This is a genomic window from Arthrobacter sp. Bi83, assembly GCF_918698095.1.
In the GTDB taxonomy this organism is placed as follows: domain Bacteria; phylum Actinomycetota; class Actinomycetes; order Actinomycetales; family Micrococcaceae; genus Arthrobacter.
In genome coordinates, this window is sequence record NZ_CAKKLY010000007.1 from 1 (window position 1) to 55951 (window position 55951).

Sequence of the window (55951 nt, forward strand, 5' to 3'; positions counted from 1 at the left end):
GACTGGCCGGTACCCTGCTGGGCGCCGCCAAGGATTTTCTTCGCCAGGTAGGACATGACAATCGGCGCGAGGATCGGAAGGAGTTTGCGGATGAGGTCCCCGCCCACGCCGCCGCCCAGGTTGGCGGCACCAGCCAGCTGGTTTGCCACCTGGTCCTGCTGGCCGCCAAAGACGTGGCTCACGATTTTTTCGCCGTCGTCGGTGTTTACCTGGGTGGCGTCCACTCCGCCGTCGACGGGTCCCGTCCGGTGCTGCGCCAGCGCCGATTCCAGGGACGCCGCGCCGTCCGGAGCCTGCGCATTGTTTTGCATGCCGGCGATGAGCGTGGGGACGGCGGCCTCCACAGCGGCCTGCGCGGTAGCGGTATCGGTGCCAAGCAGCGTTGCGATCTGGTCCACCGGGATCTGCCCCAGAAGCTCATGGATGTCAGTCAAGGGATACTCCTTCTGGCCCGCTGAGCGCTCGGGCGTCATGGGAAGCGGCACAAGCGTGCGTCGCCGGACAGCTGCCTTTGCATCCTAGTCCGGGACCCCGGGGCGCGGTAGGTTCTGCCGAACCGCGGCGCCGCGGGCGTCCATGACCCGCAGCGATTGCAGGTAATCTTAGAGAGTTCCGGCGCCTGGGAGGCGCCCGGACGGGTTCCTGTAAGGCAGTAAAAAGGCGAGGTTGATGGTTCACATCTGGAACGATCCGACCGAAGTCCCCGACGACTTTGGTCCTTCCGTTGTCACTATCGGCAACTTCGACGGAGTCCACCGCGGGCACCAGCAGGTGCTGTCCCAGCTGATCCGGACGGCCAGGCTGAACAGGGCAAAGTCCGTGGCCGTGACGTTCGATCCCCACCCGGCGCAGGTCCACCGGCCGGAGGCCGCACCCGAGCTCATCATGGGCCTGCAGGACAAACTCCAGGCGCTGGGAGAGCTGGGCCTGGACGCGGTGCTGGTCATGAAGTACTCGCTGGAGCTTGCCAGCCTCACTCCCGAGGAATTCGTCGGAACGGTTCTTGTTGACAGCCTCCACGCCAGCCACGTCGTCATCGGCCATGACACCCGCTTCGGGCGGGGCAATTCCGGTGACCTGAACACCATGCGCGAGCTGGGGGAGAAGTTCGGCTTCGAAGTCCTGGTCATCAGTGAATTCGGTTCCGAGGGTTTTCCCCTCCACGACGACGGCGGCACGGACCGCCGCTGTTCGTCCACCTGGGTGCGTGAAGCGTTGAACGGCGGCGACGTTGCCACGGCGGCCGCCGTGCTCGGACGCCCGCACCAGATGCGCGGTGAAGTGGTCCACGGGGCGGCCCGCGGCCGCGTGCTCGGTTTTCCCACGGCCAATCTCTCCCATGACGCCAGCGGCTTCATCCCGGCGGACGGCATCTACGCCGGCTGGCTGGTGGACCAGGGTGGCACCCGGTGGCCGGCCGCTATTTCGGTCGGATCCAACCCGACCTTCGACGGCGTCAGCCGCCAGGTTGAGGCCCACGTCATCGACCGCCCGGAAGAGTCCGCAGACGACTTCAATCTGTACGGCCAGACAGTAGTGGTGGAGTTTGTCGTCCGTCTCCGGGGCATGGTGGCATACCGTGGGCCTGAAGCCCTCGTGGAGCAGATGCGCCAGGACGTCGTGCAGACCCACGACCTCCTCCTCAAGCGCTGATTTGTCAGCCCCACACAGTACTGGCAAGGAAGGCAACACTGTGACCGTGGAGAAGAACACCAGAAAACTGGACAAGGGGATCGTCCGCGATTTCAGTTCCAGGATGAGTTACGGGGCATACCTGCAGTTGCCCACGCTGCTCAGTGCCCAGCGGCCTGTCAGCACGCCGGAACACCATGACGAAATGCTGTTCATCATCCAGCACCAGACCACCGAACTCTGGCTCAAGCTCGTGCTCCACGAGCTTCGCAGCGCGGCGGAACACCTCCGGGCGGATGATCTCGGGACGGCCCTGAAAGGGATTGCCCGGGTTAAGCACATCCAAAAAACCCTCACGGAGCAGTGGTCGGTGCTGGCCACGCTCACGCCCACCGAGTATTCGCAGTTCCGCGGTTTCCTCGGCAACTCCTCAGGATTCCAGTCCAGCCAGTACCGGGCAGTGGAGTTCGTCCTCGGCAACAAGAACCGGAAGATGCTGCCGGTGTTCGAATCCGACCCGGAGGCTCACGCGCTGCTCCAGGAAGTCCTCGATGCCCCGAGCATCTACGACGAATTCCTGGCCTACCTGCACCGCAAGGGCTATGACGTGCCCGCCTCCGTCCTTGACCGCGACGTCAGCAAGGCGCACGAGTTCACCCCCGAGCTCGTGCCCCTTTTCAAGCACATCTACGAAAATGCGTCCGACAACTGGGGCGCCTACGAAGCGTGCGAGGAGCTCGTGGACCTGGAGGACAACTTCCAGCTGTGGCGGTTCCGCCATCTGCGGACCGTGCAGCGCACCATCGGCATGAAGGGCGGAACCGGCGGCTCCAGCGGCGCGGCTTTTCTCCAAAAAGCCCTTGAACTCACGTTCTTCCCGGAATTGTTCGCCGTACGGACGGAGATCGGCCAGTGACCACCGTTCACGGCACTGAAGACGCGCTCCGCCAACGTGCGGCCCTGCTGGACGCCGAGGATCCCCTGGCACCGTACCGTGCGCGTTTCATCGGCACGGACACGGAGCTCTCCTACCTTGACGGCAACTCCCTGGGCCGCCCGCTCAAGAGGACGGCCGAGGACATCAACGCCTTCATCCATGCGGGCTGGGGCGCCCGTCTGATCCGGGGCTGGGATGAGGAATGGCTGGAGATGCCCCAGGCCATCGGGGACCAGCTGGGACATGCCGTCCTGGGTGCCGCCCCGGGCCAGACCATCATTGCCGATTCCACCACGGTGGTGCTCTACAAGCTGATCCGCGCCGCGCTTGCGGTGGTCAAGGACTCCGCAAGGACAGAGATCGTCCTGGACACGGACAACTTCCCGACCGACCGCTACCTCGTCGAGGGCATCGCGCGGGAGGAAGGGCTGACCCTGCGCTGGATCGACGCAGACCCTGCCGCCGGGGTGACCGTTGAACAGGTGAGCGAGGCCGTAGGGCCGGCAACCGCCGTCGTACTTCTCAGTCATGTGGCCTACCGCTCGGGGTTCCTTGCCGACTTGCCGGCCATCACGGCGGCGGTGCACGACGCCGGCGCGCTGGTGGTGTGGGACCTGTGTCATTCGGCGGGGTCAGTGGAAATAGGGCTGGATGCCAGCGGCGTTGATTTCGCCGCCGGCTGTACTTACAAGTACCTCAACGGCGGCCCCGGCTCGCCCGCCTTTGCGTATGTCAATGCCAGGCATCTTCCCGGACTGGCCCAGCCAATTTGGGGATGGATGGGCCGGAAGGACGCCTTCGAGATGGGGGCCGGCTACGAGGCCGCCCCCGGTATCCGCGGCTTCCTCAGCGGGACCCCGGCCATCTTCGGAATGATCGCGATGCGAGGCACATTGGACCTGATCGAGGAAGCGGGAATGCCGGCCATCCGGGAAAAGTCGCTGCGCCTGACCGCCTACGCTTTGGAGCTGCACGATGCCTGGCTTGCGCCGGCCGGCGTGAAACTCGCAACACCACGCGCCCCCGAACAGCGGGGGAGCCACATCAGCCTCGACCATCCGGCCTTCCGGGAAGTGACTGCGTTGTTGTGGGACAGGGACGTCATCCCCGATTTCCGCGCACCGGAGGGCATCAGGATCGGACTCTCCCCGCTGAGCACGGGGTTCACCGAGCTCCACCGCGGCATGGCGGCCGTCCGCGACCTGCTGCCGCGTGCCTGACCTTCACGCCCTGCCGGCCTTCACGTGCCCGGCGGGGCGGCCGGAGTCGTTTCGACAAGGCTGGGGGCGTTTCGACAAGATTGCAACAAGGCCGGTAAACTAAGCGGTGGATCCGGCTGCAGTCCGTGGTTGCTGGATCCTGTTTCGCGCGCACCGGCCCCCGTTTATCGGGATGGTCCGCGCCGGCACACCCGGCAGTGAGTTACTGACTCGGGCCTCACGGCACATCTCTAGGAGTTATTGTGGCACTTGAAGCCGCTGTAAAGCAGTCCATCATCAAGGATTTCGCAACGTCCGAAGGCGACACCGGTTCACCGGAGGTCCAGGTTGCAGTCCTGACTCAGCGGATCAAGGATCTCACTGAGCACATGAAGGAGCACAAGCACGATTACCACACCCAGCGCGGTCTGCTGGCCATGGTCGGTCGTCGCAAGCGCATGCTCACTTACCTGAAGAACACTGACATCGCCCGCTACCGTTCGCTCATCGAGCGCCTCGGCCTGCGCCGCTAGTCAGGCATTACGGGCGGCCCTTTCCGGAGCGGAACGGGCCGCCCGCTTCACAGATAATTAAACAGGAGGATCAACCGCATCACGCATTCGCGGTCCTCGGTAGTGATCCCCGGGAACGGCTTCGACGTCTTGAAGCCCCGGCCCGTGGGTCTCGATCGATGACCGGGTGCAGTGCAGGCCAGTAGACAGATGCTGGCCTGGGTTGATGCGGCTGGACTTCCGTTAAACAAGAAACGGAGGTGACTCTCTTGGAGGGTCCCGAAATCCAGTTCTCAGAAGCCGTCATTGACAATGGCCGCTTCGGCAAGCGTGTAATCCGCTTCGAAACCGGCCGTCTTGCCAAGCAGGCAGCCGGCGCAGCCATGGTGTACATCGACGAAGACACTGCCCTGCTGTCCGCCACCACCGCCGGCAAGCACCCGCGCGAAGGCTTCGATTTCTTCCCGCTGACGGTCGACGTCGAAGAGCGCATGTACGCTGCCGGCCGCATCCCGGGCTCGTTCTTCCGCCGCGAAGGCCGTCCGTCCACCGAGGCCATCCTCGCGTGCCGCCTCATGGACCGCCCGCTGCGTCCGGCCTTTGTCAAGGGCCTGCGCAACGAGGTCCAGATCGTCGTCACCGTCCTGGCGATCAACCCCGACGAGCTGTACGACGTGGTGGCCATCAACGCCTCCTCGATGTCCACCCAGCTCTCCGGCCTGCCCTTCTCCGGCCCGATCGGCGGCGTCCGCGTTGCCCTCGTCGCCGACGAGAACGGCTCGCAGTGGGTAGCTTTCCCGAAGCACTCCCAGCTCGAGAACTCCGTGTTCAACATGGTCGTCGCAGGCCGCATTGCCGGTGATGACGTCGCCATCATGATGGTCGAGGCCGAAGCCACCGACAACTCCTGGAACCTCATCAAGGAACAGGGCGCCACCGCCCCCACCGAAGAAGTTGTTTCGGAAGGCCTCGAGGCTGCCAAGCCCTTCATCAAGGCCCTCTGCGAAGCACAGGCCGACCTGGCAGCACGCGCCGCCAAGCCGACCGTCGAGTTCCCGGTCTTCCTTGACTACCAGGATGACGTCTACGCCGCTGTCGAGGCTGCCGCCGCTGAGAAGCTGGCCGCCGTCTTCCAGATCGGTGACAAGCAGGAGCGCGACACCGCCTCCGACGCACTCAAGGACGAAGTCACTTCTTCCCTGGCCGGCCAGTTCGAGGGCCGCGAGAAGGAACTGTCCGCAGCATTCCGCTCGGTGACCAAGCAGGTTGTGCGCCAGCGCATCCTCAAGGACCAGATCCGCATCGACGGCCGCGGCCTGACGGACATCCGCCAGCTCACCGCCGAGGTCGAGGTTCTGCCCCGCGTCCACGGTTCGGCCATCTTCGAACGCGGCGAGACCCAGATCATGGGTGTCACCACGCTGAACATGCTCAAGATGGAACAGCAGATCGATTCGCTGTCGCCGGTAACGCGCAAGCGCTACATGCACAACTACAACTTCCCGCCGTACTCCACCGGTGAAACCGGCCGCGTGGGTTCGCCCAAGCGCCGTGAAATCGGCCACGGCGCCCTGGCAGAGCGCGCGCTCGTGCCGGTCCTGCCGTCCCGTGAGGAATTCCCCTACGCCATCCGCCAGGTGTCTGAGGCTCTCAGCTCCAACGGTTCGACGTCGATGGGTTCCGTCTGCGCCTCCACCCTGTCCATGCTGAACGCCGGAGTGCCGCTGAAGGCCGCCGTCGCCGGCATCGCCATGGGCCTGGTCTCCGACCAGGTTGACGGCCAGACCCGCTACGCGGCCCTGACCGACATCCTCGGCGCCGAAGACGCCTTCGGCGACATGGACTTCAAGGTCGCCGGTACCTCCGAGTTCGTCACGGCCATCCAGCTGGACACCAAGCTCGACGGCATCCCGGCCTCCGTGCTGGCAGCAGCACTGAAGCAGGCCCGCGAAGCCCGTCTGCACATCCTTGAGGTCATCAACGCAGCGATCGACACCCCGGACGAGCTCTCCGAGTTCGCACCGCGCGTCATCGCCGTCAAGATCCCCGTGGACAAGATCGGCGAGGTCATCGGGCCCAAGGGCAAGATGATCAACCAGATCCAGGAAGACACCGGCGCCGACATCTCGATCGAGGACGACGGAACTGTCTACATCGGCGCCACCAACGGCCCGTCGGCTGACGCTGCACGGTCCGCGATCAACGCCATCGCCAATCCGCAGGTTCCGGAAATCGGCGAGCGCTACCTGGGCACGGTCGTCAAGACCACCACCTTCGGTGCGTTCATCTCCCTGACCCCGGGCAAGGACGGCCTGCTGCACATCTCCGAGCTGCGCAAGCTCGCGAGTGGCAAGCGCGTGGACAACGTCGACGACGTCGTCTCCGTGGGCCAGAAGATCCAGGTCGAGATCACCAAGATCGATGACCGTGGAAAGCTGTCCCTGTCTCCCGTTGTGGCTGAAGAGGAAGGCGCCGGCGAAGCCGAGCGCGTTCACGCCTCGGCAAACGCGGAGGGCTCTGACGACTAACAGCAGTCAGGGGCGGTAACTCCCCAGCAGACGACGGCGGGGCCGGTGGTTGATCCACCGGCCCCGCCGCCGTTAACCCCACACACTCCGGCGTCGCGGCCCGCTGGTACGATTGCAGGCAGATTTGGCTCCGCTTCCTGAAAGGCCTTGATGACTGTCGTACCCCTGCCGCTGGCTCAGAACCACCCCGGCGACACCCTGATCCACGGCGCCGACGGCGGCTCGGTTGTGCGCCGGTCCGTCCTCCCCGGCGGGGTGCGTGTCCTGACCGAGGCGATGCCGGGCCAGCGCTCCGCCACTATCGGATTCTGGGTGGGTGTAGGGTCGCGTGACGAGGCACCCGGCCAGCACGGTTCGACCCACTTCCTCGAGCACCTGCTGTTCAAAGGCACCAAGCGGCGCACCGCGCTCGAAATCGCGTCGGCGTTCGACGAGGTCGGCGGGGAATCCAACGCCGCCACGGCGAAGGAGAGCACCTGCTATTTCGCCCGCGTGCTGGACACGGACCTGCCGATGGCCATCGACGTGATTGCGGACATGATTACCGGCGCCGTCCTGGACCCGGGCGAAATGGAGCAGGAACGGGACGTCATCCTGGAAGAAATCGCCATGGACAGCGACGACCCCACAGACGTGGCCCATGAGCATTTCGTCGCCGCCGTTCTTGGAACGCATCCTCTCGGACGTCCCATCGGCGGCACCCCTGACGCCATCAGGGCTGTAGCCCGCGACTCGGTCTGGGACCACTACCGGCGCTACTACCGTCCGGATGAGCTGGTCATTACCGCTGCAGGCGGCCTGGAGCACGACGTCGTGTGCCGCCTTGTGGTGGACGCCCTCCACGCCGCAGGCTGGTCGCTTGAGCCCGACGCTGCCCCGGTGGAGCGCCGCTCCACGGAGCGCGCGGACATCACCGGCACGTCAGGCCTGCACGTGGTCAAGCGTCCTGTGGAGCAGGCCAACATCATCATGGGGTGCCCCACCATCGTGGCCACCGATGAGCGACGGTACGTCATGAGCGTGCTGAACGCAGTACTGGGCGGCGGGATGTCCTCGCGCCTGTTCCAGGAGATCCGTGAGAAGAGAGGGCTTGTTTACTCCACGTATTCCTTCGCCTCTTCCTACGCCGACGCCGGCTACTTCGGCATGTACGCCGGCTGCACGCCCACCAAGGTCCGCCAGGTAGTGGAACTCCTGGGGGCGGAGCTGGACAAGCTTGCAGACGGCGGCATTTCTGACGACGAACTCCGCAAGGCAGTTGGCCAGCTGTGTGGCGGGATCGTCCTCGCCCTGGAGGACACCGGATCCCGCATGTCCCGGCTGGGCCGCGCCGAACTCGTCTCCGGCGAGTATCAGGACATCGACGAGACGTTGCGGCTCATCAAGGCCGTGACGGCGGGGCAGGTGCAGGAGCTGGCCCGCGAGCTGGCAGCCGCGCCGCGGACGGTGACGGTTGTGGGTCCCTTCGAAGAGACGGAAACCTTCGGGCTCTGATGCGGCGCGAGGGGTGGCCCCCAGCCGGCGCGGCACCGGACCTGCCCCTGACCATGCCGCTGGACATGCCCGCGGCGCGGGATCATCATGGAGCCAGACCACTCCGGAATTCCACTCGGAGTCATCCGACTCGGAGGAAGAATGGACCGGCCGCATCCGGGGACAGCGCACGAGGCGCTCGGGATTTTCGTCGGACGCTGGCTGGGCACCACTGAGCTGGCCTCATCGCCGTGGGGGCCGGCCCGGATCGCCACCGCGGAGGTGACGTTCACGCGGGCAGCCGGCGGGTTTGCGGTGGTGCAGACGTACCGCCACACCGAGGCCGACGGCACGCACTTCGAAGGCCACGGCGTCTTCACCGTCGACCCGGACCACGACGAAACCCTCTGGTACTACGTCGACAGCATGGGCAGGCCCCCGGCAGCGCCGGCCCGGGGCGCCTGGCATGATTCCACGCTGACCGTGGAGCGGCACAGTGACCGCGGAACTGCCCGGCACACGTTCCGGGTTGATAATGGCATCCTCATCCACACCGCCGAACTCAGGCTGGGGGACGCGCAGGACTTCAGCCCCTTCATGACGTCAATCTGCCGCCGGGCGTGACCCGCAGTCCGGGTCTGAGCCGCTTCGTTCTTAACCGCCGGCGAAGGGCGGCAGGACGTCCACCACGTCGCTGTCGGAGAGAACCACAGTGCGGTCGCGGACGGCAACCTCGTTGAGCAGGAAGCTGCTGCGGGCAAGGATCCTCGCCAGCGGTGGCGTCCCGGCAGGCGGCTCGGGGCGTTCAACCTCGAGCACGGCGGCCAGCAGCGACTCCACCGTGGCCCCGGCGGGAAGGTCGAAGCGCTCTTCCTCCATGCCTGCCGCGGCCCGTGCGGCAGCGAAGTAGCGTACGTTCAAGGGTTCAGCCTCCGATGGCGCTCATGCTGCGGTCCGGCTGGACGAAGTCCGGGGCGTCGAGTCCCACGTGGTCCATGCCGTGGGCCCTGGGCTTGACCCACATGGCGTCCTGCCAGCGTTCCGCCAGTTCCTGATCACTGGCTCCGTCGCGAAGCAGGCCCAGAAGGTCGAACTCCTCGCGGGAGAACAGGCAGCTCATGATCTTGCCTTCGGCCGTGATGCGGGTCCGGCGGCAGTCCGAGCAGAACGGCTCGGTGACCGAGGCGATGATTCCCACGGTGCCCAGCACCGGTCCGTGCGGATCAGCTGACCCCGCCACCCGGCGTCGTACTTCAAAACGCTCGGCAGGCGCGCCGTCCCGGACACGCGGATCCGGGCTCAGGAGGTAGTCCGCGGAGAGGAGGTCCCGGATTTCCGCCGCGGTGATCATGTTCCGCCGTGTCCAGCCGTGATCGGCGTCGAGCGGCATCTGCTCGATGAACCGGAGCTCGTAGCCCCGGTCCAGCGCCCAGGCGAGCAGGGACGGGGACTCGGCGTCGTTGATTCCGCGCATCAGGACGGCGTTGAGCTTGACCGGCCCCAGGCCTGCCGCCCAGGCTGCGTCCACGCCGGCGAGGACACGGTCCAGGAACGGGCGCCTGGTCAGATCGGCAAACGTTTCCTCGTGCAGGGAATCGAGCGAGACGTTGATGCGGGTCAGCCCGGCCGCTTTGAGCGCGGCGGCCTTCTTGTCCAGGCCTACCCCGTTGGTGGTCATGGAGATCGGGAGCTCGGGGTGCGCCTTCCGGAGGGCCGCAATAATGCTGACCAGATCCGCCCGGACCAGAGGCTCGCCGCCCGTCAGGCGCAGCTCGCGCACGCCCAGCAGGTCCACGCCCACCCTGACGATCCGCACGATTTCCTCTGCGGACATGACAGCCTGCTTGGCCAGCCACTCCAGCCCCTCGGCCGGCATGCAGTACGTGCACCGTAAGTTGCACTTGTCCGTGAGGGACAGCCTCATATCGGTGGCACGGCGTCCGTAGCGGTCTGCAAGCCCGGCAGGAGCATCGGCCGGGCGGGCAGCGGGAAGGCCCTGGGCACCCGGAACCGGGCTGCCTCCTTCGCGGGGCTGCGGCATGCCAAGCTGAACACTCATAAATTCAGGCTACGCCACGTTGGGCACAGCTCCACGCCTGTGACATTCCCGGGACGGGCGGGCCCGCCGTTCAGATCCATGCGCCGCGAGAAGGGGCAGGCGCGGGTTTGGGAATGACCCTGGAAAAGGCGCCGACGGCGGCCGGCGAACTTATGCTGGAAGGGTGAACGAGTCCCAGCCGGCAGTGCCCCGGGCAGCAGCCGGGCAACAGAACTACACCCCTGAACGCACCCGTGGACCTGTGCCGGTTACGGCGGCAGGGGCATCCCCTGCGGAACAGCCTGCCGAACAGCCGCCCGTCACGTCCGGGCAAATTCCGGAACCCGGGCCCGGCGCTGGTGCGCAGCCCCGCGGCTGGGCTGCGGCCGCCGGTGTGGTGGCGGCAGGCACGGGACTGGTGGCCAGCGAGCTCATCGCCGGGTTCGTCAGCCCTTCACTGTCGACCATGACGGCGCTGGGCGGCGCAGTCATTGACGCAGCTCCGCCGGGAGTCAAAGATTGGGCGGTTTCGCTTTTCGGCACCGCGGACAAGATAGCGCTGCTGACCGGCATGGCCCTGGTGATCGCAATCCTCGCGGCCGTGGCCGGAATGCTGGAGCTGCGCCGCCGCTTCGCCGGTGCCGCCGTTTTCGCGGCCTTCGGCATCGTGGGCGTGGCGGCAGTCCTGACCCGCGCCCAGGTGACTGTCACCGCCGTCGCGCTCCCCGTGCTGGCGGCCGGCATCGGAGGACTGCTGCTCCAAAGCCTGATCTGGCGGCTGGCCGCCTGGCAGAAGGCCGCCGCACCACGTTCCCGCGGGCAGCGCCCCGGGCAGAACAGCGCGGAGCGGCGCAGCTTCCTGCAACTGCTCGGCGGCACCGCAGCGGCTGTCCTGGTGGGAGGCGCCTTCGCCACCGCCTGGCGGGGAGGCGCTGCCGGCGTCAGCGAGCTCCGCAGCGCCCTCCGGCTGCCGTCCCCACGTTCGCGGGCCGCGGGCATTCCGGAGGGCGCCCAGATTGGCCTGGCCGGAATGGTTCCCCTCGTCACCCCGAATCCCGATTTCTACCGTATCGACACCGCACTCTCCGCCCCTGTGATCGATCCGCGCGAATGGACGCTCAAAGTGACCGGCATGGTGGAACGGGAGGTAGAGCTCAACTTCGATGCACTGCTGGCGAAACCCCTCACGGAACGGCATGTGACCATCGCGTGCGTGTCTAACGAGGTGGGCGGCGACCTGATCGGCAATGCGCTCTGGCTCGGTTGGCCCGTCCGTGAGTTGCTGGCGATGGCGGGGCCGAAGCCCGGCGCAGACATGGTGCTGTCCAAAAGCACTGACGGCTGGACAGCAAGCACGCCGCTGGAAGTCCTGACTGACAAAAACCGGGATGCGCTGCTCGCGGTAGGCATGAACGGCGATCCGCTGCCGCTGGAGCACGGGTTTCCGGTACGGATGATCGTTCCCGGCCTGTACGGATACGTGTCCGCCACGAAATGGCTGACTGAGCTCAAAGTCACGAGGTTCGCCGACGACGTCGCGTACTGGACACCGCGCGGCTGGTCAGAGCGCGGCCCCATCAAGATCTCCTCGCGGATCGATGTGCCCCGCGACGGCCGGCCCGCCCGCGCCGGCACGGTGATGTTCGGCGGGGTGGCCTGGGCGCAGCACACCGGAATCGGCAAGGTGGAACTGCGCGTGGACCGGGGCAACTGGCAGCCGGCCGACCTCGCCCCGGGCATCTCGGTGGACACGTGGTACCAGTGGCAGCTCGGCATCGACCTTCACCCGGGACAGCACGAGGTCCAGGTGCGCGCCACGGACCTCCGCGGCGCCGCGCAGTCCGAGGAACAAAGGTCGGTCGCCCCGGACGGCGCCACGGGCTTCCACACCATTAGAGTTGACGTGAACCCGTAGCCGCCGTTCCCGAAGGCAGGACCATGCACAGCCAACCGCAGCCGCACGCCTCTGCCACCTTCGCCTCCGCACCGGCAGCAGCCGCCGAAACGGGGCACGCCGCCCACGCCCACCGCACTGTGGCCGAACACCGGCGTGCCGTCCGGGAGCTCCTTGAGCCGCTGCCGGCCGCAGGGCGCACCGAGCGCCTTTCCCTCGCCGATGCCCTGGGCCGCGGGCTGGCGGAGACCGTGACCGCACCGGTCAGCCTGCCATCCTTCGCCAACTCCCAGATGGATGGCTTTGCCATCCGCGCTGCTGACGTGCCCGACGGCGGCGCGGAACTGCGGGTTGTGGCTCCGGTTCCGGCCGGCTCGCGTCCCGTCCCGCTGCAGCCGGGCGAGGCGGCCCCCATCATGACGGGAGCCATGGTCCCGGCGGGTGCCGACGCCGTCGTGCCCGTTGAGCGGGCTGTTCCGGCGAGGTTCCCGGTGCCCGGCGAGGTAGCGACGGTGCGGCTGCCCGCGGCGCCTGCCGGAACGTACATCCGCCGTGCAGGAAGCGACATCCGGGCCGGGGAAATTGCCCTGCCCGCCGGCACGTTTTTGGGGCCGGGCCAGCTGGGGCTCCTCGCAGCACTGGGACTGCCGGACGTCCTGGTCCACCCTGCACTGACTGTTCTGCTGGTCACTACGGGCGATGAAGTGGTGGAACCGGGCGAACCACTGGAGGACGGCAAGATCTACGACGCCAACGGCACCCTGCTGGAATCGTCCTTGCGGCAGGCGGGGCTGGCAGTGGTCAGGGCCGGCATCTCCACCGACAACCCCGCCGCGCTGCGCATTCTCCTGCGCAGCCACACGGCCACCGTGGACCTCATCGTCACCACCGGGGGAGTCAGCAAAGGCGCGTACGAAGTGGTGCGCCAGGCCATGGACGGCCAGGCCGTGGTCTTTCAGCATGTGGCGATGCAGCCGGGCGGCCCGCAGGGGCTCGGAACGTTCGACGGCGTCCCTTTCCTTGGGTTTCCGGGTAACCCTGTCAGTTGCCTCGTTTCGTTCGAGATGTTCCTGCGTCCCGTCCTCAGCGCACTTTTCGGCTCGCCCGCGCCACGGGCCAGGATCCAGGGCCGGCTCGCCCAGCCGCTGACGTCGCCGGCAGGCAAGCATCAGGTGCGGCGGGGAACGCTGCTGCCGGACCGCACCGTGCGGCTCGAGGGCGGCGAAAGCTCCCACCTCATCAGGGCACTCGCGCAATCGAACGCCCTGGTCCACGTGCCTGAAGGAATCTCCGCGCTCGACGAGGGCGCCGAAGTGGAAGTATGGATGTTGTGACTGCACAAAATGACAGCGCCGGGCTTACGCACCTGCGCAACGACGGCACCGCCCAAATGGTGGACGTCTCAGGAAAACCCGAGACCACGCGTGAGGCCACGGCCACCGCAACAGTCCGCAGCACCGCGGAGGTCCTGGCGCTGCTGGGCACCGGCGGGCTGCCCAAAGGCGATGCCCTGGCTGTGGCCAGGGTGGCCGGCATCATGGCGGCTAAGAAGACACCGGAACTGATTCCGCTGTGCCATCCGCTGCCGATTTCGAAGGTGACCGTCGACTTCGAACTCGGTCCGGATACCGTGGACATCCTGGCCACCGTCAGGACCAGGGGAGTCACCGGCGTTGAGATGGAGGCCCTGACTGCCGCCTCTGTTGCTGCACTGAGCGTTTACGACATGATCAAGGCCGTGGACAAGCACGCGGTACTGACCGACATCAAAGTGCTCGCCAAAAGTGGCGGCAAGAGCGGGGACTGGACACTGTGAGCGGCACGCAACCCCACGTCCACGGCGAAGTCCAGGGCCGGAAGGCAGGCGTTGTCATTGCCTCAACGCGCGCCGCGGCCGGCTTGTACCGCGACGAGACCGGGCCCGTCATTGTCGACTGGCTCACCGAACACGGTTTTGAGACGTTTCCCGCCATGGTGGTCCCCGACGGCGAACCGGTGGGAGCGGCCATCCGCGCGCTCCTGACCCAGCAGCCCGCCGTCGTGATCACCAGCGGCGGCACGGGACTCAGCCCCGACGACCGCACGCCGGAAATGACGCTCCCGCTGCTGGACCGCGAAATCCCCGGCATCATGGAGGGCATCCGCCAGGCCGGGATAGCCAAGACCCCGCACGCCATGCTCAGCAGGGGCCACGCCGGCGCCGCCGGCAGGACCTTCATTATTAATCTTCCCGGATCACCCAAGGGCGTCATGGACGGCCTGTCCGTGCTGGACCCGGTGATCGGGCATCTCTGTGACCAGCTGGAGGGCGGACATGGGCACTGAAGCATCCTTTGAAGTAGTTCACGCGGTGCTGAGCACCGAGCCCATCTCCGTGGACCAGGCCATCGCCGCCGTGGAGTCGGACACGGCAGGAGCCGTGGTCAGCTTCAGCGGCGTGGTGCGGAACCACGACGGCGGGAAGGCAGTCGAGCGGCTCAGCTACAGCGCGCACCCCACGGCACACCAGGTGATGGCCGACGTCGTGGCGCAGCTGGTGGCCGAACACGCCGTCGGTGCTGATGCCCAGGCACCGCCGGTGAAGATCTGGGCTGCCCACCGGGTAGGACCCCTGGAAATCGGGGATCCCGCCCTGGTCTGCGCGGTATCCGCGGCACACCGGGGGCAGGCGTTTGCCGTATGTTCCGAGCTCGTTGACCGCATCAAGGCACAGGTTCCCATCTGGAAGGAACAGTTCTTCGCCGATGGCACCGTGGAATGGGTCGGGGCAGGAGCCTGAGCGGCGGGTGACTTCCCGGCAAAAAAGCGGCCTTGACCCTTCCGTAACGTCAACCTTTAGAGTCGCATTAGCGGGCCGGACCGGCCGGCCGCTGATGGGCAAGGGGAGGACGCATGGACTGGTCCATCCAGGAGATAGCGAAGATCGCCGGCACGACGAGCCGCACGCTGCGCCATTACGACGACATCGGACTGCTCAGGCCGAGCCGGACCGGCCATAACGGCTACCGGTACTACAACTCCGCTGCCCTGGTCCAGCTGCAGCGCATCCTGCTTTTGCGCGAACTGGGCCTCAGCCTGCCAGTGATTTCTGACGTGCTCCGGCAGGAGACGGATGCCGTCAGGGCCCTCGGCGGGCACCTTGCGTGGCTGCAGCAGGAACAGGCAAGGCTGGCCAGGCAGGCGGCCTCCGTCCGGCAAACCATTGAGTCATTGAAAGGAGATGGGGAACTCGTGGCAGAAAAAATGTTCGACGGTTTCGACCACACACAGTACAAAAACGAGGTCGAGGAACGGTGGGGGAAGGACGCCTACGCCCAGGGGGACTCCTGGTGGCGCGGAATGAGTGCCGAGGAGAAGCAGGCCTGGCGGCAAGGCTCCCAGGATCTGGCGACGGACTGGATCCGCGCCGCAGGGTCGGGCGCCGCAGCCGACAGTGCTGAGGCGCAGGACCTGGCGCGACGCCACGTCGACTGGCTCACCGCCATCCCGGGGACACCGGCGTCCCGGGGCGGCGACAGGAAGGGATACGTGGTGGGCCTTGGCGAGATGTATGTCGCCGATCCGCGTTTCGCAGCAAATTATGGCGGCGAGGCCGGAGCGGGCTTCGTCCGCGATGCTCTTCGCATCTATGCCGAGCGGCATCTCCAGGGCTGAGGAGAGCTGAGGGGTATAGCCGGGTCCGGAGCTTCTGGGGGGAGTGCGTCCGGACCCGGCAGTCCTGCAGCCGAGGGTTCGCGGCGATCTTCGACTTCAGGACACTCCAACTTTCGCCCGGGCGTCTTGAGGAAAGCCGCACCCTGCATCCCCGCCACATGGTCCCCCGCTGCCCCCCTCATGGGGGTGGTTCCCGCTCGTGGGGGGCAGGGGGCTTAGGACAGGGGGTCCCCGGTCCGGGTTTTCGTAGCAGAAGCGCGACACGATGATGCTCGCCGGGGAAAGCCGGCCAGCCGTTGCGACGGCTGGCCGGCTTGCCGGGCACGCCCGGACGACTAGCCCGGGCGGGTCTCAGGTCAGTGGGCGAAGGGGCTCTCTGGCCGATTGGAGCGGAAGGAGTGGGCCGATGGAGCCGGGAGACCCCGACACGGAGGCCCGACCGCACGGGCTTTACCCCGGGAACCCACTGGAGTCCGGGTCAAGGGAGCGGAGGGCTGGGGATCCTTCCCTGCGCGGTCAGGTCCTGGACGTCATCGCTGACGTCATTTCCGGAACAACGACATCCCCCGAGGTGCGGCGCAGGCTGCTGTGGCAGCTGATGGAAAATCCGGGAAACCCGGAGCGGGCCTTGCTCTCACACCTCCAGGAATTGGAGGGGCCTTAATGCCGCCATGCATGCCCCCGCCGCACATGCGTGCGGCGGGTGAGGGGCGGCTTCTGGCAGCCAGGCAACTGGCCGTTACAGGACTTCCAGTGCCCCGTTTGCCTTGATGCCGGGGTCCCGGAGATGTTCCAGCAGAGCCCGTTCCGGGTGGCCGGGATTGTCAGCCAGATGTTGCAGGAGGCGGCCGCGGACCTCGGGCCGTACAGGTTCAGAATCGGAAAGGACATCCAGGATGATGTCCAGGATCTGCTGGCGGAGCTCCGGATTCCCCAGCTGAACGCACGCAGGCGCCTGTGGGGCGGCGGTCTCCCACTGCTGTGGAGCGACGTGCTCGTGAAGATCGCGGGTGTCGATGCGCATTCCGGACTCCTTCGGCTCGTTGAAGTCACGATCCTTGTCCCCCTGGAGTTCCATGATGAGGGGCAAACGTGAGGGGTGCATGAGACTCGTCTGAGAGTCTTCTCATAAGCGTGCCGGCCACGCAGCGGCCTCTGGGCGCCCTCAGGCACGGGAGGTAACGCATGGGGACCGGTTCCCTTCGCCGGCCGGGCGAAAGGTAGGGTTGAATCCATGACCGAACAACTCGCTGTCGCCGTCCTTGGCGCGAATGGGCGCATGGGCGCCGAAGCAGTCAAGGCCGTTGAATCGGCTCCCGACATGAAGCTCGTCGCAGCCTTGGGGCGTGGCGATTCCCTGGACACACTGCTCAGCGCCGGGGCCCGATTCGTCGTGGACCTCACCGTTCCGGAGAGCACGGAGGAGAACGTCCATTTTGCCGTGGAGAACGGCATGCATGCCGTGGTGGGCACAACGGGCTGGGACGCAGCACGGCTTGAGAAGCTTGAAACGCTGCTCGCCGGCAACCAGAAAGTCGGCGTCCTGATTGCGCCGAACTTTGCCCTTGGCTCGGTGCTGGCGTCGGCGTTCGCCGCCAAGGCCTCCAAATACTTCGAATCCGTGGAAATCATCGAGCTCCACCACCCGGACAAGGTTGACGCGCCCTCCGGCACCGCCGTCCGCACCGCCCAGCTGATCGCAGCAGAGCGGGCAGCGGCCGGGATGGATCCCAGCCCGGACGCCACCACCAGCGGGCTTGCTGGCGCCCGCGGGTGCGACGTTGACGGCGTCCGCGTGCACAGCGTACGGCTTCGCGGCCTCGTAGCGCACCAGGAGGTCCTGCTCGGGGGGCCGGGGGAACAGCTGACGATCCGCCATGATTCGTTCGACCGGGCCTCGTTCATGCCGGGGGTCCTCCTGGGCGTGCGGAACGTCGCGCACCACCCCGGACTGACCGTTGGCCTGGACGGCTACCTGGATCTGGGGCTGTAGAAACTGTGAAACCACTCCTTGGCCAGCTGGCGAAGAACCGCACCAAGATCTGGGTTGGGGCAGTGACGCTCCTCCTGGTCTTCTATCTCATTGTCTCGTTGCAGCGCTCCGTGCTTCTGCTGACGGATCCGGAGCCCGTTGCCAAGGCGATCGGCGCGGCGTACCTCGTCCTGCCCGTCATCGGCGCGTGGGCCCTTATCCGTGAACTGCTGTTCGGTGCCCGCACCGAACAGATGGCGCGCGTGCTCGAGGCCGAAGGCGGCCTGCCCGTTGACAACCTGCCCCGCACGCCGGCAGGAAGGATCGTCCGCGCCGCCGCGGACCAGGAATTCGAGAAGTACCGGGCCGAAACGGAGGCAGCCCCGGACGACTGGCGTTCCTGGTTCCGCCTCAGCTGCGCGTACGACGCCGCCGGCGACCGCAAGCGAGCCCGTTCTTCCATGCGCGACGCCGTTCGGCTTTTTCGCACCTCCAAGGGTGCCCTGGCGGGATAAGCCGCCCGGATCCTGCTGACGGAACCCGGGCTACCGGACCCTGACCGGCTCGTGCCGTCCCACCTGGTTCGCGGCGTGGCCAAGCCATTCGAGCGGGCCGCGCTTCTTCAGGATCACGAAGGCCATCCCTATCAGCACAGCCAGCGCGGCGTGGGCAAAGTACATCCCGTCCTCGGTCCATCCCGGCGGCAGCGGCTTGAGGTGGAACGAGGCCACCACGCATACGTGCGCGGTGTACAGGGTCAGGGTCATGGCACCGGCGCCGCGCAGCGGCAGCAGCAGGTCCAGGTCCAGCCATTCGCCCAGCCGGCCCACGAGGAGGCAGAGTCCGACGACGGCCGCGGCCACGCCGCTTGTATGGAGCAGGTCGAGGGTGGTCCCCGAATGCGGTGCGCTGGACGCCAGCCACCACCACGAGCCCTCCTGCCGCACCCCGGCCAGGTTGACCTGCAGGAGGCTGCCCAGGGGGTAGTTGGGATCAGTGAGGATCGACTGTAATGCGGCGTGGCCGCCCCATTCCTCCATGGCCGCCGTGCCCAGAACCTTGGCGAAGGCGGCCACAGCGGTACCTCCTACCAGCAGCAGCACCGGGAGTAGCGACGTCGTCAGTGCCAGCCTGCCGATGATGAGGCCCACCAGCAGATAGGAAATCCACTGGACCACGGGGTAATAGCCCGTCAGGAACAGGTCACCGAGCAGCCGGCCGGGAGCCGACAGGTCCTCCCAGCCCGGGTTGTGATCGAGCTGCAGGGGCGGATCCGCGGCCATCAGCCATGGCCGCTGCAGGAATGCCAGCACGGGGGAGCCGAGGATCCAGCCTGCCGCCCAGGCACACAGGGCCTTCAGCCGCAGCCCGATGAAGGGCAGGATGCACAGGAAGAGCACGGCATAGTGCACGAGGATCACTGCGATGTTGACGTCCAGGCCGCCCAGGGCCAGGCCGACGACGGCAATCACCAGCGCTCGCAGGGCAATGCCCCGCCGGGCAGCTGTGAGGGCTCCGCCTTCCAGGGGGCGCTGCTTGCCGGTGGACAGGGCCAGCCCGACTCCGGCCAGGACGGCAAAGAGGGCCGCAGCACGGCCGGAAAATGTCAGCCCGATCCACGTGGGAGTCAGGGCGGCATCCGCCTCGAACGTGGGCAGCAGGTGCGTGGCCATCATCCCCAGGAGGGCGAGGCCGCGAGCGGCGTCGATGCCCGCGAGGCGGGTGCCGGTTGCAGGTCCTTTTGCTGTTCTGGACGATGCAGCCGTGCTCCGCGAGGTCATGATGTGATCGTCTCACATCCCGCCATGACGTTTTCTGACCGGGCATTCATCTCCCGCTGCCGCGGGTCTTGTGTTCGAATATATGTTCGAATAGTATTTCCGCATGATCAACTCATCCGGGCACCAGGTCAACCCATCGCGTCATCAGCCGGGACAGCAGGCGGGGGACAGCTGCTCCGTTCACCGCGCCGCACCGAGGCGCGGCAATGACGGACCGCTGAAAGCGATGAGCCCGGGAGTGGTGGACTACCTCTTCCGGCGGCTCGTCGCAGGCGAGCCCGCCGAAGACGTGCAATGGGGGCGTGAGGGGATCCCCCTCTCAGCCCAGGCCCCCGGCGCGGAGCTGGCCCGCCGCCTGTCGGAGACCGACGTTGAGGCGCTGACGCCCACGGAGCTGTTCCACTACGTTCGCGCCGCCCAGCGGCTGGCGTCCTGGGCAGAGTCGCTGCGGGAGACGGCTGTGGGCCGCTACTGTGCGGGGAACGGTCCCGCCTAGGATGGAGCCGTGACCGGAGCGCTGACTGTAGCCGCCATCCAATACGAGGCCGTCGCGGGCGGGATCGGGGCCAACATACCCGAACACGTCCGCCTCATCGAGGACGCCGATTCCCACGGCGCCCGGCTCGTCATCTTCCCCGAACTGTCCCTGACCGGGTACAACCTGCCGTTGTTCCGGAACGCGGACGAGTGGCTGGTGCCGGGCGACGCGCGCCTCAGCGCGGTCCGGGAGATCTGCCGCCGAACCGGAGTGACCGCCGTCGTGGGTGCGGCGCTGCGGACAGCGGACGGGACACCGAGGCTCGTATCCCTGGCCGTCCATCCGAACGGATCTGAAGAGGCAGCCTTCAAGACCCACCTCCACGGCGGTGAGGAGGCGCTGTTCACCGCCGGTCCGGGTCCCGCCATCCTGACTGTGGACGGCTGGAAAATAGCCCTGGCCGTCTGCTTCGACGCAGCCCACCCCGGCCACTCGGGTGCCGCGGCCGGGGGCGGCGCGGACGTTTACGCCGTATCTGCGCTGTACACCCAGGGCGAAGGGCACCGGCTGGGGCTGCATCTGGGAGCGCGGGCCATGGACAACCGCATGTACACGGTCCTTGCAAACCTTGGCGGCCACACGCCGCTGGGACCGTCCTGCGGCCTGAGCGGTTTCTGGGGCCCGGACGGCCTGGTCATGAAGCACGCGGCGGGGAGCGGAACGGAAGTTGTCACGGCGGTTCTGCGCCGGGGTGCCCTCGATCGGTACCGGCATCCCGCCATGTGACGAGCCGGCGCCGCAATTTGACGGCAGCCAGGTGTTTGACCATCATCACGTGCCGGCCATTGTCCTAACGTGCAGGTGACAGGGTAACGTTTTTCCCATGGCTGACACTTCCGCGAACATTCCTGCTCTTGGTACCCTCCTGACCGCGATGGTCACGCCCTTCACCAAGGAAGGCCAAGTGGATTACGGGCAGGCGGCGGAGTTGGCCAGCAAGCTCGTGGACGACGGCTGCGATGGCCTGGTGGTTACCGGAACCACAGGTGAGACCTCTACCCTCACGGACGAGGAAAACCTCGGAATGTTCCGCGCTGTCAAGGACGCTGTCGGGGGGCGGGCCGCCATTATCGCCGGCACCGGGACCAACGACACGGCGCACTCCGTGCATCTTTCCCAGCAGGCGGCCGCCCTCGGCGTCGATGGCCTCCTGCTCGTCACGCCCTACTACAACAAGCCCAGCCAGGCCGGCGTCCGCGCACACTTCGAGACCATCGCGTCGTCAACAGATGTCCCCGTCATGCTGTACGACATTCCGGGCCGCTCCTCCATTCCGATCGAGCCCGACACCATGATCCGTCTTGCCCAGCACCCGAATATCGTCGCCGTCAAGGATGCCAAGGCAGACTTCACTGCGGCCACACGCGTCATGGCAGAGACCGACCTTCTCTTCTACTCCGGGGACGACGGACTGACCCTTCCTTGGATGGCCCTGGGCGCCGTAGGACTGGTGGGTGTCACAACCCACGTTGCTACCCGCCGCTTCCGGGACCTTATCGACGCCGTCAATGCGAACGACCTCGGAACGGCCCGCAAGATCAACTTCGAGCTGCAGCCCGTGGTGCGCGCAACGATGACCCGTGTCCAGGGAGCCGTTGCGGCCAAGCAAATTCTTAAATGGCAGGGAGTCCTGCCCAACTCGATTGTCCGTTTGCCCCTCGTGGAGCCGGACGAAGCCGAGATCGAAATCATCCGCGAGGACTTGGCGGAGGGAGGGCTGGTCTTTTCCTGACGGACTGAGACCGGCACTCTTCCGCCTGGAAAGAAGTGCATTATGACCCAAGTAGCGCTACCCGGCCTTGTCACGCCTCCCCGACTTCCCCAAGGAACCCTGCGGATCGTTCCGCTCGGCGGGTTGGGCGAGATCGGCCGCAACATGGCCGTCTTCGAAATCGACGGCAAATTGCTGATCGTGGACTGCGGCGTCCTGTTCCCTGAGGAAACGCAGCCCGGCGTGGACCTGATCCTGCCCGATTTCTCGTACATCGAAAACCGGCTTGACGACATCGTTGCCGTGGTGCTGACCCATGGTCACGAGGACCATATTGGTGCCGTTCCGTACCTGCTCAGGCTCCGCAGCGACATCCCGCTGGTCGGATCGCAGCTGACGCTTGCCCTCATCGAGGCCAAGCTGCAGGAACACCGGATCAAGCCGTACACGCTCACGGTGGTAGAAGGACAAGTGGAGAAGTTCGGCCCGTTCGAATGTGAGTTCGTGGCCGTCAACCACTCGATTCCGGATGCCCTGGCGGTCTTCCTCCGCACCGCAGGCGGCACCGTCCTGCACACCGGCGACTTCAAAATGGACCAGCTGCCGCTGGATGGCCGGATCACCGACCTCCGCCACTTCGCCCGCCTCGGCGAAGAGGGCGTGGACCTGTTCATGTCCGACTCCACGAACGCGGATGTCCCCGGATTTACCACCGCTGAAAAGGAAATCGGACCCACACTGGACCGGCTCTTCGGGCAGGCCAGCAAGCGCATCATCGTGGCCTCCTTCTCGTCGCACGTCCACCGCGTCCAGCAGGTTTTGGACGCCGCGGCGAAGCACAACCGTAAAGTTGCTTTTGTGGGCCGCTCCATGGTCCGCAACATGGCCATCGCCGCGAAGCTTGACTACCTGGACGTGCCGGACGGCATCCTCGTTGACGTCAAGAACATCGGGAACCTCCCCGACAACCGCGTGGTGCTGATGTCCACCGGTTCCCAGGGTGAGCCGATGGCCGCGCTGTCCCGCATGGCCAATGGTGACCACCCGGTGGTGGTGGGCGAAGGCGACACCGTCATTCTGGCGTCAAGCCTCATTCCGGGCAACGAGAACGCGGTTTTCCGCATCATCAACGGTCTGCTCAAATTGGGCGCGGACGTCATCCACAAGGGAAACGCCAAGGTCCACGTCTCGGGCCATGCCGCGGCCGGCGAGCTGCTGTACTGCTACAACATCCTCGAGCCGCTCAACGCGATGCCCGTCCACGGGGAGACGCGCCACCTGATCGCCAACGGAAAAATTGCCGAGGAGTCGGGTGTGCCCGACGCGAGCATCCTGCTCGCGGACAACGGCACGGTGATCGATCTCCGGGACCACCAGGCTGACGTGGTGGGCCAGGTTGAGGTCGGCTTCGTCTACGTGGACGGTTCAAGCGTGGGCGAAATCACCGACGCCGATCTCAAGGACCGCCGCGTTCTGGGGGATGAAGGTTTCATCTCCATCATCACGGTCATCAACCGCGCCACCGGCAAAGTGGTTTCGGGCCCGGAGATCCACGCCCGCGGCGTCGCCGAAGACGACTCGGTTTTCGACGACATTATCCCCAGGATCAATGCCGCGCTTGAGGAAGCCGTGCTCAACCGGACGGACCACACCACGCACCAGTTGCAGCAGGTTGTCCGGCGTGTGGTCGGCACCTGGGTAAACCGCAAGCTCCGCCGTAAGCCCATGATCATTCCGGTGGTCCTGGAGGCCTAAACGGGCGCCGCCGGGCCTTGGGAGCGGGTGAACACAGCCCCCAAGGCCCGGAAATCCGCGGAATCCGGCCTGGGTTGGAGTACCGTGGCACATATGGCCACACGTACTTCCCCCGCGCCAAAACGTACTCCGAGCGCTAAGACAGGCACGTCCGCAGGCCGCGCCGGTTCTCCGGCATCAAAATCCAGCCGGGCCGGAGCGTCCGGCGGAACCGCCCGCACGCGCCAGCTGGCCGCCGTCGAACCGCACCAGCCGTGGCTGCTGCGCGTGGCCGGCGGCGCCTGGCAGGGCATCGGGCACCTCGTGGGCGGGGGAGTGCGCCGGATCGGCCATGACGTCAGCGACCTCGCACCGGAAGAGCGGCGTGACGGTGCCGCCCTGTTCAACCTTGCGCTGGCGGTCTTCATCGCCACCTTCGCCTGGTGGGGCCTCCGGGGCTGGTTCCCGGATGCGGTCTACGCCGTCGTCAACGGCACCTTCGGCTGGATGTCCCTGGTGCTGCCGCTCATGCTGTTCGTCTGCGCGTTTCGGCTGTTCCGCCAGCCGGCCGACGGCCGCGGAAACAACCGGGTGGGGATCGGTTTCCTCATCATGACCTGCGCGGGCTGCGGGCTCGCCCACATCATCGGCGGCCAGCCCACCGTCAGCGAGGGCTTCGACGGCCTCCGCCGGGCGGGCGGCATGCTGGGATTCCTCGCGGCGTCCCCGCTGGCGGCCATTCACGCTGCCGTTCCGCTGGCACTCTACGGGCTGCTGGCCTTTGTTTCCGTGCTCATCGTCACGGCCACGCCGTTCGGCGCGATCCCGCGCCGGCTGCGGGGGGCCTATGAGCACCTGATGGGCATCGACCTTCAGGACGACGACGGCGATAGCCACGACCGCAGCTATCTTTACGAAAACAGCGCTCCGGCAGCGCCGAAGAAGAAGCGCAAGCGGCTCTTCGGCAAAGACCAGGACTCCGACGCCCGCCTGGAAGGCTACGTCGGGGACGAGGCCTTTGAGCATGCCGTCATTGACGACGACGCCCCGCCTGCGTCTTCCGGCAAGGGTTCCTCAGCGGTGGCGCCCGGCGTCCGCCGCCCCACCCAGGCGGAGATCGCCGTCGAGAAGATCAAGGCTGCCCAAGGCCTCGGGGCCTCGAACCGGGAAACTACGGCGGGCGCCGCCGAAGACAATGCCACCGAGGCCATCCCGCTGGTAACGCCGGGGATGGTGGCGGCAGGTTCGTTGAACGCCGCTCCGGCTGCCGCGGCAGCCGCGCAGGTTCCGTCGAAGCCGGTGGCACCCGCGCCGCTGCCCACACCCATCCCGCAGCGCACGGAGCAGCTGTCGCTGGCTGGCGACGTCACCTATACGCTGCCGTCGTCGGACGTGCTGACTCCCGGTTCCATTCCCAAGGAGCGCACCGAAGCCAATGACGCCATCGTGGCCTCTCTGACGGACACGCTGAACCAGTTCAACGTGGACGCGCAGGTAACTGGCTTCAGCCGCGGCCCCACCGTCACCCGGTACGAGATAGAACTGTCCGCGGGCACCAAGGTGGAGCGGGTGACCGCCCTGTCCAAGAACATCTCCTACGCGGTGGCCAGCTCTGACGTCCGCATCCTGAGCCCCATCCCCGGCAAGTCAGCCATCGGCATCGAGATCCCCAACACGGACCGCGAGACGGTCTCCCTCGGCGACGTCCTCCGCAGCCAGAACGCCCGCCGCACCGACCACCCCATGGTGATGGGCGTCGGCAAGGACGTCGAGGGCGGCTACGTGGTGGCGAACCTCGCCAAAATGCCCCACCTGCTCGTTGCCGGCGCCACCGGCGCCGGCAAGTCCTCCTTCGTGAACTCGATGATCACGTCAATCCTGATGCGGGCCACGCCCGATGAGGTCCGCATGGTCATGGTGGACCCCAAGCGCGTGGAACTCACGGCCTACGAGGGCGTCCCGCACCTGATCACGCCCATCATCACCAACCCCAAGAAAGCCGCCGAAGCCCTGCAGTGGGTGGTCCGCGAGATGGACGCGCGCTACGACGACCTCGCCAACTACGGCTTCAAGCACATCGACGACTTCAACAAGGCCGTCCGGGCCGGCAAGGTCCACCCGCCGGTGGATTCCAAACGCGTCATCCGCCCCTACCCCTACCTGCTGGTGATCGTCGACGAACTCGCCGACCTCATGATGGTGGCCCCGCGCGACGTCGAAGACTCCATCGTCAGGATCACCCAGCTGGCCCGTGCGGCCGGCATCCACCTGGTCCTGGCCACGCAGCGGCCTTCCGTGGACGTCGTCACAGGCCTGATCAAGGCCAACGTGCCTTCCCGCATGGCCTTCGCGACGTCCTCAGTGACCGACTCCCGCGTGGTCCTTGACCAGCCAGGAGCGGAGAAGCTGATCGGCCAGGGCGACGCCCTCTTCCTGCCCATGGGCGCCTCCAAGGCGATGCGTGTTCAGGGCGCCTGGGTCACGGAGTCCGAGATCCACCAGGTCGTGGAGCACGTCAAGGGCCAGCTCAAGGCCGTGTACCGCGACGACGTCGCCGCCGAAGCGCCGAAGAAGCAGATCGACGACGACATCGGAGACGACCTCGACGTGCTGCTGCAGGCCACCGAGCTGGTGGTCACCACGCAGTTCGGCTCAACATCGATGCTGCAGCGCAAGCTGCGTGTGGGCTTCGCGAAGGCCGGCCGCCTCATGGACCTGCTTGAGTCCAGGGGAGTGGTGGGCCCCTCCGAGGGATCCAAGGCCCGCGACGTGCTGGTCAAGCCCGATGACCTCGCCACGGTGCTGGCCGCCATGAAGGGCCAGGAATCCCCGGCTGCTCCTGATTCACAGACCGCGGCCCTGAGTGACAACGCCAATGCCAACATCGCCCAGGGCGGCTATGCCGAGGACCTCGTGGCGGCTGATCTGGACAACCGCGCCCAGAACGTTGAGTACTACGACGGCGCCGACGCCAGCTCCGGCGACGACGAGGACGGTTCCGAAGACGCCTGGTCCCTCACCGGACGGTAGCTGAGAAGACGGTAGCCTAGGAGAGTGACTAGCACCGAAGCGACCGCGGCCGGCTCCAGCAGCTCCGGAATCTGGAATCTTCCGAACATCCTCACCATGCTCCGCATCGTGCTGGTGCCGTTCTTTGTGTGGTTCCTCGTCGCTGATGCTCCCGGCCTGCGGAGCGAATCCGGGCCGTGGCGCTGGGCTGCGGTGGCGGCCTTCGCCGTCGCCATCTACACGGACAAGCTCGATGGCGACATCGCCCGGAGCCGGGGACTGGTTACCGATTTCGGAAAAATAGCCGATCCCATTGCCGACAAGCTGCTGATCGGTTCCGCCCTGGTCATGCTATCGGTCCTGAACGAGCTGCCCTGGTGGATCACACTGGTCATCCTCGTCCGCGAGTGGGGGATCACGGCGCTGCGGTTCTTCGTCATCCGCTATGGCGTGATCCCAGCCTCCCGTGGCGGAAAGCTCAAGACCGTCGTGCAGACCGCCGCGATTTTCCTCTACCTGCTCCCGCTGTCAGCCATTGCGCCATGGCTGGTCTGGGTGGCCCTCGCCGTCATGCTCGTGGCGGTGCTCATCACGGTGTGGACCGGCGTCGAATACGTCATTGAAGCAATGAAGGTCCGCGCCCAGGGCCTGCTGCGCAGGGCCGGGGAACTCCCAGCGGACGGGCACCAGAAATCGGAAAACCACAAGCCGGAAGCACAGGAGGGATAGGCATGTCCAACCTTCACCGAATCGCCGGGGAGGCTGTTGCCGCGGCCGTCCGGCGCGGCGTCACCGTGGCCACCGCCGAATCACTGACTGCCGGCATGGTCACGGCAATGCTGGCGGACACGCCGGGTGCGTCGGCCATGCTGCGTGGCGGCGTCGTTTCCTACAGCAATACCGTCAAACGGGATGTTCTCCACGTGTCGCAGGAACTGCTCGACGCCGTTGGCTCGGTTGACGGCGAAGTGGCGGCGGCCATGGCCGAGGGTGCGCGGAGCGCCTGCGGCGCAGACCTGGCCGTGTCCACCACGGGCGTGGCAGGGCCGGACGAGCACGACGGCAAGCCGGTGGGTACGGTGTACATCGGCGTCGCCACAGCGCAGGGCTCCTCGTCGTATCCCTACAGCTTTGAAGGCACCCGGGCGGAGATCAGGGCCCTGGCGTGTGAGGCGGCGCTGGAGCGGCTACAGGAGGCCCTCGCGTCGATCGGCTACCGGGAGTAAGGTTGCCGGGAACAAAAAGCATTACCGAATAGTTGTTACTTTGTGTCGCTTCCACAATACGGAGGCGCCTAGGATGAAAAGACCAACTACGGTTCGCGTCACAGCGAACCGGACTCATGAGGGAGCAAGGCGATACAGATGGTAAAGCAGCCCGTATCCGTGAACGGCGTTGTCCGCTGGAAGGATGTGGGCCTCGCCGATCAGGCCAAGAGCGAACAGAAGGAGCGCAAGATGGTAGTACTTCGTCACGAAATTGGTGATGTTCTGCGCGACGTCCGCCAGCGTCAAGGGCGTACCCTCCGCGAAGTCTCGCACAGCGCCCGAGTTTCCTTGGGCTACCTCAGTGAAGTGGAGCGCGGGCAGAAGGAAGCCTCCTCGGAGCTGCTGTCCTCGATCTGCTCAGCCCTGGATGTTCCGTTGTCCATCATGCTCCGTGAGGTCAGCGACCGCGTGGCAGTGGCCGAAGGCGTAGCCGTACCGGACACCGTTCCGCAGGAATTTTCCCAGCGTTACGGCCGGGATCTTGAGCGCGATCTCAGCACTGAACTCAACAACGAACTGGCCAAGGGCCTGCTGTCCGGCGCACGGTAGCCTAACGCAACCCGGACCTACAGAACCCAAGGCATTACAGATCCAAGATGAAGGCCTTCGGCACAAGCCGGAGGCCTTTTGTCGTCTCCTAAAGGGCGCCGTCCTTAGAGGGCGCCGTCTTTGGGAAACCCGTCACGTTCATAAGTTGCGTTGAGCTTGGCCATATAGGTGGCGAGGGCCTCAAGATCCGCCACCGGCCATTCGCCCAGCCGCTCGCGGAACACTTCCCGCCTGGCGTCCTGTACCTGGTGCATTTTCTCTTCGCCCTTGGGCGTGAGCCGGATCGTCTGCGCGCGACCGTCCAGCGGGTCCGCTTCCTTGAGTACCAGGCCGATACTTTCCAGGAAGGCAATCTGCCGGCTCACCGACGGTTTGCCCACGCCGATGCAGGAGGCCAGTTCGGTCAGCCGGATGGGTCCCGTCTGGCGGATCATGGTGAGCAGGCCGTAGGCCGCAGGCTCCATGTCCGGGTGAACCTGACGTGAAAGCTGCTGCGAGACGGAGCGGGCGCGCCGCCAGAAGATGCTGATCTGATGCTCCACTGACTTCAGTGCGGTATCCATGGTGTCCTCGAAGGGGGCGGACACTCCGGGGACGTCAACGGGGTTGCTCATGGCAACCATTCTAGAGTCCGCGGGCGTGAGAGACTCTATGTCGTGCGGATTAGTGATTTTTGGCGGCTCATGGACGATGAATTCGGCGCTGGCTACTCCCGCGTGCTCAGCAGTTCGCTGGTCCTCGCGGGTGTGGGGGGACGGACTGCGGACCAAGCGTTGGCCGCCGGCGTCAGCCCCCGCGATGTCTGGCTCGCAGTCTGCGACGTCCAGGACGTGCCGGCGGAGCGGCGGCTCGGCAGGGACGTCAAGCCCAGCCGCAACTAAACCGCCCCGCCCGCTGGCAGACTCCTGACACGCCGACCGATTGTTCGAATATCTGTTCGGGTAGGACTATGCTTTTTTCAGCGGGTTATCCACATACGCAGTGCCACCCGGCAACAATGTCAGAGGGCGGCGCTAGCGTCAGTGATGACAGAGAAAAGGGGCCGCGCAGGCCCACTCCACAGCGAGAAAGCATTAGAGGTGTGAACCATGGCGGCAGCCCCGGATCGTGCAAAGGCGCTTGAAGCAGCGCTTGCCCAGATAGACAAACAGTTCGGAAAAGGCTCCGTCATGCGGCTGGGCGATGAAGTCCGCGCCCCCATCGAGGTCATCCCGACGGGGTCCATCGCCTTGGACGTGGCCTTGGGAATTGGCGGGCTGCCGCGTGGCCGTGTGGTGGAAATCTACGGTCCGGAGTCCTCCGGTAAGACCACCGTCGCCCTGCACGCCGTGGCAAACGCCCAGCGGCTGGGCGGCATTGCGGCCTTCATTGACGCCGAGCACGCCCTGGATCCTGAATATGCCGCCAAGCTCGGCGTGGACACGGATGCCTTGCTCGTCTCCCAGCCGGATACCGGCGAGCAGGCGCTTGAAATCATGGATATGCTCATCGGCTCCGGCTCCCTCGACGTCATCGTCATCGACTCCGTGGCGGCGCTGGTGCCCCGGGCGGAAATTGAAGGCGACATGGGTGACAGTCACGTCGGCCTGCAGGCCCGCCTCATGAGCCAGGCCCTGCGAAAAATCACTGGTCGGCTGAGCCAGACCAAGACCACTGCCATCTTCATCAACCAGCTCCGCGAAAAGATCGGTGTGTTCTTCGGCTCACCCGAAACCACCACCGGTGGTAAGGCGCTGAAGTTCTACGCGTCTATCCGCATCGACGTCCGCCGCATCCAGACCCTGAAGGAAGGCGCGGATTCGGTCGGCAACCGTACCAAGGCGAAGATCGTCAAGAACAAGATGGCCCCGCCGTTCAAGATCGCCGAATTCGACATCATCTATGGACAGGGCATCTCCCGCGAGGGCGGCATCATCGACATGGGTGTGGAGCACGGCATCATCAAGAAGTCGGGCTCATGGTTCACCTACGACGGCGACCAGCTCGGCCAGGGCATGGAGAATTCCCGGCGCTTCCTCCGCGACAACCCTGAACTGGCTGCGGAATTGGAGCGGCTCATCAAGGAAAAGCTCGGGGTCGGAGTGAAGCCGGCGGATGCCGAGGCCTCACCGAAGCTGAAGGCCGTTGACGGTTTCTAACAGCAGGCGGCGGGGCCGGTCAGGCCCCGCCGAGCCGGCCTCAACACCACTTTCCGGTCCTGCGGGTCCACTGTCCGGTCCGGCGTCCGGGCCGCCGGAGGACAGGGAGCCCGATCCGGCGTCGGTGGCTCGAGCGATTGTGCTGCGGCAGCTGACCAGTTCGCCTAAGAGCAGGCTCCAGTTGGAGCGCAAGCTGGCCGAACGCAATGTGCCCGGGGATGTTGCGGCAGCAGTCCTCGACCGCTTTGAAGAGGTCAAACTCGTCGACGACGCAGAGTTCGCCGATATGTGGGTGCGGAGCCGCGCTCAGTCCCGCAAGCTGGCCAAGGGTGCCTTGCGCCGTGAGCTGGCGGACAAGGGCATTGATCCGGACACGGCTGCTTCGGCTCTGGAGCAGCTCAATGACGACGACGAGGAAGCCGCCGCCCGCCATCTGGTGGAGCGCAAGCTCCGGCCCGGCACCGACCTGTCGGACCGCGCCGAGCGCGACAAAACCATGCGGCGCCTGGCGTCCATGCTGGCCCGCAAGGGGTACCAGCCCTCGCAGGCCTTCCGGATCGTAGGCGAAGTGCTCGACGCCGCGTCGGGGAGCTAGGCACAGCCGGTACGCTTAACGGGTGAGTCTGACCTACCCTTCCCCCGCATCCGGCACCGTCCCCGCAGCAGCTGACGCGTCCGCCGCGCCCCGCACCTACCAGGTACGCACATTCGGCTGCCAAATGAACGTGCACGATTCCGAACGGATGGCCGGGATGCTTGAGGCGGCAGGCTACGTTCCCGCTGACGGCGGCCAGGCCGACGTCGTGGTGTTCAACACCTGCGCCGTACGGGAAAACGCAGACAACAAGCTGTACGGCAACCTGGGAATGCTGGCGCCGGTCAAGGAAGCCAACCCGGGGATGCAGATAGCCGTGGGTGGCTGCCTGGCGCAGAAGGACCGCGAGACCATCCTGAAGAAGGCGCCGTGGGTGGACGCGGTCTTCGGAACGCACAACGTAGGTGCCCTGCCTGCACTCCTGGACCGCGCGCGGCACAACAACGAAGCCCAGCTGGAGATTCTTGAGTCGCTGGACGTCTTTCCGTCCACGCTTCCCACCAAGCGCGATTCCGTGTATTCCGGCTGGGTATCCATCTCGGTGGGCTGCAACAACACCTGTACCTTCTGCATCGTGCCGGCGCTGCGGGGCAAGGAGAAGGACCGCAGGCCCGGAGACATCCTCGCCGAGGTTCAGGCGCTCGTGGATGACGGCGCCATCGAAGTGACCCTTCTCGGCCAGAACGTGAACTCGTACGGCGTGGAGTTCGGCGACCGCCAGGCCTTCTCCAAGCTGCTCCGCGCCTGCGGTGACATTCCGGGCCTGGAACGGGTCCGCTTCACGAGTCCCCACCCGGCGGCCTTCACCGACGACGTCATCGACGCCATGGCGGATACGCCGAACGTCATGCCCCAGCTGCACATGCCCCTGCAGTCTGGTTCGGACAAGGTCCTCAAGGACATGAAGCGGTCCTACCGTTCCGCGAAATTCCTCGGTATCCTGGATAAGGTCCGGGAGAAGATCCCGCACGCCGCAATTTCCACCGACATCATCGTCGGCTTCCCGGGGGAGACCGAGGAAGATTTCCAGGCAACCCTGGACGTCGTCGAAACGTCGCGCTTCGCCACCGCCTTCACGTTCCAGTACTCCAAGCGGCCCGGCACGCCGGCGGCTGACCTTCCGGACCAGCTGCCCAAAGCCGTCGTGCAGGAACGCTTCGAACGGCTCACGGCACTCCAGGACCGCATCGCCGCAGAGGAGAACGCCAAGCAGCTCGGACGCCGCGTCGAGGTCATGGTAACCGCCCAGTCCGGCCGCAAGGCCGAGGAAACCCACCGGTTGTCCGGCCGGTCCCAGGACCAGCGGCTCGTCCACTTCTCCGTACCGGCGGGCGCCCAGGCGCCCAGGCCGGGCGATCTGGTCACGGTCACCATCACCGAAGCTGCAGCCTTCCACCTGGTTGCCGACCCGGAAAACTCAGGAGACTACACCCTGCGCCGCTCGCGCGCCGGTGACGCATGGGACAGGTCGCAGGCCGACTCCTGTGGTGCACCGGCGCCGGCCGCCGCGGGAGGTAAATCCGGCGTCTCGCTCGGCATGCCGTCCCTTCCGGTCCGCGGCCGCTAGCCCTGTGGCCGCCAGTCCCGGAACAGTCACTTCCCAAGCCTCAACCTCCGGAGCCAAGGGCCCAGAAGGACAGCCTCCCGTCATCGCCGTGGTCGGGCCGACAGGTTCTGGAAAATCCGACCTCGCCGTCGAACTCGCCCTGGAACTCGGTGGCGAGGTCATTAACGCCGACGCCATGCAGTTCTACCGCGGCATGGACATTGGGACGGCCAAGGTCACGGAGGCCGAGCGCAGGGGAGTGCCGCACCACCTGCTGGACATCCTGGGCGTCACCGAGGAAGCGTCCGTGTCGGACTTCCAGCAGCAGGCAAGGGCGGCCGTCGCCGGCATCCACCGGCGGGGACGGCGCGCCATAGTGGTGGGAGGTTCCGGGCTCTACGTCCGGGCCGCCCTGGACGTTCTGGAATTCCCGGGCACCGACCCTGACATCCGCGCCCGCCTTGAGCAGGAACACGCCGCCGCCGGGACGGCCCCCCTCCTTGAACGATTGCGGGATGTTGACCCGGTGTCCGCCGGCCGGCTCGGGGACGTCCGCCGGATCATCCGGGCGCTGGAGGTCTTCGAACTGACGGGACGCCCGTTCAGTTCATTCATGCCAAACCGTGAGTACTTCCAGCCCACCGTTCAGATCGGCCTTGAGGTTGACCGCGAAGTCCTGCGGGGGCGGCTGGCCGAACGCGTCCACCGCATGGTGGACCGCGGACTGCTGGCCGAGGTTGAAAGGCTGGATGCCGCGGGCCTGCGCCGCGGCCGGACCGCGCCGCGCGCCCTGGGCTACGCCCAGTTCCTCAAAGTGCTCGACGGCGAAGCGGACGTTGCGCTGGCCGCTGAGGAGACCATCGTGGCCACCCGGCAGTTCGCCCGCCGCCAGCTCACCTGGTTCCGGGCCGACCCGCGCATCTCTTGGCTGGACTGGCAGGACCCCGCCCTGGCCGCCAAGGCCGCGGCGTTCTGCCGCTGACCCCGGAAGGCGCGCCCGTCCGGAAGGCGCGCCCGTCCGTTAGGCCACCCCGTCCGGAATGCCATCGAGGCGGGAGGGGCCGGTTTTCGGCCGCCAGCGGCGTGCGGGTAACCTTGACGCATGGATGAAACCCTTGCAGAAACCGCTGAGCCCGCCATCTCACAGCTGAGCGGTCTGCGCTTCTCCAAGGGCCATGGGACGGGCAACGACTTCGTTCTGATTGCCGACCCCGAGGGCATGCATTCCATTTCCCCCGGGCAGGTTGTGGGGCTGTGCGACCGCCACAGAGGCATCGGCGGCGACGGACTCATCCGGGCTGTCCCGTCCCGGCTGCTTGACGAGGGCCGCGAGCTGTTGACCGGAAGCCCCGACGCCGAATGGTTCATGGACTACCGGAACGGTGACGGCTCACTGTCCGAGATGTGCGGCAACGGAGTCCGGGTCTTCGTCCACTTCCTCCTCGCCGAGGGCCTCGCTGAACTGCCTCCGGGCGGCTCGCTGACCATCGGCACCCGCGGCGGCGTGAAGACCATTGTCCGTACTGCTGGCGGCTACGCGGTGGACATGGGGCCGTGGGAGTTCATCTTTCCGGCCGAGGCAGCGGCCCGCGCCATGGATTCCCTCGTCAGCGCCGACGGACTCGAAGTGCCGCGGCCGGCGCTGTCCGTCAGCATGGGAAACCCGCACACGGTGGTCGCCCTGGCCGAGCTGTCAGAACTTGAGGGCACGAAGCTCTTCACCGCACCCCATGTTGATCCCACGCCGGAACACGGCACCAACGTCGAGTTCGTCGTTCCGGCCGAGCCGCTGGTCCACGACGGGGTCGGCACCGTGACCATGCGCGTGCACGAGCGCGGCGTCGGCGAAACGCAGTCGTGCGGAACGGGCGCGTGCGCCGCCGCCGTGGCCATCCGTCACTGGGCCGGCCAGGGCGCACCGGACGCCTGGCACGTGAAAGTACCGGGCGGCGTCGTCGGGGTTAAATTCTTTACCGTGGCAGACGGGCACGAACACGTGGAGCTGAGCGGCCCGGCAACGATTGTCGCTAGCGGGACGCTTTCCTGACCCGCAGGATCCGGAACGACTTCGACGTGCTCTCGCGGGTCACCGTAAAGGAACCGTCGAGCGCCCCCGCCAGCCAGCGCTGAAGCGAATCCGAGCCAAGGTTCTTCTGCACCACCAGCCAGGCAGAACCCCCCGGTGCCAGCCGGGGCAGCCACAGCATCAGCAGCGAATGCAGTTCATCCTTGCCGATCCGGATCGGCGGGTTGGACCAGATCGTGTCGAAGCGCAGGTCCGGATCAACGGCCTCCGGCGCGCTGGCGGCGAGGTTGCCTAGGCCCAGCAGTTCGGCGTTCTCGTTCGTGAGCGTGATGCAGCGTTCGTTGACGTCCACCGCGTACACCTTGGCGTGCGGCGCCCGGAGGGCCATCGTCAGGGCAATCGGCCCCCAGCCGCAGCCAATGTCCAGCAGGTTTCCCTGCGGGGCCGGGGCAGGAACGTCCGCCAGCAGGACCGCCGTGCCTTTGTCGATGCCGTCAGGGCTGAAGATGGCGGAGGAGGTCTGCAGCTTGCGCGTTTCGCCGGCGAGTTCCACCGTGAGCTGCTTGCGGGTAAACGGCCCTGCGGGCGAGGCGCTGAAATAGTGGGCAGACTCCATAACTGGCCAGATTAGTGGGCCGCCCGCCGGATGGGAAACCGGAGGGTGCGCGTCTGCTAATCTAAAAGGCATGTTCTTGATCTTTGAGTAGCCGGCCCTGACGCGGTCCGCCCCGAACTGCCGGCCTTCGAGGCCGTCGCCACGGGCGCAGCACCGTCTCCGGAGTGATGCAGGTTTCGACCTTCCGCCCGGACGCCGCGATGCACGCACCACGGAATGCACCCTCACTCAGATCAATTCACTCAGATCAATCTCGCCGGCCCAGGCTTGTCCGCCGCGGCCGCACAGGAGCTCAGATGCCCTCCAGTCGTCAGCCCAGCGCGAATTCTGCGCCCAAGGCAAGCAATCAGCACTATTCTGAAGATGCAGAACCCTTTAAGGAGACCATGACCAGTCAGCAAAATTCCGGATCCGAGCCAGCAGCCCAGGACATGAGTCCTGAGGAAATCCAAGCTGTCATCGACCGGATTCTCTCCAAGGACGTCCCGGCACGAAGTGCCGCGGCTGCGGACGGCTCGGGAGCCGGCAGCAGGGCCGTCTTTGGCAAGGCCCAAGCCATCTCGCGGCTTGATGAAGAACACAGCACTTTCGACGGCGACCAGCAGGATCTCGAGGAACGCCGGGCCCTGCGCCGCACGGCGGGACTATCCACCGAACTGGAAGACGTCACCGAGGTCGAGTACCGGCAGCTGCGCCTTGAGCGCGTCGTCCTTGCCGGCTTGTGGACCGAAGGCACGTTGGCCGACGCCGAGAATTCGCTGCGCGAACTCGCGGCGCTGGCCGAAACCGCAGGTTCCGAGGTGCTGGACGGCCTGGTCCAGCGACGCGCCAAGCCGGATCCCGGCACGTTCCTCGGCTCGGGCAAGGCGTTGGAACTCAAGGACGTAGTGATGTCCACCGGCGCAGATACCGTGGTGGTGGATGCGGAACTGGCGCCGTCCCAGCGCCGTGGACTCGAGGACATCGTCAAGGTCAAGGTGATTGACCGCACCGCACTCATCCTCGATATCTTCGCCCAGCATGCCAAGAGCCGCGAAGGCAAGGCCCAGGTGGAGCTGGCCCAGCTCGAATACCTGCTCCCGCGCCTCCGTGGCTGGGGTGAATCCATGTCCCGCCAGGCCGGTGGCCAGGTGGGCGGCGCAGGCGCCGGCATGGGCTCCCGCGGTCCGGGCGAAACCAAGATTGAACTGGACCGGCGGCGAATCCGCACACGGATGGCCAAGCTGCGCCGCGAAATCTCCGCGATGAAGCCGGCCCGCGAGACCAAGCGGGCCAACCGCCGTCGTAATGCAGTGCCGTCTGTCGCCATTGCCGGATACACCAACGCCGGCAAGTCGTCCTTGCTGAACCGGCTCACCGACGCCGGAGTCCTGGTGGAGAATGCCCTGTTCGCCACCCTGGACCCCACGGTCCGCAAGGCCGAGACCTCGGATGGCCTGGGTTACACCCTGGCCGACACCGTCGGCTTCGTTCGGTCCCTTCCCACCCAGCTCGTGGAGGCTTTCCGATCCACCCTGGAGGAAGTGGCGGACGCGGACCTGATCCTGCACGTTGTGGACGTGTCCCACCCCGATCCGGAGGGGCAGATTGCTGCGGTGCGCTCGGTGTTCGCCGAAGTGGACGCCCGCAAGGTGCCCGAGATCATCGTGCTGAACAAGGCCGACGCAGCCGACCCGTTCGTCGTGGAAAGGCTGAAGCAGCGCGAACCGCGCCATGTGGTCGTTTCCGCCCGCACGGGCCAGGGCATCCCGGAGCTGCTGAAGGCCATCAGTGACGCCATTCCGCGGCCAAACGTTAAGCTGGAGCTGCTGGTCCCGTACCACCGAGGTGATTTGATCAGTAAACTCCACGACTCCGATGCGGAGATCCTGAGCCTGAATCATGAAGAAGGCGGCACACGCGCCGTGGTCATGGTCCGGGAAGGCCTCGCGGCTGAACTGGAATCCTTCATCAGCAATGACTGACCAGGAACCGGACGGCGCCGAAGCCACAGCCGGCGAGGAGTTCGTGATCGAACTCCTCGACCGCGCCGTGGCCGGTATGGGCGGACAAAGCCGCAGCGGCCAGCACGAGATGGCGCGGCAGGTGGCGCGGGCGATCGACACCGGCGACCACCTGCTGGTCCAGGCGGGCACCGGAACGGGTAAGTCGCTGGCGTACCTGATTCCGCTCATCGCCCACTCGCTGGAGAGCGAGAAGCCCACCCTGGTGTCCACCGCCACCCTTGCGCTGCAGACCCAGATCGTAGGCAGGGACCTGCCCCGGCTGCTGAAGACCATCACTCCGGCGCTGGACCGGCCGGTCAAGGTGGCACTCGTCAAGGGCCGCGCCAACTATGTGTGCCGGCACAAACTGGAAGGTGGTTTCCCCTCGGAGGAGCCTTCCGAAGGCCAGCTCTTCTCCCTGGGCGAGGACACCAGCGTCCCGCACTTTGCCGCCGCCATGGGCGGTCCGTCGTCGCAGCTGGGCAAGGAAGTGGTCCGGCTCCGGGAATGGGCAGAAAAGACGGCCACCGGCGACCGCGACGAACTCCTCCCGGGCGTGACGGACCGCGCCTGGCGCCAGGTCTCGGTCACCTCCATGGAATGCCTGGGCGCGCAGAAGTGCCCGCTCGCGGCGGAATGCTTCAGTGAACTCGCGCGGCACAACGCGGCCGAGGCCGACGTCGTAGTGACCAACCACGCGATGCTCGCCGTCAGCGCCTTTGAAGGGCTGGCTGTGCTGCCCGAATACGACGTCGTGGTGGTGGACGAAGCGCACGAGCTCCAAGACCGTGTCACCGGCGCGGTCTCGGGACAACTGTCCGTTGCCATGGTGCACGCGGCCGCCTCCGGTGCCCGCAAGCACTCCGGGATCACGGTGGATGCGCTGAACAACGCCGCGGCCAACCTGGAGCTCGCCATCGCCGGGGTCCCCAGCGGGCTGGTCCCCAACGGGCTCAACGACGAACAGCTCGACTGCGTGGACCAGCTCCGGGAAGCGTGCCGGGCGGCGCTGTCCGATTCCAAGGGGGACAGCAACACCACGGCCGACGGCGGGCGGCAGCTCGCGCGGTCCCGCCTCCTCGTGATTCTCGAGCTCTGCGAACGCCTGCTCACGGCGCGCGACAACCGCGAAGTGGTGTGGTTCTCGCGGAACAGCACGTTTGATCCGCAGCAGGGCTATTCGGCACCGGATGACACCCAGCCTGCCCTGATCAACATTGCCCCACTGAGCGTCGCCGGAAAGCTCAGGGAAGGCCTGTTCGCAGGCCACACAGTAGTTCTGACGTCGGCCACGCTTGCCATCGGCTCCGCGTTCGAACCCGCTGCCGGCGGACTCGGCCTCGTGGGGGAGGGTGCGCCGAGCTGGACCGGCATCGACGTCGGTTCTCCCTTCGATTATCCCAAGCAGGGCATCCTCTATGTGGCGGGCCACTTGCCCAAGCCGGGCAGGGGTACGTCGCCTGAAGCACTCGACGAACTGGAATCGCTCATCCGCGCCTCCGCTGGGGGAGCGCTGTGCCTGTTCTCCTCCCGGCGTGCTGCCGAGGAAGCGGCCGAGGCACTGCGTCCGCGCCTGGATGTGAGCGTTCTTTGCCAAGGCGACTCGACGATGACCGCGCTGGTAAAGCAGTTCGCCGACGAACCGGACACGTGCCTGTTTGGCACCATGTCGCTGTGGCAGGGCGTGGATGTTCCCGGCGGTTCATGCAGGCTTGTGGTGATCGACAGGATTCCGTTCCCCCGGCCCGACGACCCGCTCATGACGGCACGCTCACGGGCAGTGGCACAGGCCGGCGGCAACGGATTCATGTCCGTATCAGCTACCCATGCGGCCATCAGGCTGGCCCAGGGTGCCGGGCGCCTGATCCGGTCCACCGATGACAAGGGCGTAGTGGCAGTGCTGGATTCGCGGCTGTCGACGGAGCGCTATGGAGGGTTCCTGCGCGCCGCACTCCCGCCCTTCTGGCCCACGACGGACCGGAAGATCGCCGTGGCGGCGCTGGAGAGGCTAGCGGGAGCGCGGTCCTAAGGAGCGGCCTTCAGCGAACGCACGACGACCTAAAGTGAACGCACGAAGTCCTAGAGCGAACGCAGCACCGACACCACTTTGCCCATGACCACGGCGTGGTCCCCAAGGATGGGCTCGTACTGGGTGTTCTGCGGCAGCAGCCAAGTGTGGCCGTCCCGCTGCCGGAAGGTCTTAACGGTTGCTTCGTCGTCGAGCAGCGCCGCCACGATGTCGCCGTTGACGGCGTCACTCTGCCGCCTGACAACTACCCAGTCGCCGTCACAGATCGCAGCGTCCACCATGGAGTCGCCCGCAACCTTGAGCATGAACAGTTCGCCGTGGCCAACGAGCTGGCGTGGCAGGGGCATGAGTTCCTCAACCACTTGGTCGGCGAAGATGGGGCCGCCGGCCGCGATGCGGCCGACCAGCGGCACCATGGCCGTGTCTGTTGCGCTGGGCAGCTCGGTGACTGACGCGCTTCGCGCGCTGTGCGGCTTGGCGTCACCTTCGGCACTGGAGGCCTTGGACAAGCCGGCGTCCAGGGTGAGGGGCATGAGGACTTCCATGGCCCGGGGGCGTTTGGGATCACGCCGCAGGTAGCCGAGCTTCTCCAACTGTGAGAGCTGGTGGGTGACGCTGGAGAGGCTGGCCAGGCCAACGGTGTCGCCGATTTCCCTCATGGAGGGCGGGTACCCGTTGTCGTTGACCGACCGCTGGATGGTTTCCAGGATCCTTTTCTGGCGGATGGTCAGTCCTTTGGGTGTCCGCTGAGACCGCTGGCTGCGCTGGGTAGCCTTGCCGTCGGAGGCTTGTGCTGCCATGTTCGCCAACGCCTTTCGTTCCACCCGGCCTCCGTGGCTGCAGTTGCCGGGAACTTCCGGCCTGAAAATGTCAGACCCTGCTGATCAACTGCAGAAGTGGTTGTTCTTTGATTTCAAACGTAGGCCAGCCACACGGCTTTTTCAAACATTTGTTCTAGCGAGTCTCGACTTTGTTCGTTGATAAGTGCTAAAACTGAAGAAGCAAAGTTCGAACATGTGTTCTAGTTCAGCTGCGGAGCGGGCCGGTTTCTTCGAATATTCCGGCGGATGCCGGGCGGACCGGGCACACCGGGCAGCACAGAGTGGTCCAGGAGGGCTCAGTTCATGTCAGCTTCAACAGCAGTCAACCATTCACGTCGGCAGGGTGCGCAGGGTGCTTTCGGCATGCAGCCGGGCAGGCCGCCGCGGCTTCGGCTTACTCGCCGGGGCCGGATCGTCCTCATCGGATTGCCCCTGGTTCTCCTGGCGGCACTGCTCCTGTCGCTCACCGGTTTGCTGAACTCGCCGGCCAAGGCCGCCGATACCGCCAGCGGACTGTCCGTGACGGAGACGGTTTCCGTGACTGTGCAGCCGGGGGAATCACTGTGGGCTATCGCCGGGACAGTCGACCCCACCAGGGATCCGCGCGATGTCATCGCGGACATCGTCCAGCTGAACGACCTCGAAAACGGCAAGGTCATGCCGGGGCAGCAGCTGTTTGTACCGTCCAAGTAAGGGCTGATTCGCCGGGCCTGATCCGTCACAGTTTCCCGGTCGCCGCCTCCGGCACTTAAACTGTCCAAGTGAGTGACCAGCTTGAGCGACTGAACCGACTGCCCCTGCGGACTAATCTGCGGGGGCTGACTCCCTACGGAGCGCCGCAGCTGGACGTACCCATCCTGCTCAACGTCAACGAGAACACCCATGGGGTCCCCGCCGATGTCAGGGCGGCAATTGCCGAGGCTGTGACAGAGGCGGCAGCAGGCCTCAACCGGTACCCTGACCGCGAATTCACCGGACTCAGGGAAGCGCTGGCGGAGTACCTCGGCCACGGACTCGGCGCCGAAAACATCTGGGCAGCCAATGGCTCCAACGAAGTCCTCCAGCAGATTCTCCAGGCATTCGGAGGCCCCGGCCGCAAGGCTCTGGGTTTCCCGCCCACGTACTCCATGTACCCACTGCTGGCCAGCGGAACGGACACCGAATATATCGTCGGCCAGCGCGCGGACGACTATGGCTTGAGCGCCGAGTCCGCCGCCCGCCAAGTCCGCGAGCTGCAGCCGAACGTCGTCTTCCTCTGCTCGCCCAATAACCCCACCGGAACTGGCCTGGGCCTGGATGTCGTGGAAGCCGTTTACGAGGCTGGCGAAGCCAGCCAGACCGTCGTGATCGTCGATGAGGCCTACCACGAGTTCGCCCACGACGGCACACCCAGCGCCCTCTCCTTGCTGCCGGGACGCGAACGTCTCATCGTCTCCCGGACCATGAGCAAGGCGTTTGCCCTTGCGGGCGCCCGGCTCGGATACATGGCAGCGGCACCTGAGGTAACGGACGCGCTGCGCCTTGTTCGCCTGCCGTACCACCTGTCCGCCATCACGCAGGCCACGGCCCTGGCGGCCCTCCACCACCGGGAGGCACTGATGGCCGACGTCGAGGACATCAAGCAGCAGCGCGACCGGATTGTCGCCGAACTCATCAGGATGGGCCTGCGGCCTGCCGCATCGGACTCCAACTACGTGTTCTTCGGGGGCCTCGACAACCCGCACGAGGTCTGGCAAGCATTGCTGGACTCCGGCGTGCTGGTCAGGGACGTCGGCATCCCCGGTCATTTGCGGGTCACTGCCGGCACTGAGACCGAAACCACAGCCTTCCTCGAGGCACTGGAGAACATCCTGGCCGGGCAGGCTGCTCTTCCGGCCTAAACTTGAGGGAAGACCCAGCAATGTCTGCACCCTCCTTCGTCAAAGGACATCTATCACTATGAGTGACACCGGAATCAAGGCTGCCGGGGCCCGGACCGCACGTCTCGAGCGTGCCACCAGCGAATCTTCCGTTCTGGTGGAGATCAACCTCGACGGCACCGGCGTGTCGGACATCAGCACGTCGGTCCCGTTCTACGACCACATGCTGACTGCGCTGTGCAAGCACTCCCTCATTGACATGACTGTGAAGGCAAGCGGCGACATCCACATCGATGTGCACCACACAGTTGAGGATGTGGCCATCACTTTCGGCGAAGTGCTACGGACCGCTCTCGGCAACAAGGCCGGTATCCGCCGCTTCGGGGAAGCCACCGTGCCGCTGGACGAAGCGCTTGCCCACGCCGTCGTCGATGTCTCCGGCCGGCCTTACCTGGTCCATGGCGGGGAACCCGCGGGCCAGGAGTATCACCTGATCGGCGGCCACTTCACCGGTTCGCTGACGCGCCACGTGTTCGAGGCCATCACACTTCACGCCGGCATCTGCCTGCACATGAACGTCATTGCCGGCCGCGACCCGCACCACATCGTCGAAGCCCAGTTCAAGGCCTTCGCCCGTGCGCTGCGCGCTGCCGTAGAACCCGACCCCCGCGTCGAAGGCATTCCGTCCACCAAGGGAGCACTGTGACCGGCAAACTGTTGCGGGAAGGTGCGATCATCGACCCCTCGGCCACCGTCAAGCCCCCCTCGCCGGAGGGTAAACCCACCGTGACAGTGCTCGACTACGGTTCGGGCAATGTTCGCTCCGCCGTCCGTGCGCTGGAGCGTGCGGGCGCCGAAGTCATCCTGAGTTCCAAGCCGGAGGACGTCCTCAATGCCGACGGACTGCTCGTTCCGGGGGTCGGCGCCTTTGAAACTGTGATGCGCGAACTGAAATCCGTGGACGCCATCAGGATGATCGGACGCCGCGTAGCCGGCGGCAGGCCCGTCCTCGGCATCTGCGTGGGACTTCAGGTGCTGTTCGAAGCCGGAGTGGAACACGGGACCGAAGCTGAAGGCATGGGGGAGTGGCCCGGCAAGGTGGAACTCCTTCCGGCGGACGTCGTTCCGCACATGGGATGGAACACCGTCAAGGTCCCGGAAGGCTCCAGGCTCTTCGAGGGCGTGGAAAATGAACGCTTTTATTTCGTGCACTCCTACGGCGTGCAGAACTGGGAATTCGACGTTGTCCAGCCGCGTATGGCCGCACCCCTCGTCACCTGGTCCGAGCACGGCGGACCCTTCATCGCCGCCGTGGAAAACGGGCCGCTCTGCGCCACCCAGTTCCACCCGGAAAAATCGGGGGACGCCGGCGCCCGGCTCCTCCGGAACTGGGTGAACGGCCTCCGCGGCCCGCACGGCCGCACCGCGACAGCGGAGGCAAGTGCGGCAGTGGACGCGGCGCCTGCGGCGGACGCCTAGATGTGGTCCATCGTCCTGATGGGCCTTGCCGGCCTCCTGGTCGGCGGCGCGCTGTCCTTCAGGCAGCAGACGAAGCCGCTCTGGACGCAGGTCGGGTTCTACGTGCTGGCAGGAATGTCGCTGCTGGCCGCCTACCTGCTCACTTTGCCAGGGGCCTGAAACCAGGTGCTTGCCGCACCTACCAAAACTCCCCAGGCGCTGCCTAAAACCGCGCCTTTCCGGAAACTGCGCTACACGAGAACTGAGGACCCGAAATGATCAGCCAAACCGATCTGCCGGCACTGGAACTGCTTCCTGCAGTGGACGTCGTGAACGGCCAGGCTGTGCGCCTGGTCCAGGGCGAGGCCGGCAGCGAGACAAGCTACGGCACGCCGCTGGAAGCAGCCCTCAACTGGCAGCAGCAGGGCGCCGAATGGGTGCATCTCGTGGACTTGGACGCTGCGTTCGGCCGCGGGTCCAACGCCGAACTCCTGCGCGAAGTGGTGGGCCGGCTTGATATCAAGGTGGAACTCTCCGGCGGCCTGCGCGACGACGAGTCGCTGGAAAAGGCCCTGGACCTGGGAGTGGCCCGGGTTAACCTCGGTACCGCAGCCCTGGAGAATCCCGACTGGACCGCGCGGGCCATCGAGCGCTTCGGAGACCGGATCGCCGTCGGGCTCGACGTCCGGGGGACCACGCTTTCCGGCCGCGGCTGGACTAAGGAAGGCGGGGACCTCTGGGACGTGCTGGGTCGTCTAGAGGAAGCCGGCTGTGCCCGTTACGTTGTCACCGACGTGACCAAGGACGGCACCCTGCAGGGCCCCAATGTTGAGCTGCTGCGGCAGATGGTGGAGAAGACGGGCAAGCCCGTGGTGGCTTCCGGCGGTATCTCCAGCCTGGATGACCTGAAGGTCCTGCGATCCCTCGTGCCGCTGGGCGTCGAGGGCGCAATCGTCGGCAAGGCCCTCTACGCAGGGGCCTTCACCCTGCCGGAGGCCCTCGACGTCGCCGGCCGGCGCTAGGCTGCCGCCATGGCCGGGCACGGGCTGACTTCCGGAGGGACGGGCGGATCGGGGGCGGACCAGCCGCAGCCCCGCCGGCTTCCGGGACACATCGAAGCTGCGCTTGCAGGCGCCGGCGGTGCCACCGATTCGGCCGGCCAGCCCTGGGCCGGGCGGAGCCTCGCCGGCGAAAACGCCGCCATCCACAACTTTGAGGACGACGACGGCTCGCCGGACAGTGGCTATCTCGCCGCAGTTGATCGGCTGCTCAGCGGTGAAGCCGACGAAGCAGCCGTTGTTGCATCGCTGGCGACCGCACGCGTTTTCGTTCCGGTCGTGGCCCAGCTGGCGGAAGAGGCCGAAGGCGTGGGCGGGCTGCACGCCGACAAACAGGCGGACATGGCACTCGTGACGCTGAAGGCGCCGGACGGGCGGCTTGCCATGCCGGTATTCAGCTCGTCGGCAGCGCTGGCGGCATGGCACCCCGAGGCGAGGCCCGTCGCGGTCTACGCAGCGAGGGCAGCGCTGTCGGCCGTGGCCGAGGGCGCGGAGCTGCTGGTCGTGGACCCGGGCTCGGAAGTGACGTTCGTGGTGAGGCGGCCCGCGGTCTGGTCCCTGGCCCGGCAACAGAAGTGGATTCCCGCGTACCGCGATGCTGAACTGGCGGACATGCTGGGTTCTGCGGCGGCAGACTTGCCGGCTGTCCGCCGCCTGGAGGTTCTTCCCGGGGGCGGCGTGGCAACGTCGACTGCCTCCGGCCGCCCCGTTTCGGGCGGCGGTCCGGGGCCCGAGGTGCGAGTGGTGCTTTACCTGGCGGGCGGACTGGATGCGGCCGGCGTCCAGTCGCTCGTTGCAGGGCTCCAGAATGAGTGGAGCCGGAATGTATTGTTTGGTGAGCGTGTTGACTCGATCGAAGTCAAGCTAAGGCGCGCCGCGGAGTAAACGGCGGTCCACCTGTGGTCCGTCCCTATGCTGCCCGGCGGCGGAACGAAGGACCCACCCGTGAATTTCACCCTGTACCGGGAGCTGCTGGCCATCAGGCCCATTCGCCGGCTCCTGGTGGTCGGCATGATTGCCCGCATACCCCATTCGGCCGCAGGCGTGCTGCTGACCCTGCACATAGTGCTGACCCTGGGACAGGGGTATGCAGCTGCGGGCACAGCAGCAGCCGTCATGACCATCGGCATTGCGGTAGGCGCCCCGTGGCGCGGCCGCCGGGTGGACACCGCGGGACTCCGGACAGCCCTCATCCCGTCGGTGGTTTCCGAGACGGTCATCTGGTCCGTCGTGCCGCACGTGTCCTATCAATGGCTGCTGCCGCTGGTCTTTGTGGGAGGGCTGTTGACTCTGCCCATCTTCAGCGTGGTGCGCCAATCGCTGGGCGTGCTTGCCGACGGCGACCAGCGCAGGACCGCCTTCGCGCTCGACGCCATCACCACCGAGGTGGTCTTCATGATCGGGCCCGCTGCCGGAGCGATTGTGGCCACGAGCGGCCATTCGGTCCTCGGCCTGACGATCGTCGGTGTCTCCACCTCGCTGGCCGGGCTGTTTCTCATGTGGTTCAACCCGCCCACCCGCAGCGCGGCCCGCGATGAGGCATGCGAGGCGGACCAGCGGGAGGCTGCCGAGGTGGCGGTGGTGGCTGCCGCCCCGGCCCACGTCCAGGAGGCGGCCGCTGAGCTCGGCCCGGCAGCTGCGGGCAACAGACGGCGTGCCGGCCTCAGGCACAAGGTCGCCCACAATTTCAGGTGGTTCACCGTGGCTGTTGCGGCGGTGTTTACCGTCGCAGCCGGGGCGGGAATGGTGCTCAGCGGCACCGACGTGGGGATCGTGGCGGCTTTGGAGACCGGCGGGCACCAGGGCGAAATCGGGATCGTTTTCCTCTTCTGGTGCGCGGCGTCGGTCGTGGGCGGCGTCATCTATGGCGCCATGCACCGCCCGGTTTCGCCGTTCCTTCTGCTGCTGGGCATGGCGGCGCTGACCATTCCGATGGGCTTCGCCACCGACACGCTGACCCTGAGCCTGCTGTCGCTGCTGCCCGGTCTGTTGTGCGCCCCGGTACTGTCGGCGGCGTCGGAGAAGGTGGCGGACCTCGTGGACGAGGCCCGGCGGGGCGAGGCGATGGGCTGGTACGGCTCGGCGCTGACCGCCGGCGTGGCACTCGGTGCGCCCCTGGCCGGGGTGTTTATCGACGGCGTGGGCCCGTCCGGGGGTTTCGTCTCCGTGGGCGTGGCCGGCGTCGTGCTCTGCGCAGCCGGCATCGCCCTGCAGCACCGCCGACGCCGGCGGGCTGCGAGGGCGTAGGACCTACGACTTAAGACAGAACGACGGCGGGCTTAAGACAGAACGACGGCGGGCCGACCTCAAAGGTCGGCCCGCCGTCGTCGTTACTTTCCTGTGGGCCGCGACATGTCCGCGCAGCCACGCGGCGGCTAAAGCCGGATGCCGGGCGTCAGTTCACCGCGCCGGTGTACTTTTCGCCAGGACCCTTGCCCGGGGGATCGGGAATGATCGACTCTTCCCGGAAGGCAAGCTGCAGTGAACGCAGTCCGTCGCGCAACGGCCCGGCATGCTGGGAGCCGATCTCCGGAGCGGCCGCCGTCACGAGTCCGGCGAGGGCAGTGATGAGCTTCCGGGCCTCGTCCAGGTCCTTGAGCTCTTCGGCGTTCTCTTCGGCTGCCAGGCCGAGCTTCACGGCTGCGGCACTCATAAGGTGCACGGCGGCTGTGGTGATGACCTCGATGGCGGGAACCTCAGAGATGTCCCGGATCTGCTGTGAGACATCAGCCTGCTCGCCGGGGGCCTGGTAAACGTGTGAATTACTGTCTGGAGTGCTCATACTGGTAAGCTTGTCACAGACCGACTGGATGTCGTTATTTTGCTGTGGATGAGTCCCACTTCCGCAATGTGCGGGGAGCGGGTAGTTTTCTGTAGAATTGATATTCAGTTTGCAAGCGGAGTTCTCTCCCACCCGCGTCGGCCGTTTTTCCTCGGATTCCAGAGGTAAGCAAGGTTGCCGGGTAATGGTCGGGCGTTTCCGGCGGGCACAGTCCTGTCGAAGCGTGCGCAGCCCACGGGCCTGCGCATCCGATCCTCGAGGCCTCTGATTGCTCCGGCAATTGGGGGCCTTCTCTATTTGCCGGTGGAATACTCACCACAAACACAGGAGCTTTAACATTAGCGAGCCAAGAATCAATGAGCGTATCCGCGTCCCTGAGGTGCGGCTGGTCGGCCCTGCCGGCGAACAGGTGGGAATCGTCCGTATTGAGGATGCTCTTCGCCTGGCTGCCGAGTCCGATCTTGATCTCGTTGAAGTTGCACCTCAGGCCAAGCCTCCGGTGTGCAAGCTGATGGACTTCGGCAAGTACAAGTACGAGGCCGCCGTCAAGGCCCGTGAGGCCCGCAAGAACCAGACCAATACGGTTCTTAAGGAAATCCGGTTCCGCCTGAAGATCGACACCCATGACTACGAGACCAAGCGCGGCCACGCCCTGCGCTTCCTCGGAGCCGGGGACAAGGTCAAGGCCATGATCCAGTTCCGCGGCCGCGAACAGCAGCGCCCTGAAATGGGCCTGCGCCTGCTCCAGCGCTTCGCCGAAGACGTCAACGAAGTTGGTGTGGTGGAGTCGAGCCCGCGCATCGATGGCCGCAACATGGTCATGGTGATCGGTCCGCTGAAGAACAAGGCTGAGGCCAAGGCCGAAGCCCGCCGCGCCACCCAGCGCGCCGAAGCCAAGGCCCAGAATGAAGCCAAGGCATCCGGCCGTATCGACGTCTCGGGCGACGAGCAGGTACCACTGACGCAGTCACTCGCGGACCTGCTCCCGGAAGGCTTCCAGGTCAACACTGAAGCTGCTCCGGAAGCCCCGGCAGCAGCCGCTGCTCCGGAAGCCGCCGTCGAAGCGCCGACCACACAGACTCCGGCTGCCGAAGCGCCTACCGCGGAAGCTCCGAAGCAGGAAGCGCCTACCGCGGAAGCTCCGAAGCAGGAAGCGCCGAAGCAGGAAGCGCCCAAGGCTGCCGAGCCGAAGCGCGAGGCACCCAAGGTCGAAGCTCCCAAGGCTGCCGAGCCGAAGCGCGAGGCACCCAAGGCGGAAGCGCCCAAGGCTGCACCGGCGAAGGCGCCGGCACCGAAGGCTGCGGCACCCGCCGCGGCGAAGGTTTCCGAGGCCCCGGCCCCGGCCGCGCCCAAGCCTGCGGCTGTTCCTGCTCCACCGAAGCCGGTGGCCAGGCCTGCTGCGCCGAAGCCCGCTGCGCGACCTGCAGCACCCCGGGCCACGCCGAAGCCGGCAGGCAAGAAGACCACCTAGTTCACAGCTGCGGAAGGTACCGCCTTCAGGCAGTCAGCAACCAGCATGCCGCCCGCAGGGGCGGCTGCACGAAAGACTGCAGACATATAGTCTGCGGATACGTTAGGAGATCGGTTCCCATGCCGAAGATGAAGACCCACAGTGGTGCTAAGAAGCGCTTCAAGCTGACCGGCAGCGGCAAGCTGCGCCGCCAGCAGGCCAACCGCCGCCACTACCTCGAGCACAAGTCCTCCAGGCTGACCCGTCGCCTCGCCGGCGACAAGATCGTCTTCAAGGGCGACGCCAAGGTCATCCGGAAGATGCTCGGCATCTAATTTCCAAGCTCTCTGACTGACTGCCACCTGGCACCAGTCAACTAAATAAGCCTTCTCAGGCCGGCCGGGTTACCGGCAGTAGACGCTTGGGATAAGAATTCTGAAGGAGTACGCACGTGGCACGTGTGAAGAGGGCGGTAAACGCCCACAAGAAGCGCCGGGTTATCCTCGAACGCGCAAAGGGCTACCGTGGACAGCGTTCACGCCTGTACCGCAAGGCCAAAGAGCAGCTGCTGCACTCGTTTGTGTACAGCTACGGCGACCGCAAGAAGAAGAAGGGCGACTTCCGCCGTCTTTGGATCCAGCGCATCAACGCTGCATCCCGCGCCAACGGCCTGACCTACAACCGACTGATCCAGGGCCTGAAGGCCGCTGAGGTCGAGGTCGACCGCCGCATGCTGGCCGAGCTTGCCGTTTCCGACGCCAACGCCTTCGCTGCGCTGGTCCAGGTCGCCAAGGACTCGCTGCCTGCCGACACCTCCGCTCCCGCCGTCTCGGCTGAAGCCGCACCGGCTCCGAAGGCCAAGGCCACCAGGAAGCCCGCCGCCAAGAAGCCTGCTGCAGAGAAGCCGGCCGCTGACGAGGCCGCCGAGTAGTTCCCCCGTTCTGGTAGTTCGAGAACCTGCTGCGACAGCAACTAAGGTTCTTATATGAACGAAACCGGGCGCCCGCAAGACTTTCCACTCTCCAACCCCCGAGCTGATCGGGTCAGGGATGTGGCAAAGCTTGCAGGGCGCCCGGCCCGTTTAAAGCGCCGGCAGTTCCTGGCAGAGGGACCCCAGGCTGTCCGTGAGGCGTTGGTCCTGCACCGCAAGCGGACGGACGCGGGGGAGCCGGGCATCGTGAGCGAAGTATTTGCCAGCGAGGCATGCCTGGACCGTTACCCGGAGTTCGAGGAACTGGCTGCCGGAACCAGCGCCCGGCTGGCAACGGACGACGTTCTTGCCGCCATGGCGGATACCGTGAGCCCGCAGGGAATCATCGCTGTCTGCGATTTCGTCGACGTTCCGCTCGCAGATGCGCTGGACGCCCGGCCGAGGCTGATAGCCGTGCTGTGCCAGGTGCGGGACCCCGGCAACGCCGGCACCGTTCTGCGCGCTGCCGATGCCGCGGGCGCGGATGCTGTTGTGCTGACAGGCTCCAGTGTGGATATTTACAACCCGAAGGCCGTGCGCTCGACGGCAGGATCGCTGTTCCACCTGCCGGTGGTCCTCGGCGCCGACGTCGAAGACCTGGCGGCCCAGTGCAGGGCCCGGGGCATCGGGGTGCTGGCGGCCGATGGCTACGGCAAGCTTAATCTCGACCGTCTCCAGGACGAGAGTGCGGCGCGGCGGCTCGGTGGATCTACCGCCGGGTCGGCTTATGCCCTTGAAAGTCCCACTGCCTGGCTGTTCGGAAACGAGGCGCAGGGACTGTCTGAGAAGGAGCTCGCCCTGGCAGACCACCGGGTGGCAGTTCCCGTTTACGGCGCCGCCGAGAGCTTGAACCTGGGCACGGCCGCCACCGTCTGTCTCTATGCCAGTGCGAGGGCGCAGCAACCGGCCTAGGAGCTCGTAAAAGTCGGCATGAAAAAAGCGGGGGCCCACCAGATGGTGGGTCCCCGCATTTAGTTTTTCAGCAGGTCCGCGTCGAGGCGGGCCTTTTAAGGGGCTCGCGTGGTCCGGTTGCTGCGTCCGGTGATTGCCCCGTAGACGCCGGCGACGACCAGGCCGCCGATAATGGCGAGGATCCAGGTGCCGAGGTCGAAGAAGGCCAGGTCACCCTTGCCGAACAGAAGGCTGCCGATCCAGCCGCCAACGATGGCGCCAACGACGCCCAGAACCAGGCTGGTGACCCAGCCACCGCCGACCCTACCGGGCATGACGGCTTTCACAATTGCGCCTACGATCAGGCCGAGAATAATCCAAGCAAGAAAACCCATTGTCTCCTCCTTCATATTCGTCGGGATCGATTCTTATCAGTCCCGATATGGCTTCAAGCTAACACAGCGCGCGTTTATTTGTCAGCACGCTTAGTTTCGGGGTTTCCGTGGCGTGAACCCGCCACTGCTGGTGCACCGCCGTGGACCGTGCAGGTACGGTATTTACTAGACGGCCGCGGTTCGCGGCTGTATCCAATTCGTTGTAATTCCCACTTGAAGAGGTGAAGCTCCCTTGGCTGCAAATGGCGGTACCAAGGCGATCGTCGCGGCTCTGGCCGCAAACCTGACCATCGCTGTAATGAAGTTCGTCGCCTTCCTGCTGACGATGTCCTCCTCGATGCTTGCCGAAGCCATCCACTCGGTGGCTGACTCCGGCAACCAGCTGCTCCTGCTGGTAGGCGGAAAGCGCGCACAGAAGGAGGCAAGCCCGGAGCACCCGTTCGGCTATGGCCGCGAACGCTACATTTACGCCTTTATCGTCTCAATTGTGCTGTTCAGCGTGGGCGGTTTGTTCGCGCTGTTTGAGGCCTGGGAAAAGATCCAGGACCCGCACGCCATTGAGGGTGACTTCTGGTGGGTACCGCTGGCCGTACTGGTAGGTGCCATCGTCGCGGAGTCCTTTAGCTTCAGGACCGCCATCATCGAATCGAACCACGTTCGGGGCCAGCAGAGCTGGGCAAAGTTCATCCGGAACGCCAAGCAGCCGGAACTTCCGGTCATCCTCCTGGAGGACTTCGGGGCCCTGCTGGGGCTCGTGTTCGCACTGCTCGGTGTGGGACTCACCTTGCTGACAGGAGACGGCATCTGGGACGCGCTGGGAACAGGGATGATCGGCCTGCTGCTCGTGGCGATCGCCGTCGTCCTCGCCGTGGAGACCAAATCGCTGCTCCTGGGGGAATCGGCCACCAAGGCAGATGTTGCCAAGATCAGGGACGCCATTGAGTCGGACGGTACCGGAATCATCCATCTGAAGACCATGCACCTTGGGCCGGAAGAGCTCCTGGTGGCTGCCAAGATCACCATCGGCGCGGCCGATTCCGGACTGGAAATTGCCCGGCTTATCGACGCCGCGGAGGACAGGATCCGCACCGCAGTGCCGATTGCCCGGGTCATCTATCTCGAACCTGACGTGCACCGTGCTGACGTACCAAGCGGGCAGGCGTTCGCGGGGGAGCAGGGGGCCTGACCGGCCCCGGGCAGCCGGGGCCGCTGGCGCTGTGACCTGAGGGTTCGCTGTGACTTGAGGGTTACGGTGCCAGCGGTCTCTTGCGTTCCAGCATGCCGCTGAGGACGGCGACGCCCAGGCCCAGAACCGCCAGTACCGCACCCACCAGGGCGGGGGCCACGTAGCCCCAGCCCCAGGCGATGACCAGTCCGCCGAGGAAGGCGCCCAGGGCGTTGGCCACGTTCAGTGCCGCGTGGTTGAGCGAGGAGGCCAGCGACGGCGCATCCGGGGATGCGTCGAGCAAACGCGTCTGCAGCGCCGGAACCAGCATTGAACCGGCCGCCCCGACGACGAAGACCATGACGAACGCGGACCAGGACCAGTGAACGGCGATGGCGTACACCACCAGCGCAACGGCGATGGCGGGCAGGACGCGGTAAATGGTTCCCATCACGGACTTGTCCGCGATCCTGCCGCCCACGATGTTGCCGGCAACCATCCCAAGCCCATAAAGGGCCACCACCAGGGGAAGCCATGCAGATGGGATGCCGGCGACCGACGTCATGGTGTGAGCGATGTAGGTGTACGTTGCGAAGAAGCCGCCGAACCCAACGATTCCAATCATGATGGCAAGCCAGACCTGTGCGCGCTTCAGTGCGCCGAGTTCACGCCGGATGCTCGCGTCGGCGTGCGCCTTCTGGAACGGGACGAACCTCCAGATGAGGGCCAGGGTCACCAGACCGAGCGCGCCGACCAAGACAAAGAGCAGCCGCCAGCCGAAAGTCTGGCCGAGCCACGTGGCGAAGGGTACGCCGATGACATTGGAAACCGTCAGGCCGGCCATGACCATGGAAATGGCCCACCCCCGCTTCGTCGGCGCCACGAGGGAGGCTGCGATGACCGCTGCCACTCCGAAGAAAGCCCCGTGCGGCAGTCCGGCGGCGAACCGCGAAACCAGCATGCTCCCGTAGTCGGGTGCGACGTAAGAGGTCAGATTGGCGATGCTGAAGAACAGCATGAGGCCGAGGGCAAGGTACTTGCGTGGCAGCTTCGCTCCGACGGCGGCCAGCACCGGAGCGCCGATGACAACGCCAAGAGCATAGGCGGAGATCAGGTGGCCCGCCTCGGGGGTGCTGATGTTGAGTCCAAGCTCCACCTCTTTGAGGAGCCCCATCATGGCGAATTCGGTGACGCCGATACCGAAGCCGCCCATGGCCAGGGCCAGGATCGCGAGTCCGAGGTGGGTGCCGGCGGCTTTGGAAGTGCCGGGGGCTTGAACAGTAGAAGTCATGAGCCTGCTTTTCGGAGCGGAAGTGTGGAGACGGCCTCTGGGGCTGATGGACACCAAGGCAAGTTAAATCTGATTTATAGAACGTCGCGGGGCTGAAGGGTGTTCCCTGCAGATACACGGGATCGGGGTTCCCGCGCTGGGGGCCCTACCCATTCTGCCCCATAGACTGGGGCGGTGACTGAACTGACCAACACTGAACTGATCAACACTGAACTGATCAACGTTGTGGGCGGCGCCGTGCTCGATTCGCTGGCTGAGCCCGCGCGGCTGCTCGTGGCCCGGCGCACGGCACCGCCGCAGTTCGCCGGCATGTGGGAATTCCCCGGCGGCAAGGTGGAGGCGGGCGAGGCCCCTAAAGATGCCCTGCACCGGGAGTTGCGGGAGGAACTCGGGATCGCCGTCATCCTCGGCGCCGAATTGGAAGCACCGGAGAGCTCAGGCTGGCCCCTCAACGAACGCGCGTCGATGCGCGTATGGTTCGCCGAGGTAGCCGACGGCGACCCCCGGCCCCTCGAGGACCACGATGAACTCCGGTGGGTCAGCATTCAGGACCGTGACGAAGCTCTCCACCTTCCCTGGATCCCCGCCGACCTTCCGATTGTCAGGGCACTGCTGACCGCGCTGGGCGCGCCGCTGCCTGCGGGGGCCGCCCCCCGCGCGTAAGAGTCACGCCGGGTAGGAAGGTGCCAAATCAGTCTGCTCTGTCAGAGGGCGTTCAGAAAAGTGTCGGCTGTGGTGCGGCCGCCGCTCCGCTGGGGTGGCCGGCACGCGCCGCGGGCAGGCTGCCCTCCGGGTACGCCGCTTCCTCCCCGCGGGGGTCATCGACGTCGCGGTGGCTGAACCCCTGTGAGCCCGAAAAACCGTGCCGCGCCTTGAAGAAGCGAATTCTGCCGGCGAGCCAGGTCCGGTATTCCTTGGAAGCGTACGAGCCCGTGCCGTAAAGCCTGCGGTACCGTCCGGCAAGTTCCGGGTGCCGGGCGGCGATCCATTGCATGAACCATTCGCGGGTGCCGGGCTTGAGGTAAAGCGCCCCGGCAGTGACTCCGGTGGCTCCGGCAGCGGCCAGCGAGCTGAAAAGTGAGTCCAGCGCTTCGTCGCTGTCCGACAGCCAGGGCAGGATGGGCATGGCCATCACTCCGCAGGGGAGCCCGGCTTCGCGCAGCCTTGAAATGAGCTTGAGCCGGGCCCGCGGACCGGGCGTTCCGGGCTCAACGGCCTCGGAAAGCTGTTCATCCGTCATGGCGAGCGAGATTCCGATCCCCACGGGGACCTGCGTGGCGGCATGTTTCAGCAGGGGGATGTCCCTGGCAAGCAGGGTCCCTTTGGTGAGGATGGACAGGGGTGTGCCCGAGTCCGCCAGCGCGCTGATGATTCCGGGCATCAGCCGGTAACGGCCTTCGGCACGCTGGTAGGGATCGGTATTGGTGCCGAGCGCAACCTGCTGGCGTCCCCAGGACGGCTTGGCCAACTCCTTGCGCAGGACGTCCGCGGCGTTGATTTTCACCACCACCTGGCTGTCGAAGTCGAGCCCGGCATCGAAGTCAAGATAGGTGTGGCTCTTGCGGGCGAAGCAGTAGACGCACGCGTGGCTGCATCCGCGGTAGGGGTTGACGGTCCACTCAAAGGGCATCCGTGAACCGGCAGCCACCTTGTTGAGCACCGATTTGGCAGTGACCTCGTGGAAGGTGACCCCGGCAAATTCAGGGGTGGAGACGGAACGCACAAGCCCGGCCAGGGGCAGCAGCGGCACTGCGGCTGGGGCGGCCGCGGTTAGGCTGTTTGCGCCTTGCTCTCCAGGTGCCGGATTAAGTGCTTGTGCGTCCCATCTCATGATCTCAATTCGAAGGTATGTTCTAATCAATGTCAAGGCCCGGCGTCGGTGTTTCGCCCGGCCGCTACGCTTGCTTCATGATCCTCCTCACCGGATTTGAACCGTTCGGCGGCCAGTCTTCCAACCCGTCATGGGCAGCAGCACTCCACGCGCGGGAACTGCTCCGCAGCGAAGGCCTGGCCGTCAGGGCGGTTGAACTGCCCTGCATCTTCGGTGCAGCCGGTGCCGTCCTCCGCGATGCCCTGGACGAACTGGAGCCGGAACTCGTGGTGTGCATCGGTCAGGCGGGAGGCCGTGACCGTGTGTCGCTGGAGCGAGTCGCCATCAACTGCGATGACGCCCCGATTCCCGACAATGCCGGGAACCAGCCGCTCGACAGCGAAGTGGTGCAGGGCGGGCCGGCCGCGTACTTCAGCTCACTGCCGGTGAAGGCAGCCCTCCGTGCCGTGACTCTGGCCGGCATCCCCGCAGAGATCTCGCAGACGGCAGGGACATATGTCTGCAACCACATCTTCTACACCCTGATGCACGAGCTCGCGTCCCGGGCGGATGTGCGGGGCGGGTTCGTCCATGTCCCGTTCGAGCCCGGGCAGCTGCCGGAGGGGAGCGCAGCCCC

59 protein-coding genes (1 of these 59 cut by a window edge) are annotated in these 55951 nt (G+C 66.0%); 47 read left to right on the forward strand and 12 right to left on the reverse strand.

The window, feature by feature from the left end:
• Positions 1 to 434, reverse strand: a 434-nt coding sequence (locus tag LQ144_RS05435; RefSeq protein ID WP_230117549.1) for a DUF937 domain-containing protein, incomplete at its 3' end; no start/stop codon positions are given.
• Positions 435 to 669: 235 nt separating this feature from the next.
• Between LQ144_RS05435 and LQ144_RS05440 the strand changes: the two genes are divergently transcribed.
• From LQ144_RS05440 to LQ144_RS05470, 7 genes are all read left to right on the forward strand, one after another.
• Positions 670 to 1653 carry a bifunctional riboflavin kinase/FAD synthetase gene (locus LQ144_RS05440; RefSeq protein ID WP_230117550.1) on the forward strand — a complete coding sequence of 328 codons (984 nt, stop codon included), beginning with the start codon at positions 670 to 672 and terminating at the stop codon, positions 1651 to 1653.
• Between the two features lie 40 nt (positions 1654 to 1693).
• The gene (gene kynA / locus LQ144_RS05445) at positions 1694 to 2548 is read left to right on the forward strand and encodes a tryptophan 2,3-dioxygenase (RefSeq protein ID WP_230117551.1); all 855 of its coding nucleotides are present in this window, start codon (positions 1694 to 1696) and stop codon (positions 2546 to 2548) included.
• A complete protein-coding gene (kynU, locus tag LQ144_RS05450) occupies positions 2545 to 3789 on the forward strand; it encodes a kynureninase (RefSeq protein WP_230117552.1) in 1245 nt (414 codons plus the stop codon). The genes kynA and kynU overlap by 4 nt, the downstream gene beginning before the upstream one ends.
• Positions 3790 to 4031: 242 nt before the next feature.
• Complete coding sequence (rpsO, locus tag LQ144_RS05455) at positions 4032 to 4301, forward strand: 30S ribosomal protein S15 (RefSeq protein ID WP_230117553.1); 270 nt, start codon at positions 4032 to 4034, stop codon at positions 4299 to 4301.
• Between the two features lie 248 nt (positions 4302 to 4549).
• A complete protein-coding gene (locus LQ144_RS05460) occupies positions 4550 to 6808 on the forward strand; it encodes a polyribonucleotide nucleotidyltransferase (protein WP_230117639.1) in 2259 nt (752 codons plus the stop codon).
• A 150-nt stretch (positions 6809 to 6958) separates the two neighbouring features.
• Positions 6959 to 8302: a pitrilysin family protein gene (locus LQ144_RS05465; RefSeq protein WP_230117554.1), complete on the forward strand. Its 1344-nt coding sequence runs from the start codon at positions 6959 to 6961 to the stop codon at positions 8300 to 8302.
• A gap of 141 nt (positions 8303 to 8443) precedes the next feature.
• Positions 8444 to 8905 (forward strand): DUF1579 family protein, encoded by a 462-nt coding sequence (locus LQ144_RS05470; protein ID WP_230117555.1) that lies wholly within the window; start codon positions 8444 to 8446, stop codon positions 8903 to 8905.
• A gap of 30 nt (positions 8906 to 8935) precedes the next feature.
• On the opposite strand, the gene LQ144_RS05475 is transcribed toward LQ144_RS05470, so the two are convergent.
• Both LQ144_RS05475 and moaA read right to left on the reverse strand, forming a co-directional pair.
• Positions 8936 to 9202 carry a MoaD/ThiS family protein gene (locus LQ144_RS05475; RefSeq protein ID WP_230117556.1) on the reverse strand — a complete coding sequence of 89 codons (267 nt, stop codon included), beginning with the start codon at positions 9200 to 9202 and terminating at the stop codon, positions 8936 to 8938.
• 4 nt (positions 9203 to 9206) lie between these two features.
• Positions 9207 to 10340, reverse strand: a complete 1134-nt coding sequence (moaA, locus tag LQ144_RS05480) for a GTP 3',8-cyclase MoaA (protein WP_230117557.1) — start codon at positions 10338 to 10340, stop codon at positions 9207 to 9209.
• Between the two features lie 445 nt (positions 10341 to 10785).
• Here moaA and LQ144_RS05485 point away from each other — a divergent pair, with 445 nt between their 5' ends.
• From LQ144_RS05485 to LQ144_RS05515, 7 genes are all read left to right on the forward strand, one after another.
• Entirely contained in the window at positions 10786 to 12234 is a 1449-nt protein-coding gene (locus LQ144_RS05485; RefSeq protein ID WP_354962128.1) for a molybdopterin-dependent oxidoreductase, read from the forward strand.
• A gap of 23 nt (positions 12235 to 12257) precedes the next feature.
• Complete coding sequence (gene glp / locus LQ144_RS05490) at positions 12258 to 13547, forward strand: gephyrin-like molybdotransferase Glp (protein ID WP_230117558.1); 1290 nt, start codon at positions 12258 to 12260, stop codon at positions 13545 to 13547.
• Positions 13535 to 14029, forward strand: coding sequence for a cyclic pyranopterin monophosphate synthase MoaC (moaC, locus tag LQ144_RS05495; RefSeq protein ID WP_230117559.1), 495 nt, complete (start codon positions 13535 to 13537; stop codon positions 14027 to 14029). The genes glp and moaC overlap by 13 nt, the downstream gene beginning before the upstream one ends.
• Complete coding sequence (locus LQ144_RS05500) at positions 14026 to 14538, forward strand: MogA/MoaB family molybdenum cofactor biosynthesis protein (protein ID WP_230117560.1); 513 nt, start codon at positions 14026 to 14028, stop codon at positions 14536 to 14538. Before moaC ends, LQ144_RS05500 begins: the two co-directional genes overlap by 4 nt.
• Positions 14528 to 14992 (forward strand): molybdenum cofactor biosynthesis protein MoaE, encoded by a 465-nt coding sequence (locus LQ144_RS05505; RefSeq protein ID WP_230117561.1) that lies wholly within the window; start codon positions 14528 to 14530, stop codon positions 14990 to 14992. The genes LQ144_RS05500 and LQ144_RS05505 overlap by 11 nt, the downstream gene beginning before the upstream one ends.
• Positions 14993 to 15105: 113 nt before the next feature.
• Positions 15106 to 15867: a MerR family transcriptional regulator gene (locus tag LQ144_RS05510; RefSeq protein WP_230117562.1), complete on the forward strand. Its 762-nt coding sequence runs from the start codon at positions 15106 to 15108 to the stop codon at positions 15865 to 15867.
• Between the two features lie 406 nt (positions 15868 to 16273).
• Complete coding sequence (locus tag LQ144_RS05515) at positions 16274 to 16531, forward strand: hypothetical protein (RefSeq protein WP_230117563.1); 258 nt, start codon at positions 16274 to 16276, stop codon at positions 16529 to 16531.
• 75 nt (positions 16532 to 16606) lie between these two features.
• Here LQ144_RS05515 and LQ144_RS05520 read toward each other — a convergent pair whose 3' ends face one another.
• On the reverse strand, positions 16607 to 16972 hold the full coding sequence (locus LQ144_RS05520; protein WP_230117564.1) for a hypothetical protein: 366 nt from the start codon (positions 16970 to 16972) through the stop codon (positions 16607 to 16609).
• Between the two features lie 129 nt (positions 16973 to 17101).
• Between LQ144_RS05520 and dapB the strand changes: the two genes are divergently transcribed.
• Both dapB and LQ144_RS05530 read left to right on the forward strand, forming a co-directional pair.
• Positions 17102 to 17860, forward strand: coding sequence for a 4-hydroxy-tetrahydrodipicolinate reductase (dapB, locus tag LQ144_RS05525; protein WP_230117565.1), 759 nt, complete (start codon positions 17102 to 17104; stop codon positions 17858 to 17860).
• Positions 17861 to 17865: 5 nt separating this feature from the next.
• Entirely contained in the window at positions 17866 to 18354 is a 489-nt protein-coding gene (locus LQ144_RS05530; protein WP_230117566.1) for a hypothetical protein, read from the forward strand.
• 30 nt (positions 18355 to 18384) lie between these two features.
• On the opposite strand, the gene LQ144_RS05535 is transcribed toward LQ144_RS05530, so the two are convergent.
• Positions 18385 to 19620 (reverse strand): heparan-alpha-glucosaminide N-acetyltransferase domain-containing protein, encoded by a 1236-nt coding sequence (locus LQ144_RS05535; protein ID WP_230117567.1) that lies wholly within the window; start codon positions 19618 to 19620, stop codon positions 18385 to 18387.
• A gap of 103 nt (positions 19621 to 19723) precedes the next feature.
• Between LQ144_RS05535 and LQ144_RS05540 the strand changes: the two genes are divergently transcribed.
• The 8 genes from LQ144_RS05540 (at position 19724) to LQ144_RS05575 (ending at position 28429) form a co-directional block, all read left to right on the forward strand.
• Positions 19724 to 20116, forward strand: coding sequence for a hypothetical protein (locus LQ144_RS05540; RefSeq protein WP_230117568.1), 393 nt, complete (start codon positions 19724 to 19726; stop codon positions 20114 to 20116).
• A 9-nt stretch (positions 20117 to 20125) separates the two neighbouring features.
• Entirely contained in the window at positions 20126 to 20884 is a 759-nt protein-coding gene (locus LQ144_RS05545; protein ID WP_230117569.1) for a carbon-nitrogen hydrolase family protein, read from the forward strand.
• 97 nt (positions 20885 to 20981) lie between these two features.
• Positions 20982 to 21890 (forward strand): 4-hydroxy-tetrahydrodipicolinate synthase, encoded by a 909-nt coding sequence (gene dapA, locus LQ144_RS05550; RefSeq protein ID WP_230117570.1) that lies wholly within the window; start codon positions 20982 to 20984, stop codon positions 21888 to 21890.
• Between the two features lie 42 nt (positions 21891 to 21932).
• Positions 21933 to 23624 carry a ribonuclease J gene (locus LQ144_RS05555; RefSeq protein WP_230117571.1) on the forward strand — a complete coding sequence of 564 codons (1692 nt, stop codon included), beginning with the start codon at positions 21933 to 21935 and terminating at the stop codon, positions 23622 to 23624.
• Positions 23625 to 23717: 93 nt separating this feature from the next.
• Positions 23718 to 26633: a DNA translocase FtsK gene (locus LQ144_RS05560; RefSeq protein WP_230117572.1), complete on the forward strand. Its 2916-nt coding sequence runs from the start codon at positions 23718 to 23720 to the stop codon at positions 26631 to 26633.
• 24 nt (positions 26634 to 26657) lie between these two features.
• Positions 26658 to 27341 carry a CDP-diacylglycerol--glycerol-3-phosphate 3-phosphatidyltransferase gene (pgsA, locus tag LQ144_RS05565; RefSeq protein ID WP_230117573.1) on the forward strand — a complete coding sequence of 228 codons (684 nt, stop codon included), beginning with the start codon at positions 26658 to 26660 and terminating at the stop codon, positions 27339 to 27341.
• 2 nt (positions 27342 to 27343) lie between these two features.
• Positions 27344 to 27838, forward strand: a complete 495-nt coding sequence (locus LQ144_RS05570; RefSeq protein ID WP_230117574.1) for a CinA family protein — start codon at positions 27344 to 27346, stop codon at positions 27836 to 27838.
• A gap of 138 nt (positions 27839 to 27976) precedes the next feature.
• Positions 27977 to 28429 (forward strand): helix-turn-helix transcriptional regulator, encoded by a 453-nt coding sequence (locus tag LQ144_RS05575; protein WP_230117575.1) that lies wholly within the window; start codon positions 27977 to 27979, stop codon positions 28427 to 28429.
• Between the two features lie 104 nt (positions 28430 to 28533).
• Here LQ144_RS05575 and LQ144_RS05580 read toward each other — a convergent pair whose 3' ends face one another.
• Complete coding sequence (locus tag LQ144_RS05580) at positions 28534 to 29043, reverse strand: MarR family transcriptional regulator (protein WP_230117576.1); 510 nt, start codon at positions 29041 to 29043, stop codon at positions 28534 to 28536.
• A gap of 42 nt (positions 29044 to 29085) precedes the next feature.
• On the opposite strand from LQ144_RS05580, the gene LQ144_RS05585 reads away from it, so the two are divergent.
• The 6 genes from LQ144_RS05585 to dapF all read left to right on the forward strand — a co-directional run bounded on the left by LQ144_RS05585 (position 29086) and on the right by dapF (position 34755).
• Positions 29086 to 29310, forward strand: coding sequence for a DUF3046 domain-containing protein (locus LQ144_RS05585; RefSeq protein WP_230117577.1), 225 nt, complete (start codon positions 29086 to 29088; stop codon positions 29308 to 29310).
• Positions 29311 to 29517: 207 nt separating this feature from the next.
• The gene (gene recA / locus LQ144_RS05590; RefSeq protein WP_230117578.1) at positions 29518 to 30567 is read left to right on the forward strand and encodes a recombinase RecA; all 1050 of its coding nucleotides are present in this window, start codon (positions 29518 to 29520) and stop codon (positions 30565 to 30567) included.
• 124 nt (positions 30568 to 30691) lie between these two features.
• Positions 30692 to 31162, forward strand: coding sequence for a regulatory protein RecX (locus LQ144_RS05595; RefSeq protein WP_230117579.1), 471 nt, complete (start codon positions 30692 to 30694; stop codon positions 31160 to 31162).
• A gap of 22 nt (positions 31163 to 31184) precedes the next feature.
• Entirely contained in the window at positions 31185 to 32729 is a 1545-nt protein-coding gene (gene miaB / locus LQ144_RS05600; protein WP_290369721.1) for a tRNA (N6-isopentenyl adenosine(37)-C2)-methylthiotransferase MiaB, read from the forward strand.
• Positions 32730 to 32817: 88 nt separating this feature from the next.
• Complete coding sequence (miaA, locus tag LQ144_RS05605; RefSeq protein ID WP_230117580.1) at positions 32818 to 33690, forward strand: tRNA (adenosine(37)-N6)-dimethylallyltransferase MiaA; 873 nt, start codon at positions 32818 to 32820, stop codon at positions 33688 to 33690.
• Positions 33691 to 33810: 120 nt separating this feature from the next.
• The gene (dapF, locus tag LQ144_RS05610) at positions 33811 to 34755 is read left to right on the forward strand and encodes a diaminopimelate epimerase (RefSeq protein WP_230117581.1); all 945 of its coding nucleotides are present in this window, start codon (positions 33811 to 33813) and stop codon (positions 34753 to 34755) included.
• On the opposite strand, the gene LQ144_RS05615 is transcribed toward dapF, so the two are convergent.
• Positions 34736 to 35350 carry a methyltransferase gene (locus tag LQ144_RS05615; protein WP_230117582.1) on the reverse strand — a complete coding sequence of 205 codons (615 nt, stop codon included), beginning with the start codon at positions 35348 to 35350 and terminating at the stop codon, positions 34736 to 34738. The genes dapF and LQ144_RS05615 overlap by 20 nt on opposite strands.
• A 386-nt stretch (positions 35351 to 35736) precedes the next feature.
• On the opposite strand from LQ144_RS05615, the gene hflX reads away from it, so the two are divergent.
• Together hflX and LQ144_RS05625 are read left to right on the forward strand one after the other, a co-directional pair.
• Positions 35737 to 37314 carry a GTPase HflX gene (gene hflX, locus LQ144_RS05620; protein ID WP_230117583.1) on the forward strand — a complete coding sequence of 526 codons (1578 nt, stop codon included), beginning with the start codon at positions 35737 to 35739 and terminating at the stop codon, positions 37312 to 37314.
• Positions 37307 to 39364 carry an ATP-dependent DNA helicase gene (locus tag LQ144_RS05625; RefSeq protein WP_230117584.1) on the forward strand — a complete coding sequence of 686 codons (2058 nt, stop codon included), beginning with the start codon at positions 37307 to 37309 and terminating at the stop codon, positions 39362 to 39364. Before hflX ends, LQ144_RS05625 begins: the two co-directional genes overlap by 8 nt.
• A 50-nt stretch (positions 39365 to 39414) precedes the next feature.
• On the opposite strand, the gene lexA is transcribed toward LQ144_RS05625, so the two are convergent.
• Complete coding sequence (gene lexA, locus LQ144_RS05630) at positions 39415 to 40164, reverse strand: transcriptional repressor LexA (RefSeq protein WP_230117585.1); 750 nt, start codon at positions 40162 to 40164, stop codon at positions 39415 to 39417.
• Positions 40165 to 40488: 324 nt separating this feature from the next.
• On the opposite strand from lexA, the gene LQ144_RS05635 reads away from it, so the two are divergent.
• From LQ144_RS05635 to LQ144_RS05670, 8 genes are all read left to right on the forward strand, one after another.
• On the forward strand, positions 40489 to 40878 hold the full coding sequence (locus LQ144_RS05635; protein ID WP_230117586.1) for a LysM peptidoglycan-binding domain-containing protein: 390 nt from the start codon (positions 40489 to 40491) through the stop codon (positions 40876 to 40878).
• A gap of 68 nt (positions 40879 to 40946) precedes the next feature.
• Positions 40947 to 42065 carry a histidinol-phosphate transaminase gene (locus LQ144_RS05640; protein ID WP_230117587.1) on the forward strand — a complete coding sequence of 373 codons (1119 nt, stop codon included), beginning with the start codon at positions 40947 to 40949 and terminating at the stop codon, positions 42063 to 42065.
• Positions 42066 to 42123: 58 nt separating this feature from the next.
• The gene (gene hisB, locus LQ144_RS05645) at positions 42124 to 42750 is read left to right on the forward strand and encodes an imidazoleglycerol-phosphate dehydratase HisB (RefSeq protein ID WP_230117588.1); all 627 of its coding nucleotides are present in this window, start codon (positions 42124 to 42126) and stop codon (positions 42748 to 42750) included.
• Positions 42747 to 43523, forward strand: a complete 777-nt coding sequence (hisH, locus tag LQ144_RS05650) for an imidazole glycerol phosphate synthase subunit HisH (protein WP_230117589.1) — start codon at positions 42747 to 42749, stop codon at positions 43521 to 43523. The genes hisB and hisH overlap by 4 nt, the downstream gene beginning before the upstream one ends.
• Entirely contained in the window at positions 43524 to 43682 is a 159-nt protein-coding gene (locus LQ144_RS05655) for a hypothetical protein (RefSeq protein WP_230117590.1), read from the forward strand.
• Positions 43683 to 43777: 95 nt separating this feature from the next.
• Entirely contained in the window at positions 43778 to 44524 is a 747-nt protein-coding gene (priA, locus tag LQ144_RS05660; RefSeq protein WP_230117591.1) for a bifunctional 1-(5-phosphoribosyl)-5-((5-phosphoribosylamino)methylideneamino)imidazole-4-carboxamide isomerase/phosphoribosylanthranilate isomerase PriA, read from the forward strand.
• Positions 44525 to 44533: 9 nt separating this feature from the next.
• Positions 44534 to 45445, forward strand: a complete 912-nt coding sequence (locus LQ144_RS05665) for an SseB family protein (protein ID WP_230117592.1) — start codon at positions 44534 to 44536, stop codon at positions 45443 to 45445.
• A 60-nt stretch (positions 45446 to 45505) separates the two neighbouring features.
• On the forward strand, positions 45506 to 46807 hold the full coding sequence (locus LQ144_RS05670) for an MFS transporter (RefSeq protein WP_230117593.1): 1302 nt from the start codon (positions 45506 to 45508) through the stop codon (positions 46805 to 46807).
• Positions 46808 to 46955: 148 nt separating this feature from the next.
• Here the strand turns inward: LQ144_RS05670 and LQ144_RS05675 are convergent, their stop codons facing one another.
• Positions 46956 to 47342, reverse strand: a complete 387-nt coding sequence (locus LQ144_RS05675; protein WP_230117594.1) for a DUF1844 domain-containing protein — start codon at positions 47340 to 47342, stop codon at positions 46956 to 46958.
• A gap of 280 nt (positions 47343 to 47622) precedes the next feature.
• Between LQ144_RS05675 and infC the strand changes: the two genes are divergently transcribed.
• From infC to LQ144_RS05695, 4 genes are all read left to right on the forward strand, one after another.
• Entirely contained in the window at positions 47623 to 48813 is a 1191-nt protein-coding gene (infC, locus tag LQ144_RS05680) for a translation initiation factor IF-3 (RefSeq protein WP_290369722.1), read from the forward strand.
• A 119-nt stretch (positions 48814 to 48932) separates the two neighbouring features.
• Positions 48933 to 49127, forward strand: a complete 195-nt coding sequence (gene rpmI, locus LQ144_RS05685; protein ID WP_009358635.1) for a 50S ribosomal protein L35 — start codon at positions 48933 to 48935, stop codon at positions 49125 to 49127.
• Positions 49128 to 49243: 116 nt separating this feature from the next.
• Positions 49244 to 49723 carry a 50S ribosomal protein L20 gene (rplT, locus tag LQ144_RS05690; RefSeq protein WP_230117596.1) on the forward strand — a complete coding sequence of 160 codons (480 nt, stop codon included), beginning with the start codon at positions 49244 to 49246 and terminating at the stop codon, positions 49721 to 49723.
• Positions 49724 to 49777: 54 nt separating this feature from the next.
• The gene (locus LQ144_RS05695; RefSeq protein WP_230117597.1) at positions 49778 to 50674 is read left to right on the forward strand and encodes an RNA methyltransferase; all 897 of its coding nucleotides are present in this window, start codon (positions 49778 to 49780) and stop codon (positions 50672 to 50674) included.
• Between the two features lie 95 nt (positions 50675 to 50769).
• Here LQ144_RS05695 and LQ144_RS05700 read toward each other — a convergent pair whose 3' ends face one another.
• The gene (locus tag LQ144_RS05700; protein ID WP_230117598.1) at positions 50770 to 51048 is read right to left on the reverse strand and encodes a GlsB/YeaQ/YmgE family stress response membrane protein; all 279 of its coding nucleotides are present in this window, start codon (positions 51046 to 51048) and stop codon (positions 50770 to 50772) included.
• A 232-nt stretch (positions 51049 to 51280) separates the two neighbouring features.
• Here LQ144_RS05700 and LQ144_RS05705 point away from each other — a divergent pair, with 232 nt between their 5' ends.
• Positions 51281 to 52234, forward strand: a complete 954-nt coding sequence (locus LQ144_RS05705) for a cation diffusion facilitator family transporter (protein WP_230117599.1) — start codon at positions 51281 to 51283, stop codon at positions 52232 to 52234.
• Positions 52235 to 52295: 61 nt separating this feature from the next.
• On the opposite strand, the gene LQ144_RS05710 is transcribed toward LQ144_RS05705, so the two are convergent.
• Complete coding sequence (locus LQ144_RS05710) at positions 52296 to 53504, reverse strand: MFS transporter (protein ID WP_230117600.1); 1209 nt, start codon at positions 53502 to 53504, stop codon at positions 52296 to 52298.
• A gap of 183 nt (positions 53505 to 53687) precedes the next feature.
• On the opposite strand from LQ144_RS05710, the gene LQ144_RS05715 reads away from it, so the two are divergent.
• Positions 53688 to 54167, forward strand: coding sequence for a (deoxy)nucleoside triphosphate pyrophosphohydrolase (locus tag LQ144_RS05715; RefSeq protein WP_230117642.1), 480 nt, complete (start codon positions 53688 to 53690; stop codon positions 54165 to 54167).
• Between the two features lie 52 nt (positions 54168 to 54219).
• Here the strand turns inward: LQ144_RS05715 and LQ144_RS05720 are convergent, their stop codons facing one another.
• Positions 54220 to 55335 carry an Rv2578c family radical SAM protein gene (locus LQ144_RS05720; protein WP_230117601.1) on the reverse strand — a complete coding sequence of 372 codons (1116 nt, stop codon included), beginning with the start codon at positions 55333 to 55335 and terminating at the stop codon, positions 54220 to 54222.
• 77 nt (positions 55336 to 55412) lie between these two features.
• Here LQ144_RS05720 and pcp point away from each other — a divergent pair, with 77 nt between their 5' ends.
• On the forward strand, positions 55413 to 55951 hold the 5' portion of the coding sequence (gene pcp, locus LQ144_RS05725) for a pyroglutamyl-peptidase I (RefSeq protein WP_230117602.1). It continues 103 nt past the right edge of the window; 539 of the gene's 642 nt are visible here — the first part of the coding sequence; its start codon is at positions 55413 to 55415; its stop codon lies off the right edge, out of view.

Coding starts and splice junctions, on each gene's coding strand:
- LQ144_RS05440 (WP_230117550.1), top strand. CDS start 670: ATGGTTCACATCTGGAACGATCCGACCGAAGTCCCCGACGACTTTGGT.
- LQ144_RS05465 (WP_230117554.1), top strand. CDS start 6,959: ATGACTGTCGTACCCCTGCCGCTGGCTCAGAACCACCCCGGCGACACC.
- LQ144_RS05470 (WP_230117555.1), top strand. CDS start 8,444: ATGGACCGGCCGCATCCGGGGACAGCGCACGAGGCGCTCGGGATTTTC.
- moaA (WP_230117557.1), bottom strand. CDS start 10,340: ATGAGTGTTCAGCTTGGCATGCCGCAGCCCCGCGAAGGAGGCAGCCCG.
- LQ144_RS05485 (WP_354962128.1), top strand. CDS start 10,786: ATGACGGCGCTGGGCGGCGCAGTCATTGACGCAGCTCCGCCGGGAGTC.
- glp (WP_230117558.1), top strand. CDS start 12,258: ATGCACAGCCAACCGCAGCCGCACGCCTCTGCCACCTTCGCCTCCGCA.
- moaC (WP_230117559.1), top strand. CDS start 13,535: ATGGATGTTGTGACTGCACAAAATGACAGCGCCGGGCTTACGCACCTG.
- LQ144_RS05505 (WP_230117561.1), top strand. CDS start 14,528: ATGGGCACTGAAGCATCCTTTGAAGTAGTTCACGCGGTGCTGAGCACC.
- LQ144_RS05510 (WP_230117562.1), top strand. CDS start 15,106: ATGGACTGGTCCATCCAGGAGATAGCGAAGATCGCCGGCACGACGAGC.
- LQ144_RS05515 (WP_230117563.1), top strand. CDS start 16,274: ATGGAGCCGGGAGACCCCGACACGGAGGCCCGACCGCACGGGCTTTAC.
- LQ144_RS05520 (WP_230117564.1), bottom strand. CDS start 16,972: ATGCACCCCTCACGTTTGCCCCTCATCATGGAACTCCAGGGGGACAAG.
- dapB (WP_230117565.1), top strand. CDS start 17,102: ATGACCGAACAACTCGCTGTCGCCGTCCTTGGCGCGAATGGGCGCATG.
- LQ144_RS05535 (WP_230117567.1), bottom strand. CDS start 19,620: ATGACCTCGCGGAGCACGGCTGCATCGTCCAGAACAGCAAAAGGACCT.
- LQ144_RS05540 (WP_230117568.1), top strand. CDS start 19,724: ATGATCAACTCATCCGGGCACCAGGTCAACCCATCGCGTCATCAGCCG.
- dapA (WP_230117570.1), top strand. CDS start 20,982: ATGGCTGACACTTCCGCGAACATTCCTGCTCTTGGTACCCTCCTGACC.
- LQ144_RS05555 (WP_230117571.1), top strand. CDS start 21,933: ATGACCCAAGTAGCGCTACCCGGCCTTGTCACGCCTCCCCGACTTCCC.
- LQ144_RS05560 (WP_230117572.1), top strand. CDS start 23,718: ATGGCCACACGTACTTCCCCCGCGCCAAAACGTACTCCGAGCGCTAAG.
- LQ144_RS05570 (WP_230117574.1), top strand. CDS start 27,344: ATGTCCAACCTTCACCGAATCGCCGGGGAGGCTGTTGCCGCGGCCGTC.
- LQ144_RS05575 (WP_230117575.1), top strand. CDS start 27,977: ATGGTAAAGCAGCCCGTATCCGTGAACGGCGTTGTCCGCTGGAAGGAT.
- LQ144_RS05580 (WP_230117576.1), bottom strand. CDS start 29,043: ATGAGCAACCCCGTTGACGTCCCCGGAGTGTCCGCCCCCTTCGAGGAC.
- recA (WP_230117578.1), top strand. CDS start 29,518: ATGGCGGCAGCCCCGGATCGTGCAAAGGCGCTTGAAGCAGCGCTTGCC.
- dapF (WP_230117581.1), top strand. CDS start 33,811: ATGGATGAAACCCTTGCAGAAACCGCTGAGCCCGCCATCTCACAGCTG.
- LQ144_RS05615 (WP_230117582.1), bottom strand. CDS start 35,350: ATGGAGTCTGCCCACTATTTCAGCGCCTCGCCCGCAGGGCCGTTTACC.
- hflX (WP_230117583.1), top strand. CDS start 35,737: ATGACCAGTCAGCAAAATTCCGGATCCGAGCCAGCAGCCCAGGACATG.
- LQ144_RS05625 (WP_230117584.1), top strand. CDS start 37,307: ATGACTGACCAGGAACCGGACGGCGCCGAAGCCACAGCCGGCGAGGAG.
- lexA (WP_230117585.1), bottom strand. CDS start 40,164: ATGGCAGCACAAGCCTCCGACGGCAAGGCTACCCAGCGCAGCCAGCGG.
- LQ144_RS05635 (WP_230117586.1), top strand. CDS start 40,489: ATGTCAGCTTCAACAGCAGTCAACCATTCACGTCGGCAGGGTGCGCAG.
- hisB (WP_230117588.1), top strand. CDS start 42,124: ATGAGTGACACCGGAATCAAGGCTGCCGGGGCCCGGACCGCACGTCTC.
- LQ144_RS05655 (WP_230117590.1), top strand. CDS start 43,524: ATGTGGTCCATCGTCCTGATGGGCCTTGCCGGCCTCCTGGTCGGCGGC.
- priA (WP_230117591.1), top strand. CDS start 43,778: ATGATCAGCCAAACCGATCTGCCGGCACTGGAACTGCTTCCTGCAGTG.
- LQ144_RS05665 (WP_230117592.1), top strand. CDS start 44,534: ATGGCCGGGCACGGGCTGACTTCCGGAGGGACGGGCGGATCGGGGGCG.
- LQ144_RS05675 (WP_230117594.1), bottom strand. CDS start 47,342: ATGAGCACTCCAGACAGTAATTCACACGTTTACCAGGCCCCCGGCGAG.
- rpmI (WP_009358635.1), top strand. CDS start 48,933: ATGCCGAAGATGAAGACCCACAGTGGTGCTAAGAAGCGCTTCAAGCTG.
- LQ144_RS05695 (WP_230117597.1), top strand. CDS start 49,778: ATGAACGAAACCGGGCGCCCGCAAGACTTTCCACTCTCCAACCCCCGA.
- LQ144_RS05700 (WP_230117598.1), bottom strand. CDS start 51,048: ATGGGTTTTCTTGCTTGGATTATTCTCGGCCTGATCGTAGGCGCAATT.
- LQ144_RS05710 (WP_230117600.1), bottom strand. CDS start 53,504: ATGACTTCTACTGTTCAAGCCCCCGGCACTTCCAAAGCCGCCGGCACC.
- LQ144_RS05720 (WP_230117601.1), bottom strand. CDS start 55,335: ATGAGATGGGACGCACAAGCACTTAATCCGGCACCTGGAGAGCAAGGC.